Genomic DNA, 54,910 nt, shown 5'->3' on the forward strand with positions numbered 1-54,910 from the left:
AGCGAGGAAACGCTCGAGAATCGCGACGTCCGCCGGGGTCTCGCCCGGAAAACCGAGGATCACGTTCGAACGTGCCCCGAGCTCCGGGGCGAAGGCGCGCGCCCGGGCCAGTAGGTCACCGAAGGCGTCAGCGCCGCCGAATCGGCGCATCCGCCGAAGTACCGACGGGCTCGCATGCTGGAACGACAGATCGAGATAAGGGGCGACCCCGGATGTCGTCAGAAGCGTCTCCAGCAAGGACGGCCGCACCTCCGCCGGCTGAAGGTACACGGCCCGGACGCGCACGACGCCTGCGATCGCGGCCAGCTGGGGAAGGAGCTTCTCCAGCGCCCGCAGGTCCCCCAGGTCCTTGCCGTAGGAGGTCGAGTTCTCACTGACCAGGACCAGTTCCCGCACGCCCTGACCGGCCAGCCACTCTGCCTCGGCCATGACCTCCTGCGGTGGACGGGAGACATGCGAGCCACGGAACGTCGGAATCGAACAGAACGCACAGCGACGGTCGCATCCACTGGAGATCTTCAATGGCGCGACCGGACCGCCGACCAGGCGTTTCCGCAGGACTTCCGGTGCCGGGCGGTCGACCCGCTGCCGGTCCACGGGAGTGATCGGAAGCAGGGTCCGCCGGTCACGCGGGGTGTGTGCGCGTGGCGTCTCACCGCGCAGCACGGCATCCAGATGTCGCCCCAGCGCCGGGTAGGCATCAAAACCCAGTACCGCGTCCGCCTCCGGCAGGCTGTCCGCCAGTTCCCGGCCGTACCGCTCAGCCAGGCACCCCACGGCGACCACCGCCCGCGGGCCCCCGTCACTGTCACGCAGGTCGGCGGCGGCGAGCACGGTGTCGATCGAGTCCTTCTTTGCGACCTCGATGAAACCGCAGGTGTTCACAACCACGGCGTCGGCGCCGCTCGGATCGTCGACCACCGTCCAGCCGTCGACACCGAGCCGCGCTGCCAGCTCTTCGGAGTCCACATCGTTACGGGAACATCCCAATGTGATCAGGGCGACGCTGCGAACGGGGCGATCGGGCACGACGTCAGGCTACCGGGGCACCGCACCACCAACGATGCAGTCTCCCGAGGTACCGAGACCGACGCGGACGGTGACAACCTGGCCAGGGTTCCCGCTCGGCCCCAGATTCCGCCCATTACAGGACACATCAACGGCCCCCGCATTCCCCATTTTGATCTCCATGGAACGATCGGCCGTGACTGTACGGCTGTCACCGGGCTGCAGGATCTGCTGTAGGAGAACCCGGGCGCTCTCGTCGCGGACCTCCAGCCAGCTCGGATCACCACGAACCGCCACGAGGACGTTCACCCCGGCCGGCGGCGGTGTCGTCGGCCGGGGTGTGGTGGCGGGCTGGGCCGGCGCGGCCCCACCCTGCAACGACGGCGCAACGACAGCGGCGGTGGCGGTGGCGGTGGCGCCCTGCGCGACTCCGGCAGTCCCGCCGGACCCGCCCGGAGTCAGCACGACGGCGAGGCCGACCAGCACGCACACCGATGCCAGCGAGATGGCTACCGCCGGCATCCGGGCGAAACCCTGACGTCGCGGCCCGCCGCCGGCGATAAGCGGGTCGAACTCCCGGGGCGGAAGCACAGGCGCCTCCGGCACCCGGCCGTGCACCCGGTCGTAGTCGGCGATCAAGGGTTCCGGATCGATCTCCAACATACGAGCGATACTCCGAATGTGACCACGTGCGTACACCACGCCGCCGCAACCGGCGAAGTCTTCGTTCTCCATCTGCTTGATCAACGTCACGCGGATACGGGTCCGCTCACTGACCTCGGCAACGGACATGCCCCGCGCGCCACGGGCCGCGGCAAGCGCCGCACCCACGCCAGCATCGGACCGCATGGCCAACCTCCGCACCGGTCAGATCAGTGGGCTTGAGTCTACGGTCGTCGGCCACCAGCCGAAAGCCGGTCCTCAGGACCACCAGGACGCTTGCTATCCATTACGCAGGGTTGTCAGGAGACCCTCAAGTTCGTCGGGCATGACCAGCACGTCCCGCGCCTTCGAGCCCTCGCTGGGCCCGACGATTCCGCGGCTTTCCATGAGGTCCATCAACCGGCCGGCCTTGGCGAAGCCCACCCGCAGTTTGCGCTGGAGCATCGACGTCGACCCGAACTGGGTGGACACCACCAGCTCCACCGCCTGCAGGAACAAAGCAAGATCGTCGCCGATGTCCTCGTCGACGTCCTTCTTGGACTCGCCCTGACCGACGAACACATCCTCGCGGAACGCCGGAGTCGCCTGTTCCTTGGTATGGGCGACGATCGCCGCTATCTCCTCCTCGGAAACAAAGGCGCCCTGGATACGAGCCGGCTTGCCCGCACCCATCGGCAGGAAGAGTGCGTCACCGAGCCCGACCAGCTTCTCGGCACCGGCCTGGTCGAGGATGACCCGGCTGTCCGCCAGGGACGAGGTCGCAAACGCCAACCGCGACGGCACGTTCGCTTTGATCAGACCGGTCACCACGTCCACCGACGGGCGCTGGGTCGCCAGCACAAGATGGATGCCGACGGCTCGTGCCATGGCCGTGATCCGGCAGATCGCGTCCTCCACGTCCCGTGGCGCCACCATCATCAGATCGGCGAGCTCATCGACGATCGTCAGGATGTACGGATACGGCACGTACACCCGCTCCGAGCCCGGCGGCGCCACGATCTCTCCCGCTCTGACCTTGCGGTTGAAGTCGTCGACGTGGCGAACCCCGCAGGCGGCAAGATCCTCGTACCGGTTCTCCATCTCCTTGACAACCCAGGCCAGCGCGTCCGCGGCCTTCTTCGGATTCGTGATGATCGGCGTGATCAGATGTGGGATGCCCTCGTAGTTGGTCAGTTCGACCCGTTTCGGGTCGACCAGCACCAACCGCACCTGGTCAGGGCTGGCCCGCGCCAGCACACTTGTGATCAGCGTGTTGATACAGGTCGACTTACCGGCGCCGGTGGCGCCCGCGATGAGGATGTGGGGCATCTTCGCCAGGTTCGCGACGACATACCCCCCCTCGATGTCCTTGCCCAGCCCCACCATCAGCGGATGTGGGTTGCCGGTCGCCTCGGTGCTGCGCAGGACGTCACCGAGGGAGACCAGCTCCCGGTCGGTGTTGGGGATCTCGACACCGACCGCGCTCTTGCCCGGGATCGGACTGATGATCCTGACATCGGCGCTCTTGACGGCATACGCGATGTTCTTGGCCAGCTGGGTGATCCGCTCCACCTTCACGGCCGAACCGAGCTCCACCTCGTAGCGGGTCACCGTCGGCCCGCGGGTGAAGCCAGTCACCCGGGCGTCGACCCGGAACTGGGAGAACACATCCGTCAGTGAGGCGATCACCGTGTCCGTCGCGGCCGACCGCACCTTCGGCGGCGTTCCCCGTTGCAGCAGGGTCGGCGACGGCAGCACGTAGGTGCTGTCCACACCGCCACCCGCGCTGGGCGCCACGAAGTGCATCACCGGGGCCGGGTCGGGCACCTTCGGCGTTCTGCGCCGGGCTCTCGGCACGGGCGCCCGCTCTTCAGCCGTCGGCTCTTCAGCCGCCAGCGCGTCACTCGTCGGCGCGTCAGTCGTCGGCGCGTCAGTCGTCGGCGCGTCAGTCGTCGGCGCGTCGATGTCGAAGACGTCTGCCGAGGCGATTCCCAGCAGATCGTCAACGAGCTGCCGTCCTTCGACCGACGCAGCTTGATCCCTGCCCCGCCTGTCGTCCGGTTCGTCATCCCGGTCGACGTCATCCCGGTCATCGGCGGCGAGGATGCCCACCAGGAGCTTGTCCTGTAGGTCTCGCAGCCGGTCAGGAACCGCGCGGATCGGCGTCTTCGTGATCACGAGAACGCCGAACAAGCTGAGCAGAATCAGAAGCGGGGCGGCCAGGTAGGCCGTCACGGCACCAGTCAGCGGCGAGCTGGCGAGGAACCCGGCAAGCCCACCCGCCCTCCCCATCGCGTGCTGGCCGGCGGCGAAGTCGGGAACTCCGCGCGCCAGGTGCACGATCCCAAGCGCGCCCAACGCGAACGCGGTCCAGCCGATCACCACCCGGCCGCGGCTGTCTGGATCGCTGGGACTGCGGACAAGTCTCCAGGTCGTGCCCAAGCCGAACAGCGGCAGCGCCACCGCGCCCACGCCGACCAGGAAGTGCAGCACCACGGAGACAACCCGTCCGACCGGCCCGGCGGCGTGAAACCAGACTGCCGCCGCCGTGAGGACGGTGGCACCAAGCGCGGCGAGCGCCACACCGTCCCGCTGGTGGGTCCCGTCGATGTGAAGGTCACGAGCGCCGCGGCCGATTCGGCGTAGCAGACTGCCCAGCAGCGTAGCCGCAGCGAGCCAGAAACGCACCGTCAACCGGATGACGCTCCGGGCGATCAGCAGCGTGAAGGGCACACCGGGCTTGCGTGGCGGCGCCTTTGCGCGACCGCCCTTCTGTCCCTTCGACTGTGCATTCGACCGGGGTTTCGCCGGCGGGCGCCGCGCGGGCGCGGCTCGGGAACTCGCCGTCCCGCCCTGGGCACGCGTACGCGTGCCACCTGCCCGCGTGGCCACGCGCCGAGGGTACAGGTCCGCGGCGCTGACATCGGGCAACCGCGACCTTCCGGGCGCGTCGCCCCGGGCCGGATCAGACCTCGACGACAACCGGAATAATCATCGGACGACGTCGATAGGTGTCACTGACCCAGCGCCCGACCGTGCGACGTACCAGCTGCTGGAGCGCGCCGACGTCGACCATCCCCGACCGCATCGCTTCCGCCAACGTCTCGGTGACCAGTCCGCGAACCTGCTCGAAAGCATCGTGGGTGTCGGAAAAGCCCCGTGTCGACAGTTCCGGACCACCCACGACCTTTCCGGACGCCGCGTCAACGACAACCATGATCGTGATGAAGCCCTCCTCGCCCAGGATGCGGCGATCCTTCAGGCTTGGTTCGCCGACGTCGCCGACCGCGAGCCCGTCGACGTAGACATAGCCGCACGGGACCACACCGGTGATGTTCGCCTGCCCGTCGACGAGGTCGACGACCATGCCGTCGTCGGCCAGCACCACCCTGTCGGCGGGTACACCGCTGGCCTCGGCGAGCGCGCCGTGTGCCCGCAGGTGTCGCCATTCGCCGTGCACCGGCATCACGTTGGACGGCCGGGTGGCGTTGAGGACGTAGAGCAGCTCACCTGCTGGGGCGTGGCCGGAGGTGTGGACCTTTGCCACCCCCTTGTGAACGACCTTCGCGCCCCAGCGAGCCAAACCGTTGATCACCCGGTAGACCGCGTTCTCGTTGCCGGGTATCAGGCTGGAGGCCAGCACCACCGTGTCGCCAGCCTGGATCTGGATGGCGTGGTCGCGGTTGGCCATCCGCGACAGCGCCGACAATGGCTCGCCCTGGGACCCGGTCGAGACCAGGCAGATGTTGCGGTCGGGCAACGCACCGACATCCCGCAGATCGATCACAAGGCCGGTCGGCACCCTGAGCAGCCCGAGATCGCGGGCCACCCCCATGTTACGGACCATCGACCGCCCGACGAAGCACACCGAGCGACCGTGAGCTTCCGCCGCGTCAAGAACCTGCTGAACCCGGTGCACATGGCTGGCAAAGCACGCGACGATGATCCGCTTCTTGGCATCCCGGAACACGCCGTCGAGCACCGGGGCAATCTCCCGCTCGGATGTGACAAAACCCGGTACCTCGGCATTGGTGGAGTCGGACAGAAGCAGATCGACGCCTTCCCGGCCGAGCCGGGCGAAACCACCGAGGTCGGTCAGGCGACCGTCAAGGGGTAGTTGATCCATCTTGAAGTCGCCGGTGTGCAGCACAAGGCCCGCCGGAGTGCGGATCGCGACAGCCAAAGCGTCCGGAATGGAGTGGTTGACCGCGAAGAACTCGCAGTTGAACGGGCCGAAGCTCTGGGTCTGTTCCTCCCGGACCTCGATCGTGACCGGGCTGATGCGGTGCTCGGCGAGCTTGGCCACCATCAGCGCAAGGGTCAGCCGGGAACCGACCAGCGGAATGTCCGCACGCTCACGTAGCAGGTAGGGCACGGCGCCGATGTGGTCCTCGTGCGCGTGGGTGAGCACGACCGCATCGATCGCGTCGAGCCTGTCCCGAATCGCAGTGAAGTCGGGAAGGATCAGGTCGACGCCCGGCTGGTCCGTCTCGGGAAACAGGACCCCACAGTCGACGACGAGCAGCCGGCCGTCGAACTCGAACACGGTCATGTTGCGGCCGATCTCGCCCAGGCCGCCGAGCGCGACGATGCGCAGACCGTCCGGGGGCAGCGGCGGTGGCGTTCCCAACCCGGGATGGGGATGGCTCACGCGGACCCCACCGTCGCGCTCGCGTCCACGCAGAGATCGACCCCGGCCGCAGCGAGGTCGACACGCAGTCGCTCGCGTTCATCGTCCGTCGCGTCGACCAGTGGCGGGCGGACACCGCCAGCGGGCAGTCCTGCCATATTGAGAGCAGCCTTTGTCATGATCACACCTTGGTTCCTGAATAGGCCCTCGTACGCCGGAAGCAGACTCATGTGCAGAGAACGGGCACGGACCGCGTCACCTGCGTCGAAAGCGTCGATCATCGAGCGGATCCGGCTGGCGGCGACATGCCCGACGACACTCACCACCCCGACGGCACCCACCGACAACAACGGGAGGTTGAGCATCTCCGTCCCGGAGTAATACGCAAGATCCGTACGGGCAAGGACCCACGATGACGCTCCAAGGTCGTCCTTGGCGTCCTTGACCGCCACGATCCGCGGATGCTCGGCGAGTCGCACCAGCGTATCTGTTGCCACCGACACACCGGTCCGGCCAGGTATGTCGTAAATCATCACAGGAAGGCCGGTGGCGTCGGCGGCGGCGGTGAAGTGCACGAGGAGCCCCGCCTGCGGGGGCCTGTTGTAGTAGGGACTCACGACCAGCAGACCGCACGCGCCGGCCTTCTCCGCAGCCCTGGCCAACTCCACGGTGTGACGGGTGTCATTGGTCCCCACCCCGGCGATCACCGCGGCACGGGCACCAACCGTCTCGACCACCACCCGCAGCAGCTCTTCCTTTTCCGCATCCGAGGTGGTAGACGATTCCCCGGTGGTGCCGTTGACGACCAGACCCTCGTTCCCGGCGTCCACCAGATGCTCCGCGAGCCCAGCGGCACCATCAAGATCGAGTTTGCCACCCGCGGCGAACGGGGTGACCATCGCAGTGATCATGCGACCGAAGGGTGCTCGGGACAACACTGACATGTCAGTCACCTTAGTGCCTTGTCAGGCAACGTCCGCCTGGGGAACCTCGACGATACGACTACGCCGAGTCGTCGGCATCCCGATAACGACGGCGAGGTGGTGACGACACCCCAGTGGCCGGAGCAGCGTCGGGCGGTCGCAGCATGTTGCGATCCAGCCTCGTCCACAGCTCGATCCGGCCGAGCCGGACCAGGCCCCGCAGACCACCAGCACGCCAGGAGTCAACGCCCACGCCCTGGCCGTAGTTCTTCGGCATGCCAACCATCCCGTCCTCGGGTGTCGACGATCAGTTTACTCTCTCGGTCGCTACGCGGAGGTGTGCCAGCCAAACGCGGCCCGTGCGCCAGCAGTGACCGCCAAGGCCACCAGCAGGACAAGCAGGGCGAGCTTGAAAGGCTCAAGGACCCATGCCGCCAGGCTGCTGCGCTCCCGGGTCAGCAGCAAGGTGGCCGCGAACGACGACGGTACGGTGACCACGGTCACCGCATTGACATTCAACTGGAAAGGCAACACCGACAGCCCCACCGTGAAGATCATCAGAGTCAGGATCGCCAGGTTCACCCGCCAGATGTCGCGCGAGACGCTGAGCCCCACAAGCAGCTTCGCACGCACCGGGCGGCGCGCGTCGGTCGTGTAGTACGCATACACCTCACGGTTTCGCTGAAGGTCTTCTACGAACATACGTTCGACTGGCCGGTTATACAAGTCAATCACGGCCGGATGGCGAATCTCAATGCTCGTGTCGTCGGTCCCCACACTGACGTGGTAGCTTCCCGGACCCCCCGGATCAAGATCCACCAGCGCGGTCGGATTGACGAGCCAGCTCCACAGCGACTGGTCACCACCACGCAACGGGCTCCACCGGTCCAGGACCGTCCGGCGCTCCTCCTGCATCTTGATCAGAGCTGGCCGGTAGGGATCAAGCGTCACCGCCGCGAGCGCCTCCCAACGCCGGCCGTACTCGGCGACCGTGGACAGCACCGGAACCGCCTCGGCGCCGGCCCCACCGAGCGCATCGATCCACGCCACGAAGTCGAGCAGATACGCCTCGATACCGGCCTCGTCGATGTCGACGGGTACACGAAGATCGCGACACAGCTCCCCCACGGCCAACAGCAGATTGTCTGCGCTGCTCAGCGGGTCGGGCGGTTCGGCCAATGCCTGGCACAGGATAGCCTCGGTGCCGGCGACGAGGGCGGCCCACGACCGGACCGTCGCCTCCGACACAGCCAGCTCCGCCTCCTTGTTGAGATATTCACGTATCGCCCGCACACCGAGCGACGCACCGCGTCGTGGAACGAGCCCCGGATGGTTACCGCTGAACCGGCCAGGCCGGAACCGGGAGATCGCATCGACGACGAAGCGTGATGCCTCCGACGGCGGATAACCGATGTGCTCCGCCAGCCGCACAATGAGGTTACCCTGAGTTGTCACACTCGCCGGATAGGGCATCAGATGGGCATCCGACCCGCCCGGCCCGACCAGATTGAACGCGACCAACGCCCGCTTCGGCATCGTCGAGATCGGCAGTAACAGCGAAACCTCGTCGGGTAACCGACCACCGGTGCGGGTCAGCAGGCCATGCCGACGGGCGACGGCGGTGAGTAACGGATCCAGTGGACCCCAGTTGACCGATCGCTGGAGCTGGCACCGGTTCGCGCTCAGGAGAGTGAACTGGTCCACCACCCGGCGCCGGAGACCCGCGTACTCCGGTGGCGGAGCCAACAGCGTCGCGGTGATGTCATCGATATCGGTGATGTCGAGGAACCTCGCGGTCTCCCGACCGTCACGGCCGCTCCACCGCCGCCAACGCCCGGCGTTGCCCGGAGCTGCGTTGCCCGGAGCTGCGTTGCCCGGACCGGCGTTGCCCGGACCGAGGGGCGGCAATGTGACCACAGCGAGCGACAATACCCGTACCGGACAGACAGGCATGAAAGCGCCGGAGCAGAGATTGTGTTCCGCGGAGCGCAACGTCCGGGCCCAGCGCGCGCAACCCCTTGCGGAACAGCTGGAACCGACCCATAATCGAATGCATGTTCGAAATTGATGTGGAGTCTGCCCCCCTCCACCAGCTCGAATCCGAGATCTGCGCCTGGGCCGGGCGGATCTCGGCGGCCATGTGCGCCTGGCTGCTGACCGTGGCTGCGTTCGACCGCCGCGAAGGCTGGAGCGGGGTCGGCATCCGCTCATGCGCACATTGGCTGTCCTGGAAATGCGGCGTCGGCCTGCGCACCGGCTACGAACATCTGCGCGTCGGGCATGCCCTCGAACAGCTCCCCGCGTTGCGGGAGGCGTTCGCTGCCGGCCGGCTGTCCTACGCCAAGGTCCGTGCCATCAGCCGCGTCGCAGACGTCGACACCGAGGCCGAATGGGTCCGCCAGGCCACGCACGCCACGGCTGGCCAGCTTGAGCGACTCGTCGCCGCCTACACCCGTCTACGCGGCGCCGACGGGCTGGAGCAAGTCGCCGCCCGACGCGCCCGACGCGCCTGCTTCTGGCGATGGGACGACGACGGCAGCCTCGTCGTCCACGCCCGCCTCGAACCTGAGGACGGCGCGCTCCTGATCAAAGCGATCGACGCCGCTCACACCAGCCTCACCGAAGGAGAAACCACGGAGACGCCTCCTCCCCGCGACCGGGCTGGAAACGCTGACGCGCTCACAGCCGTGGCTGCCGGCTTCCTCAGCAACGAGGCACCCCAGTTGGCCGACCCCGCCCGCTTCACCGTCAACATCCACGTCGACCAGGCCCTCCTGACCAGCGAAACCCCGCCCGAGGATGCGCGCGGCGACGTCGAACCCGGCATCGCGCTGCACCCGGAAACCATCCGGCGCCTCGCCTGCGACGCCACTGTGGCCAACCCGAACGCCGGACGCCGCCACCGCACCGTCCCGAAAGCGCTGCGTCGCCTGCTGGAAGCTCGCGATCGCAGCACCTGCCAGTTCCCCGGCTGCGACCACACCAGATGGCTGCACGCCCACCACGCCATCCACTGGGCCGACGGCGGCCGGACTGACCTTGACAACCTCGTCCTGATCTGCAGCCACCACCACCATGCCCTACACGAAGCAGGGCTCACCATCATCATCAATCCCGACCAAACCATCACCGTACGTAAACCCGATGGAACCGTCATTCCATCCCAACACCCCACCACTGCCGGTTGTGAACCTCTCACCCGACTCAAGGACGCCACCACGCACATCCACCCCACCTCGATCACTCCACAGTGGGCCGGCGAACCCCTTCACCTTCAGGACTCCATCACGGCGGTCCTCAACGCCACCGAGCCTTGTCATGCAACTCCCGTCGACAACGCTGTAGTTCATGCCGAGGAAGACCCTGACACCTGTTCGATTCGACGTGAACGTCGCCGCACGGCTGGCCGCGTACGTGGCCGCACACCCAGGGCTGACCCTGTCGTCAACCGCAAACCGACTGGTCGACGAAGCACTACGGACGATCGAACATCCAGGCGTGGTATTCCGTGAGGGGCCGGCGGGCCGGCGGGCCGGCGGGCTGGCCAAACTCCTCGATCAACCCGACGCCCTCGGCTTGGACCGTGTTGTGTTTCTTCAACGTTGACCAGTGGCAAGACACGCACGGACGCCGCGAGCAATCTCCAGATCTTCGCGAGCCTCGACGATCAACGTCCGGACCGACGAGCCGGCGGCGGTGACGTCGGAGTCGGGGCTGGCGGAGTCGGGGCTGGCGGAGTCGGGGCCGGTATGGGCCTCGTTGCGCGCGGGGTCGACAGCCACGCCGAGAAAGCCGAGCCCGGCCACCGCGCCGGCACGCACCACCGGGGAGCGCTCCCCCACGCCGCCGGTGAAGACCAGCGTGTCGAGTCCGCCGAGGGCTGCGGCCATCGCCGCGATCTGCGCACGCAGCCGGTGCAGGTAGACCGCCAGGGCCAGCGAGCCGTCAGGCTCGCCTGCGGCGGCACGGTCGACGACGGCACGCATGTCGGCGGTGCCGGCGAGCGCGAACAGGCCCGACCGATGGAACAGGGCGTCGGTGAGATCATCCGCGGACATGCCGACCGACGTCTGCAACCACAGCAACAGGCCCGGGTCGACCGTGCCGGAACGGGTGGACATCACCAGACCTTCCAACGGGGTGAACCCCATGGTCGTATCGATACCGACACCGTCGCAGACGGCGGCCAGCGATGCCCCCGACCCGAGGTGAGCCGTGACCACCCGACGTCCGCCGGTCAACGCCACCGCCCGCCGGGCCGCATACGCGTGGGACAGGCCGTGGAAGCCGTAGCGGCGCACGCCGAGATGATCGCGCCAGTGCGCCGGCACCGCGTAGGTGGTCGCGGCGGGTGGCATCCGGGCGTGAAAGGCGGTGTCGAAGCAGGCAACCTGCACGACGTCGGGCACCGCGGCTCGCACCTGGGCCAGCGCCGCCAGCGCCGCCGGCTGGTGCAGCGGCGCCAGTGCGGTCAGCGCGGTCAGCTCCGTGGTCACCCGGTCGGTGACGACGACCGGATCGACGAACGCTGTTCCGCCGTGCACGATCCGGTGCCCGACTGCGCGCAGTGCGCCCAGCCGGGTCAGGTCACCGAGCGCCGTGCGGACCTCGTCCGGATCCGGGCGGCCCGCACGGGCACCGAGATCGACCGCAGCCAGCACGGCGTCATCCGGCCCGAGGAGGCGAAGTTTCAGGCTGGACGACCCCGCGTTGACCACCAGGACGTTCACGGCACCGGCCAGTCTCAACGGGTCAGTCTCAACGGGTCAGTCTCAACGGGTCAGTACGGCCAGGTCCAGTCGGAGATCTCAGGCATGTCCTCGCCGACGTCGCGGGTGTACGCCCGGGCCGCGATACGCGCGTCCACCATCTTCTGCCGGACGTGCGCGGCGCGGGCGCCCAGGGCCGGAACCCGGTCGATGACGTCCATAACCAGATGGAAGCGGTCGAGATTGTTCATCATCGCCATGTCGAACGGCGTGGTGGTCGTGCCCTCTTCGATATACCCGCGGACGTGCAGGTTCCGGTGATTCGTCCGTCTGTACGTCAGGCGGTGGATCAGCCAGGGGTAACCGTGGTAGGCGAAGATGACCGGGCGGTCAGCGGTGAAGAGCGCATCGAACCGGGCGTGGGACATGCCGTGCGGATGCTCGTACTCATCCTGCAGACGCATCAGGTCGACGACGTTGACGACCCGGACCTTCAGCTCGGGGAAATCCTGCCGGAGGATGTCGACCGCGGCCAACGTCTCCAGGGTCGGAATGTCACCGGCGCAGGCCATGACGACATCCGGCATATCGGTGTCATCATTGCTGGCCCAGTCCCAGATACCGATGCCGCGGGTGCAGTGGGCGACCGCGGCATCCATCGACAGGTAGTTCAACGCCGGCTGCTTTCCAGCGACGATGACGTTGATGTAATGCCGGCTTCGTAGGCAGTGATCCGCGACGCACAACAGCGTGTTCGCATCCGGCGGGAGATACACGCGGATTATCTCCGCCTTCTTGTTGACCACATGATCGATGAAGCCCGGGTCCTGATGGGAGAAGCCGTTGTGGTCCTGCCGCCAGACATGGCTGGTGAGGAGGTAGTTCAGGGACGCGATGGGGCGCCGCCACGGGATGTCACGGGTCGTCTTCAGCCATTTCGCGTGCTGGTTCACCATCGAGTCGACAATGTGGATGAACGCCTCGTAACACGAGAAGAAGCCGTGCCGTCCGGTGAGGAGATATCCCTCCAGCCAGCCCTGGCACAGGTGCTCGGACAGCACCTCCATGACCCGGCCGTCCGGTGCGAGATCGTCGTCACCGTCGACGATCTCGGCATTCCAGGCGCGGGATGTGACCTGGAACAGCGCTCCGAGACGGTTGGACGCCGTCTCATCCGGACCCATCACCCGAAATGTCGTCGAGTTCGCCGCCATCACGTCCCGCAGGAATCCACCGAGGACCCGGGTGGCTTCACTGGACGCCTTCGCGGGCACCGTCACATCCACGGCGTAGGTGCGGAAGTCCGGCAGCGCGAGGTCGCGCAGCAGCTCGCCACCGTTGGTGTGCGGGTTGGCGCTCATCCGCCGGTCGCCCACCGGGGCGAGGTCGGCAAGCTCGGCGACAAGCCGGCCCTCTGCGTCGAACAGCTCCTCGGGCCGGTAGCTGCGCAGCCACTCCCCCAGCACCGCGAGGTGCTCGGGGTTGTCGTGAACGTGGGAGACCGGCACCTGGTGGGCACGCCAGGTGCCCTCGACCGGGACACCGTCCACGACACCGGGGCCGGTCCAGCCCTTCGGTGTGCGCAAAACGATCATCGGCCACAGCGGACGGGTGGAATCGCCGTGCGCCCGGGCCCGCTCCTGGATCTCCTCGATCTCCGCGACCACCGTGTCGAGGACGGCGGCGAACCCCTGGTGGACCTCGGCGGGGTCCCCGCCGTTGATATGGTATGGATGATATCCGTACCCACGCATGAGCTGGTCGAGCTCGGCCTCGGGAATGCGCGCGAGCACGGCCGGCTGGGCAATCTTGTAGCCGTTGAGATGCAGGATCGGCAGCACCGCGCCGTCCCGGGCCGGGTTCAGGAACTTGTTCGAGTGCCAGCTCGCCGCCAGCGGCCCGGTCTCGGCTTCGCCGTCCCCGACGACCGCGCAGACCAGCAGGTCCGGATTGTCGAACGCCGCGCCGAAGGCATGGGTGAGGACGTATCCGAGCTCGCCGCCTTCGTGGATCGAACCGGGAGTCTCGGGCGCGACATGACTCGGGATACCACCGGGAAAGGAGAACTGGCGGAACAGCCTGCGCATTCCGTCGGCATCCCGGCTGATCGAGGGGTAGACGTCGGAGTACGTGCCCTCCAGGTACGCGTTCGCCACGATGGCCGGACCGCCGTGGCCCGGACCGATAACGTAGATCGCATTAAGATCGTTCGCCTTGATCACACGGTTCATGTGCGCGTAGATCAGGTTGAGCCCCGGGGTCGTACCCCAGTGGCCGAGCAGCCGGCGCTTGACGTGCTCGGGCAGCAGCGGCTCGCGCAGCAGCGGGTTGTCCAGCAGGTAGATCTGGCCAACCGACAGATAGTTCGCCGCCCGCCAGTAGGCGTGTATACGCCGGAGCTCATCGGGGGACATGTGTTATGCGTCGTCTCCTTCGGCCAGCGGGCTGAGGGCTATCTCGGTTCCATCGTCGAGACTGGTCACCCCGAAGTCGCTGAAAACATTGGGTGCCAGCTGCTGAAGCTCACGCAACACGGCAATGGCCAGTGCCCGAATCTCGGTGTCGGCGGCCTCGCTCGCCCGCATAGCGATGAAGTGCCGCCACGCCCGGTAGTTCCCGGTCACCACGATCCGGGTCTCGGTGGCGTTGGGCAGGACGGCCCGGGCGGCTTGGCGGGCCTGCTTACGCCGGGACGTCGGTACCGCCACGTCGGCGAAGTGCTTCGTCAGCCCCTCCAGGAGCTTTCCGTAGGCGTCCAGAGCCGTGGCGGTGGCCTCGGTGAACAGCTCGTGCAGCCGCGGATCCTCGGCGATGACATCGGGCTCGACCACCGCGGTGCCATGCGCGGGCACATAACGCTGCGACAGCTGGCTGTAGGAGAAGTGGCGGTGCCGGACGAGCTCGTGGGTGAGGCTACGGGAAACCCCGGTGATGTACATCGTCACGGTGGCGTGCTCCAGCACCGACAGGTGCCCGACATCAAGGATGTGCCGCAGGTAGCCGGCGTTCGTCGCCGTGGCCGGGTTCGGCTTCGACCAACTCTGGTAGCAGGCCCGGCCGGCGAACTCCGCCAACGCCTGGCCGCCGTCGACGTCGGTGCTCCAGTCGACGTCGGCCGGCGGGGTGAACTGCGTCTGGGCGATGACCTGCACGCGCATGCCCACACCGTACCGACCCTCGCTCGTGCCCGGTCAGCTCTACCGCCGACGCAAGCGGGCCACCGCGTCGCGTTCCCGGGCGACATCGGCCTGGCTCAGGGCCGCGGTGGTCTCCACCCGCACGGTCAGGCGACGGTCGGCCAGACCTTCGTGCAACGCGGTCACATCGAGAACACCGTCGAATCCCATCCGAAAAATGATCTCGATGGGGGTGCCGGCCGGGAAGCCGGGGGGGATCCCGGTGATCTCCGCCCGAGAAACAATCATGGAATCCTCGATCCGGGTCGACTCGGCGCCGCCGCCCTGTTCGACCACCTGCAGCGTGACGGTATCCTGATCATCACGGACGGTACCGAAGTTGCGCCGGACCACCACAGGTAGCCGGTCGTTGCGGTGGACGAGGAATACCGCGCAGCGTTCACCGAAACGGTCGAGCGCCAACACTCCGAAGCCGCGGGAGACCACGTTGACCAGCTGGACCTCGACGGTACGCCGGACCCGTTCGGCAGTGATCCCGAAGGCTGCCGCAAGACGCCTGCAGGCCGCGGCCAGGTCCGCGGGCGCGGCGGCATCCGACGCAGCGCCGTCGGCGAGCTGCCCCCGTGACACCAGGTCCGCGAGAACCAGGCGCTCGATGGCCTTCTTCTCCCCGTAGAGAGCCGCGCCCTTGGCCACCGCGAGGTCGGGGTCACACAGCTCGACCGGCACGCCGAGTTCCGCGCCGAGTCGGCGGGCCACCGCCGGCATCCGGGCGGAACCTCCGACCAGCAGCACGCGGTCCAGCCGGGAGACGCCCCGCGCCCTGGCCGCGGCGAGTACCGAGCGGGTGAGGGTCACGGTCCGCTCCAGCAGCCCGGCCGTCAACCGTTCAAGATCGCCCCGTGTCACCACCGCCTTCAGCACGCGTCCATCGTGCTCGACGGCGACCGTGGTCTCCATCCGGTCGCCGAGCTCGCGTTTGGTCCGTTCAGCGGCCAATAGCAGGACCTGGGCGGCCGCGGCGTCGGCCAGCGGGTCCGCGGCGCCCGGATGCGCGTCCAGGAACTGCCTGGACAGGTACCGGGCGAGCGCTTCGTCCCAGTCGGCCCCGCCGAGTCGGTGGTCGCCGTCGATGGCGACCACCGAGATCCGGCGGTCGGCGAGCTCGACCACGGTCACGTCGAACGTGGCGCCGCCGAGGTCGTAGACGAGCGCCACCTCCTCCTGGGCCGTGCGACCGGCGAAGGTCGCGTCGGAGTCGAAACGGGCGAAACCGTAGGAGAGCGCCGCCGCCGTCGGTTCGTTGATGACGTCAACGACCGACAGGCCCGCGTACTGCCCGGCGAGGACCGTGGCCCGCCGTTCCTCGTCGCCGAAGTACGCCGGCACGGTGATGACCGCGTCACGGATGGGCTCGCCACCGGCGAAGGCCGCGTCGCTGACGAGCGCCCGCAGAATGAGGCTGCTCACCGCCGGCGCGGACCACGCCCGCCCGGACGTCACAAAGCGCCAGTCACCATCGCCCATCCGGCGTTTGACCAGCGCGCAGACGTCATCCGCGCGGGCGCGGGCGAGCTGGCGGGCGGGTTCACCGGTGACATAGTCATCGGGACCGACGAAGAGCACAACGCTCGGCATCGTGGTCACCCCGCCGGACAGCGCAATCGCCTCGGGATCGCCCGATCTGTTCACCCGGGCAACGCAGCTGTAGGTGGTCCCAAGATCAATTCCGTAGATGACGCCCGCGCTCATCCCCGAAACGTATCGAGATCACACGGCAGATTGGATACGTTCCAGAGCGATTGCGTGGCGCATCGCAGCGCGCCCCCGACGGGTGTCGCCGGCATCGCCGTAGGCGACCGCGAGCCGGTACCAGGTCCGCCAATCCCGTGGTTGCGCCTCGACGTCCGCGCGCCGACGGTCGAAGGCCTCGTCAGCCGCGGTCCGGTCGATCCGGCCGGACGGACGCCGTGGCAACGGGGACAACGCGTCGCTCGACTGATCGTCCTGCGGCAGGTGGCGCCCCAGCCGTTCGGTCGCCCGCCCGAACGCCAGCTCGCGCAGGATGACGACCACCCCGACCACAGGCAGCGCCAGCACGCCGACGCCGAGCCCGCGGGCCGTCCAGCTGGACTGGGTGAGCAGCTGGACACCTCGCCAGCCGATCAGGCCGAGATAGAAGACGACCGCGGCGACCACGACACCGACAACGACACGAACCTTCACAGTTCGAGCAGGGCCTCCAGGCCCACGGTCAGGCCGGGACGTCCCGGAGTCCGGCGCACGCCGAGCAGCACACCTGGCATGAACGAGGTCCGATCGAAGGAGTCGTGACGCAGGGTCAGGGTCTCGGCCGCGCCACCAAAAAGCACTTCCTGGTGGGCGACCAAGCCGGAAAGCCGGATACTGTGCACGGGAACCCCGCTGATCCGCGCGCCGCGGGCGCCGGCATATGCGGACTCGGTGGCATCCGGTCCGGCCGGTTCGCCACCGGCCTGGACCCGTGCCTGTGCCACCAGTTCCGCGGTGTGCAGCGCTGTCCCGCTGGGGGCGTCCACCTTGCCGGGATGATGCATCTCGATGATCTCCACCGACTCGAAGAAACGCGCCGCCTGGACCGCGAAATGCATCATCAGCACGGCGCCGACACCGAAGTTCGGGGCCACCAGCACGCCGAGCTCCGGCGTGCTGGCCAGCCAACCGCGCAACGTCTCCAGCCGGTCGCCGTCAAAACCCGAGGTGCCGACGACCACGTGAAGGCCCGCGTCCAGGCACCATCGCAGGTTCTCCATGACGGCGTCCGGCCGGGTGAAGTCGACGACCACGTCGGCCTCGCGCAGGCTGGCGAAGTCGTCCCCGAGATCTACCGCCGCCACCAGGGTGAGATCGTCGGCGGCGTCGACGGCCGCGCGGACCGTCGACCCCATCCGCCCCCGGGCGCCGAGCACACCGACCCGGATCGTTTCGGTCACCCCGCGACCACGGACGCGAAGTCGTGATCGTCAAAGGGACCGATCACGCCCAGAGCGAGCGGCCGGGCCAGCAGGTCGGTGGCGACACCCTTGACGTCATCCAGGGTCACCGCCTCCACCCGGGCGAGCACCTCGTCCACGGACAGAAGCTCACCGTGCATGAGCTCGCTCTTGCCGATCCTGCTCATCCGCGAGCCGGTGTCCTCCATACCCAGCACAAGCGAGCCTCGGCTCTGGCCCTTGGCCCGGGAGAGCTCCTCGTCGGTGATTCCCGCTGCCGCGATCAACTCCAGCTGTTCGCGGCAGAGCGCGAGAACCTCGTCCGCACGCCGGGGTGCACACCCCGCATAGACGCCGAACAGCCCGGCATCGGCGAAATGGGACGCGAACGAGTAGACGGAGTAGGCAAGGCCCCGCTTCTCCCGGATCTCCTGGAACAGGCGTGAGCTCATTCCCCCGCCGAGCGCTGAGGACATGATTCCCATGGCGAACCGACGGGGGTCCCGGCGTGCCATCCCCACGGTTCCGAGCACGACATGTGCCTGCTCGGTGGGACGCTGGCTGACCACGACGCCCCGGGCCTGCGGGTAGGCGTAGGAACCCCCCCGCACCGGGGCGGGGACGTCCGGCCCACCCAGGCGGTCGGCGAACGCCGCCGCGACAAGGGCGAGCGTCCGCTCGTGATCGATGTTGCCCGCGATCGCGATCACCGTGTCCGACGGGGTGTACCGGGACCGGTAGTAGTCGGCGATGGTGTCGCGGCCCAGGCCCTCAATGGAGTCGATCGTGCCCAGCACGGGACGGCCGAGCTCGGTGTCACCCAACACGGCCGCGGTGAAGACATCGTGCACGACGTCGCTCGGGTCGTCGTCGTGCATGGCGATCTCCTCAAGGATCACGCCCCGCTCCGCCGCGACGTCGGCAGCGGTGATCAGTGAGTTACAGACCATGTCGCAGAGCACGTCAACCGCATCGACGAGATCGCCGTCGAGTACCCGTGCGTAGTAGCACGTGTACTCCTTGGTCGTGAAGGCGTTGAGCTCCCCGCCGACCGCCTCGATCGCGGAACTGATCGTGAGTGCGTCCCGGGACGGCGTGCCCTTGAACAGCAGGTGCTCAAGGTAGTGGGAACAGCCGGCCGTCAACGGATCCTCGTCCCGGGAACCCACGCCGACCCAGATCCCGATGGCCACCGACCGGACCGCGGGCACCTTCTCGGTCAGCACCCGCAGCCCGCCTGGCAACACGGCTCGCCGGACGGCGCCGGACAGCAGCTCCTCGCGAAGCGTGCCATCTGGCACCAGACCTGCCCCGGTCGTAGTACCTGTCCCGCTCACGGGATGCCGGTCAGGACCCGGCCGGGACGCTGTCGGCGTCCTCGGCCACAGGAGAAAGGCTGATCTTCCCGCGGCTGTCGATTTCAGTGATCTCGACCTGGAGCTTCTGGCCGACCTGAACCACCTCTTCCACCTTCTCCACCCGCTTCCCACCGGAAAGCTGCTTGAGCTTGCTGACGTGGAGCAGCCCGTCCTTGCCCGGCGTGAGGGAGACGAACGCACCAAAGGTTGTGATCTTCACAATGGTGCCGAGATAGCGCTCCCCGACCTCCGGCATCTGCGGATTGGCGATCGCGTTGATCGCCGACCGGGCACTCTCCGCGGAGGTGCCGTCCTGGGCACCGATGTAGATGGTGCCATCGTCCTCGACCGTGATCTCAGCGCCGCTGTCAGCCTGGATCTGATTGATCATCTTGCCCTTCGGGCCGATGATCTCACCGATCTTGTCTACCGGGATCTTGACAGAGATCACCCGGGGGGCGTGCGTCGACATCTCGTCCGGGCCGTCGATCGCTTCGGCCATGACGTCGAGGATCGCCAGCCGCGCGGCCTTGGCCTGGCCCAGCGCGTCAGCGAGGACCGACGCGGGGATGCCGTCCAGCTTCGTGTCGAGCTGGAGGGCGGTGACGAACTCCCGCGTGCCCGCGACCTTGAAGTCCATGTCGCCGTAGGCGTCCTCGGCACCGAGGATGTCGGTGAGCGTAACGAAGTCGTCACCCTCGTGGATCAGACCCATGGCGATCCCGGCAACCGGGGCCTTGAGTGGAACACCGGCATTCAGTAACGACAACGTGCTGGCACAGACCGAGCCCATACTCGTCGACCCGTTGGAGCCCAGCGCCTCGGAGACCTGCCGGATGGCGTACGGGAAGTCTTCCCGGCTGGGCAGCACCGGCAGGAGTGCCCGCTCAGCCAGTGCGCCGTGGCCGATCTCGCGGCGTTTCGGTGAACCGACCCGACCGGTCTCGCCGGTGGAATAGGGCGGAAAGTTGTAGTTGTGCATGTAACGCTTGGTGCGGTCGGGATTGAGCGTGTCGACCGTCTGCTCCATCCGCAGCATGGCCAGGGTGGTCACGCCGAGGATCTGGGTCTCGCCCCGCTCGAACAGGGCTGATCCGTGTACCCGGGGAATGAAGTCGACCTCCGCCGACAGCTCACGGATCTCGGTGACCCCACGCCCGTCGATACGGACGCCCTCGGCGATGATGCGCTGGCGTACCAGCTTCTTGGTCAACGCTCGATAGGCCGCGGCAATCTCCTTTTCGCGGCCCTCGAACTGGCCCACGACCTTCTCGGCGGCCAGTGAACGGACCCGGTCCAGCTCGGTTTCCCGCTCCTGCTTGCCGGCGATCCGCAGGGCTGCGGACAGTTCGTCGCCGACGGCGATCGACAGCGCCTCAAGGACGTCGTCGTGGTAGTCGACGAACAACGGGAACTGCCGGGTCGGCTTGGCCGCACGTTCGGCCAGCTCGCGCTGGGCACGACACAACTCGCGGATGGCGGGTTTCGCCGCCTCCAGCCCCGCGGCCACGACGTCCTCGGTCGGCGCCTGCGCACCCGCGGCCAGCAGCGGCACCGTATCCGGCGTCGCCTCCGCCTCAACCATCATGATGGCAACATCGGAGCCGTCGTCGAGCACGCGGCCGGCCACCACCATGTCGAAGGTCGCCCGCTCCAGCTCGGCATGGGTCGGGAAGGCGATCCAGGCCCCGTCCACAAAGCCGACCCGGGTGGCACCGACGGGACCGGAGAACGGCAGCCCGGCGAGCGTGGTCGACGCGCTGGCCGCATTGATCGCGACGACGTCGTACAGGGTGTCCGGATCGAGGGCGAGAACCGTTGCCACGACCTGGATCTCGTTACGCAACCCCTTGACGAACGACGGCCGTAGCGGCCGGTCGATCAGACGACAGGTGAGGATCGCGTCCTCACTCGGCCGACCCTCGCGCCGGAAGAACGAGCCGGGGATACGCCCGGCCGCGTACATCCGCTCCTCGACATCCACCGTCAGCGGAAAGAAATCGAGCTGCTCCTTGGGCTGCTTGCTGACGGTCGTGGCGGACAGCACCATGGTGTCGCCAAGATAGGCAACTGCCGAACCGGCAGCCTGCCGAGCCAACCGACCCGTCTCAAACCGGATCGTCCGGATTCCGGCCGCTCCGTTGTCGATAACCGCTTCAGTCGCGGTTGTCTGGTCCTCCACTCGAACCATTCCTCCTCACATCGGCCGGGTCCGTCCTGCCGAGGAGGCCGGCGCTCAGTCGAAGCCCCCGGGGAGCGCCACACGGCGCACCCGGACACCACCACCGAGGACCGGCGGCTCGCGCCGTCACGGACCCGGTCAGACAATTCCTACCGCCGCAGCCCGAGTCTTTCGATCAGTGACCGGTAGCGGCTTATGTCGGTCTTGGCGAGATAATTCAGCAGCCGTCGCCGACGGCCGACCAGGAGCAGCAGCCCACGGCGGCTGTGGTGGTCGTGCTTGTGCATCTTCAGGTGCTCGGTCAGGTCGCTGATCCGCCGGGTGAGCATCGCCACCTGCACCTCGGGCGATCCGGTATCACGCTCGACCGTGGCGTACTCGGACAAGATCTTCTGCTTGACGTCGCTCGCGAGCGGCACGCGAAACCTCTTCCTGTCTGCGGGTGGGATGCGCGCCCGGGGTCTGCCTCACCCAGGCTGACGGACACACCACACTCGTCTGGTGTCGAAGCTTACCAACCCCGCGGGTACCTAAGGCTCGTCCGTCGCCGGAGTGATGATCTTACGGGTGGCCAGGACGTCTGCGGCCATCTGGGCAACCAGGTCAGCCACGGAGTCGAAGCGCAGGGTGGGCCGCAGCCGCTCGGTGAACTCGAACGCGAGGTGAGCGTCGTAGAGATCGTCGTCGAAGTCGAGGAGATACGCCTCAACCCGCCGCTGCGTCCCGTCAAAGGTCGGGTTGGTACCGATGGAGATCGCCGCCGGATACCGCTTACCCGACCACACGGCATGCCCGGCGTACACACCGTCGGCGGGCACTGCCGCGTACGCGGTGGTCGCAAGGTTGGCGGTCGGATATCCGATAGCGCGGCCACGTGCGTCGCCGTGCACCACGATTCCCTCCACCCGGTGGTCACGACCGAGCGCACGCGCAGCGGTAACCACATCGCCGTCGGCAATACACGCTCGAATATGGGTGGAAGACAACACGTGGTCGTCCGCACGCAGCAGCCGGACGCCCTCCACGGCAAAACCGTCGGTCACCCCGCTGCAACGCAGGGTCTCCAGGTTCCCGGCCGCCCGGTGACCATAGGTGAAGTTCTCCCCGACCACCACGGCGCTCGGCCGCAGCCGATGCAGAAGCATGTCGTGGACGAACCCGTCCGCTGGTACCCGGCTGAACTCGGGAGTGAAGGGCTGGACGCACAGCGCGTCGACACCGAGCCGTTCCAGTAGTTCCGCCTTGAAAGCCGGCGTCGTCAGCAGCGCCGGATGGCTGCCCGGTCGGATGACCTCGGCCGGATGGGGGTCGAACGTGAGCACGACCGCGAGCTGTCCCGCCCGGTGGGCGCGTTCCACCGCCCGACGGATGATCTGCTGGTGACCGCGGTGGACGCCGTCGAAGAACCCGATCGTCACAACACCGCCGGGCCAGTCATCCGGCGTCTCCAGCACCCCGCGCCACCGCTGCACATCCAAAGCCTATCGGTGCCGTTTGCGGCTCAGGCTCCGGCGAAGACCACCAGCGACCGGCAGCCGCCCTGCGCGTCCTCGGCAAGAGCGAGAAGCTCGCCGGCCGGACCGAAAACACCGTACGTGCCGGGTATCCCGAACGGGGGAAGACGCCGGCCGTGGGATATCGCACGAGCGGCATCGGCATCCACCTCCCGACAGGGAAACAGCGTGGCGACGGCGTCGGGCAGCGGACGCAGTGCGCCGACGCCGGCCTGCGCCAGCGCGTCCAGGGTGAGCGCCCCGGTGAGATCGAACGGTCCCACCGACACCCGGCGCAGGGCGCACAGGTGCGCGCCACAGCCCAACGCGCGGCCGAGGTCCCGGGCCAGCGCACGCACGTAGGTGCCGCTGGAACAGCCGACGGCAACATCAAGGTCAACGCCGGTGCGGGCAAGTAACTCAAACCGGCTCACCGTGACCCGCCGCGCCGCAAGGACGACCTGCTCACCCGCGCGTACCCGGGCGTAGGCCCGGACGCCGTTCACCTTGACCGCGCTGACCGCGGACGGCACCTGGTCGATCGGGCCGGTGAGAGCCGCCATGGCGACGGCGAGCCGCGCCGCGTCGACCTCGACCGCACGCACGGCGACAACCTCACCCTGTGCATCGTCGGTGGTGGTCGACTCACCGAGGCGGATGGTCGCGGTGTAGACCTTGTCGGTCAACGCGAGATGACCGAGGAGGCGGGTCGCCCGGCCCACCCCGAGTACCAGCACACCGGTCGCCATCGGGTCGAGCGTGCCGGCGTGCCCGACCCGCCGCGTGTGCAGGACCCGCCGAGCGCGGGCCACCACGTCATGCGAGGTGAGCCCCGTCGGCTTGTCCACGACGACCAGCCCGTCCACGCCGAGCGCGGCGGTCGCACCAGCCATCAGCCCGGCAGTCTGGGGGCCCGGACCAGCGCGGCGCGCAGGGTCGCCATGGTCGGCTCCAGAGCTTCGGTGGAACTCAGGCCGGCGGCGAAGCGGTGGCCACCACCCCCGAGCGCGGTGCAGACCGCACCGACGTCGATGCCACCCTTGGAACGCACCGAAACCTTCCAGATGTTCGTGGCGTCCTGCTTGCAGACGACCGCCACCTCGGCTTCGGCCGTGGTCCGGACGATATCGATCACACCCTCGATCTCATCGAGGGTGAGACCCGCGGCGGTGAGGTCCGCGTAGGCACACCACGTCCACACCAGGTCGTGCTCGGGTTCCAGGCGGGCTCGGCCGAGCAGCTCACCCAACAGTCGCAGGTAGCCGAAACGGTGGGTGTCCCACACCGTACGAGTGATCAGATCGTGGCGGATCCCGGTGCCCAACAACCGCGCGGCCAGCCGGTGGACATCCGGCGTGGTCACGCCGTATCGGAACGAACCGGTATCGGTGACCAGGCCCGTGTAGATCGCGACAGCCATATCGTGATCGAGTTCAACCCCGAGCGCGTCGATGACGCCGGTGACCATCACGCTGGTGGAGGCGGCGTCCGGGTCGATCAGGTTGATGTCCCCGAACCGCGTGTTCGAGGCGTGATGGTCGATCACAACCATTCGCCGTGCCCGGGTGGCGACCCGGCCCAGCGCCCCGAGTCTGGCCAGGCTGCCCGCATCCAGCGTCACCACGAGGTCTGGTGTCGCCGCGACCAGGGACGGCGGGACAAGGAAATCCTGGCCGGGCAGAAACGTCAGGGAGCGCGGTACCACGAACGGGTCGCTGTCGAATGACACCGACGCTCTGGCCCCGAGGGCACGCAGCGCAAGCCCCAGCGCGATCGCCGAACCCAGGCTGTCGCCGTCCGGGTCGACGTGCGCGACCAGCAGGATGTTCTCCCCGCTCTGGGACGCGGAGCGGATCGCCTCGACCGCGCGGTCCCGCTGCTCGCCGACCGCCTCGCCCTCGCCGGACGTGGACCCCGCCCGGCCCGTCCCCTCGCCCGCGTGGGGAACCGGGAGCAGGGACAGGTCGGCGAGGCTTGTCACGTCGGTCATCGCAGCGTGTCCCCCATCATTTCCTCGTCGCGCTCGTCGGCGTCGGACGCGTCGGCCTCGTCTGACTCGTCGGCCTCGACACGCGGCTTACGGTACGGGTCGGCTTCCCCTGCCGGGCGGGCGCCGTCCCGGACGCCCGCGAGGCCCGCGTCCCGCTCCCTCGCGGTGAGAATCAGGTCCTCGAGATGACGGGCGTCGTCAGGCAGACGGTCGTGGACAAAGGTCAGGGTAGGAGTGACCTTGACACCGGTCTGCCGGCCGACCTGGCTACGCAGCAGGCCCTTGGCCGACTCCAGCGCGCGCGCCGACTCCATCCGGTCGAGGTCATCGCCGTAGACCGTGTAGAAGACGGTGGCCTCGGTCAGGTCCGGGGTGACCCGCGTGTCGGTCACGGTGACCATCCCCAGGCGCGGATCCTTCACCTGCCGTTCCAAGGCAGCGGCGACCACCTCGCGGATACGCACCGCGAGCCGGCGCGCCCGAGCAGGGTCAGCCATGGCTTCCTCCCGTCATCACGACCGCGCCACCGATCGCGGTCCGTCCATACCCTCGTCGGACTCCAGGTCCTCATCGGAGAGATAGCGCATTCGCGCCGAGAGCAGTTCCAGCTCCGGGCGTTGCGAAAGAAGACCTTCACACGCCTGGACGACCTCGACGCAATGGGCTCGATCCGCCGCGACCACGGCGACGCCCAGCTGCGTCCGCCGGTGCAGATCGAGATGGCCGGTCTCCGCCGCGCTTACCGCATACCTGCGGCGGAGCTCCGCCACCACCGGCCGAACCACCGACCGCTTCTCCTTGAGCGACCGAACGTCGCCAAGGAGAAGGTCGAAAACTCCCGTCCCAGTCCACATGGTCCGCGTCCTCAGGAGCGAGGAACCTCCCGCTGTTCGAAGGTCTCGATCACGTCATCAACCTTGATGTCGTTGAACGAGCCGAGCCCGATACCGCACTCATAACCCTCGCGGACCTCGGTCGCGTCGTCCTTGAACCGCTTGAGCGACTCGACCGTGAGGTTGTCCGCCACGACCACGCCGTCCCGGATGAGCCGGGCCTTGGTGTTGCGGCGGATGAGCCCGGAACGCACAAGGGAACCGGCGACGTTTCCGATCCGGGGAACCCGGAACACCTCGCGGACCTCGGCCGTGCCGAGCTGGACTTCCTCGTAGACCGGCTTGAGCATGCCCTTGAGAGCATTCTCGATGTCCTCGATCGCCTGGTAGATGACCGAGTAGTAGCGGACGTCGACGCGCTCGCGTTCGGCCAGCTCGCGCGCCTTGCCCTCCGCACGGACGTTGAACCCGAGGATCACCGCATCGGATGCGCTCGCCAGGTTGACGTCATTCTCGGTGATCGCACCGACACCACGACCGATGATCCGCAAGGAGACCTCGTCGCCGACGTCGATCTTGAGCAGCGAGTCCTCCACCGTCTCGACCGAACCGGACACGTCACCCTTGAGGATGAGGTTGAGCTGGGTCTTCTCGCCCTCCTTCATCCGCTCCAGGATCGTCTCCAGAGTCGGGCGACCGCGGCTCATCGCAAGTTCGGCGTTGCGCTCACGCGCCTGGCGACGCTCGGCGATCTGGCGGGCAACCCGGTCTTCGGGCACGACCAGGAAGTTGTCACCGGCGTCGGGGACGCTGGTGAACCCGAGAACCTGCACCGGCCGGGCCGGGCCGGCCTCGTGCACCGGGTCACCGTGTTCGTCGAGCATCGCCCGCACACGCCCGAAGGCGTCGCCGGCGACCACCGAGTCACCGACCCGCAGGGTTCCCCGCTGGACGAGCACGGTGGCAACCGGGCCGCGACCCCGGTCCAGTCGGCCTTCGATCGCGACACCCTGCGCGTGCGTGCCGGTCGGGGCACGCAGATCCAGTGCGGCGTCGGCGGTGAGGATGACCGCCTCCAGCAGACCGTCGATGTTGGTGCGGTTACGGGCGGACACGTCGACGAACATGGCGTCGCCGCCGTATTCCTCGGCGACCAGACCGTATTCGGTGAGCTGACCGCGCACCTTCAGGGGGTCGGCGCCTTCCTTGTCAATCTTGTTGACGGCGACGACGATCGGGACGTTGGCCGCCTGGGCATGATTGAGCGCCTCGATCGTCTGCGGCTTGACGCCGTCATCCGCGGCGACGACCAGCACGACGATGTCGGTCACCTGCGCACCGCGGGCACGCATGGCGGTGAACGCCTCGTGACCCGGGGTGTCGATAAAGGTGATCTTTCGCTCATCCCCGTCGACCTTCGCCCGGACCTGGTAGGCCCCGATGTGCTGGGTGATGCCGCCGGCTTCACCGGCGACCACATCCGTCGACCGGATCGCGTCGAGCAACTTCGTCTTGCCATGGTCAACATGGCCCATGACGGTGACAACCGGCGGACGCGCGGACAGTTCGACCTGGTCGCCGTATGCGCCACCGAAGGAGAGGTCGAAGCTTTCCAACAGCTCCTTGTCCTCGTCCTCGGGACTGACGATCTGCACCTCATACCCGAGAGTGACCCCGAGCAACTGCAGGGTCTCGTCCGTGCACGACTGCGTCGCGGTCACCATCTCGCCGAGCTGGGTGAACACGACCTGGACGAGCGCGCCCTGGTTGGCGTCGATCTTGTCGGCGAAATCGGCGAGGGATGCGCCCCGAGGCAGTCGAATGGCCTGCCCGTTCCCACGCGGAACCATCGCCCCCATGCGGGGGGCTTCCAGCCCGCTCTCCCACTCCTGCCGCTTCGCGCGCTTGGACTTGCGCTGGCGCCCCGGGCGGCCTCGACCGCCGGGACCGAAGGCGCCTGCGGTCGTGCCGCCGCGGCCCCTGCCGCCCGATGTCGGGCGACCGCCGGGACCGCCGGCACCGGGAGCGCCACCGCCACCAGGACGACCCGGCGCGCCCGTACCCGCGCCGGCACCGCCGCCCGGACGACCGGGTGCACCGCGGCCGGCGAACCCACCGCCACCGGGACGGCCACCGCCGCCACCACCACTACCGCCGCCGCCCGGACGGCCGGCACCGCCACCGGGAGCCGGTCGCCCACCACCGGCACCGGCACCGCCACCACCTGGGCGGGGACCACCGGGACCTGCGGGACGCGAGGGGAACATGCTCGGATTGGGTCGAGGCCCACCGGTACCACCTGGTCGGGGCGGCATCTGGCCCGGGGACGGCCGGCCACCGGTACCACCTGGCCGGGGCGGCATCTGGCCCGGGGACGGCCGGCCACCGCTGCCACCGGGGCGTGGACCGCCCGTCCCGCCGGGACGAGGGCCCCCGGCGCCGGCGGGACGAGGAGCACCTGGACGTGAACCGGCCTGGCGCGGCGGCGGACCGGCGGGTGGACCGCTGGCGGCCGCGGGGCCGGACGGCGCCTGCCGTGGCTGCGAGCTGGGCGTCGTGTACGGGTTGTTACCAGGACTGGCCGGGCGCGGCCCGGGGCGCGGCCCGGGGGCCGGACGACCGGACGGACCCTTCACCGGCGGGATCTCCACCGACGGGCTCGGCGGCGGCGTGTCTGCTGCCGGCATGCTGGGCGCGGGCGTCGGCACGCTGGGCGCGGGCGCGCTGGCCGCAGGCCCAGGTCGCGCCTGGACGCTGGGCGCGGCCGGGCGAGGGCGCGACGGCGACGGAGTCACGGAGGGTGCGGGAGCGGCGCTCGGAGTGACCTCCGGAGCCGATGCGGCCGCGGGGAGGTCCGCCGCCGGCCTGTTGGGGGCTGGGCTGTCCGGCACCTGCGGTGCGGCGGGGCCTGGCTGGGCCGGGCCGGGCGCGCCTACCCCGGCACCGGGGGCCTGCGGGCGGACCGGGGCACCGGGGGCACCCGGGCGGCCGGGAAGCCGCGGACCGGGACGGGGTGGTACCGGTCCCGGACGGGCTCCGGTACCGGGCCTGACTCCGTTGCCCTGGGAGCTGCCGTTGCCCTGCGGGTTGCCCTGGGAGCTGACATTGCCCTGGGGTGTACCACCGCGGGCGGACGACCGCTGCGTTGCCGCGCCTTCGGCCGGGAACGATTCCTTGAGCTTTCGAACGACGGGTGCCTCGACTGTGGACGAAGCCGACTTCACGAACTCGCCGAGATCCTTCAGTTTGGCGAGCACGGTCTTGCTGTCGACTCCGAGCTCCTTGGCGAGCTCGTGTACGCGGGCCTTTCCTACCACGGTGCTCCTTCTTTCGGCCCGCGGTCCGCCCGCGTGACCCTCGTTACCTGCTGGTCGTGATCATGGCTGCGTGCTCATCGCGCGGTCATCGCTGTCTCGACCTGCTTCCGTGTCGACATCTGGTGATGTCGTCCGATCTTCCGTGAACTCCACGCCGGTGCGCAATCACGTGCCGTTCAACATCATCTACCGCTCAACAAGGTGTGCCCTGACGCGTCCAAGCCCGAGTGGCCCTGGAACGCGCAGCGCCCGCGGGAACGCCTTGCGACGCTCCGCGAGATCAAGGCAGGCCAGATCGGGATGCAGGTGTGCTCCCCGCCCTGGCATACGACGGCGAACATCGGGTGTGAGCTCGCCACCAACTGCCACCATACGCACCAAGTCAGTCCGCACCGCCCGGGTACGACACCCTACGCAGGTGCGGACCGGCTCCGCACGGCACGCCATCGCCAGTCTATCCCGTTGCGCCCGCGGAGCGGTTGCCGGCAGCCGGGGATCTACGGGCCGCGGCCGGGGCCGCGACCCGCCTGGGAGACGATTCGGGACGTTCCCTCGACACCGGGTCACCGCTGCCTTCCGTAGCGCTTCTTTCCGTATCCGAATGGATGTCGATGCGCCAGCCGGTGAGACGGGCGGCCAGCCGGGCATTCTGCCCTTCCCGGCCAATGGCGAGCGACAGCTGGTAATCCGGTACGACCACCCGGGCCGAGCGGCCGGCCTCATCGGTGACCTCGACCCGTGCGACCCGTGCCGGCGACAGCGCGTTACCCACGAACGCGGCCGGTTCGGCGGACCAGTCGACGATATCGATCTTCTCGCCACGCAGCTCAGCCATGACGGCACGGACCCGGCTGCCCATCGGACCGATACACGCGCCCTTCGGGTTCACTCCGGGGACGGTCGACCGAACTGCGATCTTGCTGCGGTGTCCCGCCTCCCGGGCGATCGCGACGATCTCCACCGTGCCGTCCGCGACCTCCGGGACCTCCAGGCGGAACAACCCCTTGACCAGCTCCGGGTGGGTCCGAGACAACGTCACCGCGGGACCGTGCGCACCGCGCACGACACTCACGACATAGCACTTGACGCGGTCCCCGTGTTCGAAACGCTCGCCGGGGACCTGCTCAGCCGGCGCGAGCACACCCTCAATCGTGCCGAGATCCACCAGTACGACCTTGGAACCGGCTCGCTGCTCGTGATGCTGGACGACGCCGGAGACGACATCATGCTCACGGTCTGCATATTGTCCGTAGGTGACTTCCTGCTGCGCCTCGCGTAGCCGCTGCATGATCACCTGCTTGGCGGTCATCGTCGCGATCCGGCCGAAGTCCTCGGGCGTGTCCTCCCACTCGCGGGTCAGCCCGTCCAGGGACGTCTCACGGGCATAGACCGCGACATTGCCTGACGTCCGGTCGACGACCACCCGGGCGTCCTGTGCCGCGCCGCCGGTGTGCCGGTAGGCCGTCAGCAACGCGGTCTCGATCGCCTCCACCAGGGTGTCAAAGGAGATGTCCTTCTCGCGTTCGATCCCACGCAGCGCCGCCACGTCGAGCTTCATCGCTCCGCCTCCCCCTGCGCGTCCGCCCCGGTCCCAGAATCGTCACCGGTCCCAGAATCCTCACCGGTCGCAGAATCGTCCCCGGTCGCACGGAACTCCACCTGAACAACGGCCCGGGCGACATCCGCGAAGGATATCCGCCGCACCGCACCTGCCGACCCACTCTGATCATCCACCGCGAGCTCCGCCGAGTCGGGCCCGCTGGCGCGGACCCGGCCGATCAGCTGCCTACCGTCACGGGTGTGCACCGAAACCAGCCGTCCCCGGGCGCGCCGCCAGTGCCGTGCCGCGACCAGCGGGCGGTCCACCCCCGGCGAGCTGACCTCAAGCACGTACGGGCCCGACACAGGTGCGCCGTCGCCGTCGACCGCGTCGAGAACAGCGGAGACGGCCCGGCTGGCCTCGGCGACCGCGTCCAGATCGATACCGTCGTCGCGGTCCACCACCACCCGCACGACGCTGCGGGAACCCGCCCGGGTGACCGCGACGTCCTCCAGGTCGAACCCATGAGCCGCCAGCTCCGGGGTGAGCAGGCGGACCAGGTGGGCGCGGCCTCGCCCGCCGCCGGCATGGGTTGCGGCCACAGCGTCGCCCACGTCGACCCGCTCCTCTCCGTCGCCACACACTGGCGTTCGTCGCCACGCACCGGCGTGACGTCCTCTCGAGATCCTCAGCCTACGTCGGTCGCCGCCCGAGACTCATCCGGGTCCGCCCGCGGGCACGGCCGGCGTGCAGGCAGCACGCTGCCCGGCAACCTGTGCCAAGCTGCTGGGCCGTGAGCTCGATGATTCCCGCTCAGGGGTCCTCCAGACGGGTCGTGCTCGGCGCACTGCCACTGGCTGCGGCCAGCGCCCTCGTCGGATGCAGCTGGACACGAGCGGCCCGGGAACACACTGCCACCCCGGCGGCGGCGGCCACCGCCGACGACCTTCTGCGCGGAGCCGCGCTCAGGTCTGAACACGCGCTGCTCGTCGCGTACGACCGCGCGATCGCCGCGTATCCCTCGATTGCGGCGACGTTGCGCGCGGTGCGTGCCCACCATGCCGAGCATGTCAGTCGCCTGGTGCCGGCCACACCCACGACCGCGGCCACACCTACCACCGCACCTGCCACCACACCTGCAACGACGGCCACAGCCGCCACCGGGGCCGCGCAGGCTGGTGTGGCGGGGTTACTGACGCTGGAGCGCGCGGCCGCGACGGCACTGCGGACCCAGTGCCTGGCGGCCTCGGCGAGCCTGGCGCCGCTGCTGGCCAGCATTCATGCGGCTGAGACCGCACATGCGGACCTGCTCGCCCCGCTGGTCGGCTGACCGGTGCCGGCACAGGAGCACCTACCGCCCGACTCCGCCGCCGTCCAGACGCTGTCAAACCTGCTCGCCATGGAACACGCCGCCGTCTATGTCACCGCCGCGGCCGGCGGTGAGCTGGCCGCACTGCGGCCGGTGGCGGAGTCGACCCGGGTCCTGGCCCAGAATGCGTTCACCGCCCATCGGGAGCTGCGTGACCGACTGGTGGCCGAGATCCTCGACCGGGGCGGCAGCGCGCCACCGGCCCAGGCCGCGTACCGGCTGCCGCCGGTATCCACCGACCTGGCCGGCGTGCTCCTGCTGCTGGCCGACATCGAGGACCGTTGTTCGGCCGCCGCCTACGACGCGATCGGCGACCTGACGGGCGAGGGACGCGCGCTGGTGACCGACGCTTTGGCCGGGATGGCGGTGCGCGGCCAGCAGGCCCGGATCGCGGCAGGCCAGCCCCCTGACCAAGCCATCCGGGCGCTACCCGGCGCGTGAGAACGGCCGTCGGCGACCGGCCGCCCAACCGTCCAGGACGCCCAGCAGCCGCCCGAGCCGCCCGATCACCGCGTCGGCCCGGCCGTCACCGGCTTCCCCCGGCACCCCGGATCGGGGACCGGCGCCGTCGGAGAGCAGCACGGTGCGCATGCCGACGCCACGGGCCCCGGCTATGTCGCTCGCCGGACGGTCGCCGACAAATACCGCCGCACCCGGGTCACGCACGCCGAGCGAGGCGAGCGCGGCGTGGAACGCGTCCGGGTGCGGCTTGGAAAACGGCAGGTCGTTGGTGTACACCCGGGCGTCGAACAGGTCCAGGATGCCGTCTCGGGCAAGCCATCGCGAGTGCCATGAGCGAGGCCAGTGCGTGTTGGTCAGCAACCCGATCCGCAACCCCCGAGTCCGCACCAGGTGCAGCGCCAGCAGCGCGTCCGGGTCGCACACTGTGTGGGGAGTCCAGGCACACAGGTCATGCCGGGCCGCTACCCGGTGCACGGCACCGGCCACGTCGAGCCCCACCGCCGCCGACGCCACCGCGAGCAGTTCGGTGACCGTCCCGCTGCGGCCCGATGCGCCGGTCGTCGCCCACCACCGCTGTTCGGAGCCCTCCAGCGCCCGGGTCAGCTCCCGCGCGTCACCCGGGGCGAGGTCGAGCGCAACCATTCGCCAGAGGTCCAACAGGTCCACGTCGTGGAAGGGGGTCAGGGTACCGCCCCAGTCGAAGACCACCGCCTCAATGGCAGGAGGCGCCCCAGCGATCACCGGGCGACCCACGCGTCCCGATCCCGACCGAGCTCACAGACGATGGGCGGCAGGTGCCCGCTGGCGACATCCGCGAGCGTGACCTCCTCAAGGACCCGGCGCAGGCTGACCCGCACCGCGATCCACACATCCTGAAGGTGCTTGGCTGCGCCCTCGTAGGCCGCCTCCTCCGGTCTACGGCCCCGGACGCTGGCCAACGGACCGTCGGTGGCACGGATCACCATCGCAATGGTGATCTCGCCCGCCGGTCGACAGAGCCGGTAACCACCTTCGGCGCCACGCCTGCTCACCACCAGGCCACTCCGGCGAAGATCGGTGAGGATGTTCTCCAGAAACCGCAGCGGCAGATCCTGCGCGGTCGCCAGGCTCTCACCCTTCACGAGCTCACCGTCGGAGGCTGCCAGCGTCAGCAATGCGCGCAGGGCATAGTCGGCTCGTGCGGAGATCTGCATATCTCCATCTTGCCGGTCATGGTCGTAGCGCGCCCCACACGGGTAACGCCGGCCGATCTCAGCTCGACTGTTCAGGCAGGAGCCCGCGGCGGGCGCGCATCCGGCGATCCACGGTGTTGAACGCGGCATCCACCAGTACCCCGATCACGAAGATCGTCAACATGGACGCGATCACACCGGTCGCCTCCAGGAACTGGCGGCTGTTCTCCAGATCCGAGCCGATGGACGGGTGGCCGGGCACGATGACCAGCAGTTCACCCGCCATCAGGCTCCGCCAGGCGAACGCCCAGCCCTGTTTGAGCCCGGCCACCACCGACGGCAGAGCCGCCGGTGCCACCACGAATCGGTACAGTTTCAGGCCTCGCGCGCCCATGGACCGCCCGAGCCTGGTCAGCAGCGGCGGGACATAGTCGATACCGCTGATGACACCGTTGGCGACCGACGGCGCCGCACCGAGTACGACGACGAACAGAATCGCCCCTTCGGTGAGCCTGAACAGCAGGATCGCCAGTGGGAACCAGACGATGGAGGGCATCGTCTGCAACGCCGTGATGAACGAGCCGACCGCGGTCCGCAGCAGGGCGAACCGGGACACGGCCAGACCGACGACGGTGCCGATCACAACCGCCAGGGCGTACCCGACAAGGGCCCGCTGCATGGTACGGGCGAAGGCGGACCAGAAGTCCCCGCTCACGACCCGGTGGCCGAGCTCGGGCAACGCCTCGTCCGGGCCGGGCAGCACATAGGACGGCTTCCAGCCGATCCACACCACGATCTGCCACGCCAGCAGAAAGATCGCAACAGCACCCAGCTTCGGCCAGGTCGCCGACCACATCCGCAGTGCGATCGGACGGCCGGGCGCCGCCACGGTCTCCAGGGCGTCGAGCCCGGCAAGAGCCGCGTCGGTCGATGTGGTCGTCGCCGGCCCGCGCAGCGTATCGGGTCCGATGGTCGTATCAGTGGCCATGACGACTCACCTCCGCACGCAACCGAGCGGTGATCGTCGCGGCGAGCGCGGCCACATCCGGTGCGTCGATCCGGCGCGGGCGGTCGATCCCGACGTCGAAGATCTCGGCCACCCGCCCCGGCCGGCTCGACAGCAACACGATGCGATCCCCCAGCCGCACCGCCTCGCGCACGTCGTGGGTGACGAACAGGACGGTGACCCCGGTTTCGCGCCAGATCCGCTCCAGTTCGTCATGCAGCAGGTCCCGCGTCATCGCGTCGAGCGCGCCGAAGGGCTCGTCCATACACAGGATGTCGGCCTCCTGCGCGAACGCTCTGGCCAGGCTGACCCGCTGGCGCATGCCACCGGAAAGCTCATGCGGCCGCTTGTCGGCAAGACCGGCCAGGCGAACCATCGTGAGGAGCTCCTCGACCCGGACCCGGCGATCCGCGCCGGGGACACCCCTGATCTTCATCGGCAACGCGATGTTGCCCCCGGCGGTGAGCCACGGCAACAGGGCCGAATCCTGGAACATCAGGCCGACCCTGCGCCCACCGACGTCGACCATGCCGGAACTTGGTCGGTCGATGCCGGCAAGAATGCCCAGCAGCGTCGACTTCCCGCAGCCGGACGCGCCGAGCAGGCAGACGAACTCCCCCGGACGCACATCAAAGGAAACGTTGTCCAGCGCCTGGACCCGGTGTGAGCCGGACCCGAAGGTCCGACTCACACCGGCGATCCGTACCGCGCTCGTGTCGATGACGGCGGTCACGAAATCCTCTTCTCTGCTGACGGGCCAAAGGCGGCGCGATCATGGTTTTTCGCGCCGCCGGAGGCCGAGATCCCCAGGTCGCTGTCTGGCCGATCCACGGCTACTTCGCTGCGACAGCCGGTTTGCCCTGTGCGGTCAGCACCGCGTTCAGGGTCGCCAGATCGAAGATCCCGTCGAGGTTGGCCTTGGTGATCAGGCCGAGCTCCTGGGCATGATCGGCCGACGTGACCACTGAGGACGCGATCGGGTCGGGAGTGAATGTCAGTCGCTTCCATGCCGGCGCGATCACGGCGTCCGCCAGGGGCTTGCCGGACAGCTTCGCCAGCCCCTGGTTGGTGACCTGCTGAGCCTTGGCTGGGTCCGCGCCCAGCGCATTGATCGAGGCGACGTTCGCCGCCACCAGCCGCTTGACGATCTCCGGGTTGCTCGCCGCGTAATCGGTACGCACAACCAGCACGGTGGTGGTGAACCTGCCGTCGGGCCACTGTGAGGCCTCGTCCACCAGCAGCTTCCCGCCATCGGCGACCATCCGGGACAGCGTGGGCTCGGGCACCCAGGCGCCGTCTATGGCGCCTGACTTGAAGGCGTCCACCGTCACCGCGTTGTCCTGCGGACGGACCTGAACGTCGCCGCCGCCGTTCTTGTCGGTGGCCAGGCCATGCTGCTTGAGGTAATACCGCAGCGCGACATCCTGGGTGTTGGCGAGACCGGGAGTCGCGATGGTCTTGCCGCGCAGCTGGTCGACCGAGGTGATCTCGCTCTTCACCACGAGGCCGGCCCCGCCGGAGGTCGCGCCCGAGATGATGCGCAGCGCCGCACCCTTGGATTTGACAAAGGCGTTGACCGCGGGGTTGGGCCCGATGTACCCGGCGTCGAGCGAACCGGACAGGATCGCCTCGGCCTCCTGGGTGCCCGAGTTGAACGTCGTGGTCGCAATCTTCACGCCCGGACCGAGCGTGGCCGCGAAGATTCCCTGGTCAAGACCGTAGATAGCGGGTGCGTGGGTGAGGTTCGGAAAATAACCGAGCCGCAGTGTCCCCGTCGGGCCGGCCGCCGAGCTTCCGGCCGAACCCGTGGCCGAACTCCCGCTCGACACGGTGTTGCCGTCTCCCCCGCTCGAGCAGGCCGTTGCCGCCAACGCCAACGCGCCGGCCGCGAGCAGTGGCGTGATCCGACGCCACAGCCTCCTCGATGACATGTGCCTTCCCCCCAGTTGTGGTGTCTCACCGCAACGACGCCCCACGGCGCCATGCAAACCGATCGAAGTGGTCGGAAAACTGAGCATGGCAGAGGAAGGCCCCGGGCGCCATCCCCACCCGGGTACGGACGGATCAGAACAGGATCGACGCGAAGGTACCGACCCGGTAGAAGCCGATCCGGTCATAGGCCTGGCGCGCGGGATGGTTGAACTCGTTGACATAGAGACTGACCACGGGTGCGAGCGTCGCCTGCGCAATCGCCACCACGCTTGCGGTGCCGGCCGCCCCCAGGCCCCTGCCCCGCAGCTCCGGGGCCACCCAGACCCCCTGGATCTGACAGACGTCTCCAGCCACCGCGCCGATCTCGGCCTTGAACACGACCCGCCCGTCTTCGATCCGGGCAAAGGAACGACGCCGGCTGACGAACTCGGCAATCCGGGCCCGATAGAGCGCCCCACCATCGGCGAGCACCGGAGACACCCCGATCTCCTCGGTGAACATCGCCACGCACGCCGGCAGCAGGAGATCCAACTCGTCGGGACGGACGTGACGCACGGCGGGGTCGGGAGCCACCGCGGGAGGCTCGGAGATCGCCAACAGTGGTTGGTCCGCCCTGACCTCACGGGCGGGTCCCCATACCGGTTCCAGATGCCGCCACATGACCTGCACCGCATCTGCCACGCCGACGATCGAGGAACATCGACGGCCCTGGCGGCGGGCCCGCTCGGCGAACGCCTTCGCCGAAGCCGGACCCGCCGCGACAGGCCAGAGGTTCGCGCCCGAGTAGCACACGGCGGCAAGGCGGCCGTCCACCAGATGGCCCCACATCTGCGCGCCCAACCGCCACGGGGCGAGTCCGCATGTCTCCACCCGGGACGCGACGAACACGTCTGCGATCGGGTTACGCGCGAGCAGCTCCCGAACCGCAGGCAGATCGTGGTCGTCAAGCAGGCGGGTGGGGGCGGAGCGAAGCGGAAGGCCCATGGTCACAAACGCCGAAAGTTACCCGACCGACACCGAAGGCTCGCCGGGTGTCGCCCCGTCGACCTCCATCTGCTCGGCCAGCCGCATGGCCTCCTCGATCAGCGTCTCGACGATCTGCGCCTCGGCCACGGTCTTGACAACCTCACCCCGGACGAAGATCTGACCCTTGCCGTTACCGGAGGCCACCCCGAGATCGGCCTCGCGCGCCTCGCCCGGCCCGTTCACCACGCAGCCCATGACGGCGACCCGAAGTGGCACCGTCATTCCCTCCAGGCCGGCGGTGACTTCTTCCGCCAGCTTGTAGACGTCGACCTGGGCCCGACCACAGGACGGACACGAAACGATCTCCAGGGTACGCTGACGCATCCCCAGGGACGCGAGAATGCCGATACCGACCTTGACCTCTTCGACGGGGGGCGCCGACAGCGACACCCGCAAGGTGTCACCGATGCCCTGCGCCAACAACGCGCCGAAGGCCACGGCCGACTTGACGGTGCCCTGAAAGGCCGGGCCCGCCTCGGTGACTCCCAGATGCAGCGGGTAGTCACAACGTTGCGCGAGCAACCGGTAGGCCTGGATCATCACGACCGGGTCGTGGTGCTTCACGGAGATCTTGATGTCGGTGAAGCCGTGCTCCTCGAACAGGGAGCACTCCCACAGCGCCGACTCCACCAACGCCTCCGGGGTTGCCCGGCCGTACTTGGCCAGCAGGCGCTTGTCCAACGACCCCGCGTTCACCCCGATCCGGATGGGCGTGGCCGCGGCGCCGGCAGCGCGAGCGATCTCCCCGACCTTGTCGTCGAACGCCTTGATGTTCCCGGGGTTGACCCGGACCGCGGCACAGCCCGCGTCGATCGCGGCGAAGACGTACTTCGGCTGGAAGTGGATGTCTGCAATCACCGGGATCGGCGACTTCTTCGCGATGGCGGCCAGCGCGTCCGCATCGTCCTGGCTGGGGACGGCCACCCGCACGATCTGGCAGCCGGCAGCGGTGAGCTCCGCGATCTGCTGCAGGGTGGCGTTGACATCCGAGGTGAGTGTCGTGGTCATGGACTGGACGGAGACCGGCGCGTCCCCGCCGACCGGCACCGTGCCGACCTGGATCTGCCTGCTATGACGCCGGGTGGCGAGCGGGAGTGCCGGCGCCTCGGGCATGCCGAGAGTTACTGTCACGATGTCCTCACTGGCGTGTCGATGGTCGGAAGCTGGTCCGAAGCTGGACAAAAGACTGGCCCGCAAAGCGCTCTAAGCCCGCCGAGCCAGCGGCGATGCGGTCTCGCTGACAGCAGACCACCATCTAGCTCCTCCTCCGCCGTACAAGAGCGGGAGGCTAGTTGAAACTGATCGGATTGACGATGTCGGCGGATAGGATGATCAGACTCAGGATGACGAAGAACGCAACCATCGCGTATGCCGCGGGCAGGAGTTTCACGAGGTCGACCCGTTTGACCGGTCCCCGATAGCCGGTCAACCGACGGGCCCCGTGCCGGGCCTGCTCGAAGCCGAGAACCGCCAGGTGCCCGCCATCGAGTGGGAACAGCGGCAACAGGTTGAACAGACCGACCGCCAGGTTGACCCCCGCCACCAGCACGAGGAAGTCACCGATCCGCTGGCCGATGGACACGTCCTGCGCCGACAGCAGCTCACCACCGGCCCGTGCCGCGCCGACCACACCGACCAGACCGTTGGCGTTCCGGTCCTTGCCGAAGAGGTTGGTGAGGTCACCGACTCGGTGGACCAGGGTGTCGTACATCCCGGTGACTCCGCTGCCAAGGATGCGCATGGTCCTCGGGACGGCCGAGATCGGGTTGTACCGCACCACGTCGTAGCCCTGTGCGATGCCGATCGCCCCGACCGGATCGTCGCCGGCCAACCCGGTCTGACGGTCCCGACGGACCGAGAGCAGATCGGGTCGTAGCGTCACGTCCCGTCCGTCCCGGTTGACCACGAGCGTCGCAGGCCCCGGACCATGATCACGAATGAGACGGGTGAACTGGCTCCAGTCCCCGATCGTCGTGCCGTCGAAACTCACGACTCGATCGCCCACGCGCACACCCGCGAGCTCGGCCGGACCCACCGGCGCCTGCGGGGCACACTGCCCGGCCACCGACACGCAGACCGTCCGGCCGACCTTGTTCGCGCTGGGATGCGACGTCCCGAGAAGCAACAGCACGCCGTAGATCAGGACAATGGCGATGACGAAGTGCATGAACGACCCGGCCGCGAGCACGACCGCCCGCTGGTGGGCCGGCCGGGCATGGAACGCCCGGCCGGCATCAGCCGGATCGATCTCCTCGAGCGAGGTCATCCCCTCGATCTTGACGAATCCGCCGGCTGGAAACGCCTTGATCCCGTACTCGGTTTCACCCCGGGTGCGCGACCACAGCGTCGGGCCGAATCCGACGAAGAATTTCGAGGCCTTCATACCGTAGTGACGTGCCGTCAAAAAGTGACCGGCCTCGTGCAGGACGATGGAGACGATCAGAGCCAAGGCGAACGCGACGATGCCAATCGCGTTGGTCATGGTGCGGTCACACCCCGATCACAGCGCTGGAGAATGTCGCATTGTACCTCAGCGTCACGAAGGAATCACTGTCCGATCGACTCCTTGGTCGATGAGAGCGCGCACCTGTTCGCGCGCCTCCTGCTCAGTGCTCAACACCTCGTCCAGGGTCGGACGTTGCATCACCGTGTGCGACATGACCACCTCGGCCACAACATCGACGATGCGCACGAACGGCAGGCGATGCCCGAGGAAGGCCGCCACGGCCTCCTCGTTGGCGGCGTTGAAGACGGCGGGCGCGGTCCCGCCGCGGCGCCCGGTCTCCCGGGCGAGATCCACCGCCGGAAACGCGACCGTGTCCAGGGGCTCGAAGGTCAACGACTGGGCCCGCCGCCAGTCCATCGGGGCCTGTGCATCGGCTACCCGATCGGGCCACCCCAGGGCCAAGGCGATGGGCAGGCGCATGTCGGGCGGGGAGACCTGCGCCAACGTCGACCCGTCGACGAACTCGACCATCGAGTGCACCAACGACTGCGGATGGACGACGACGTCGATGTCGTCATAGGGCACTCCGAAGAACAGATGCGCCTCAATCAGCTCGAGGCCCTTGTTCATCAGGGTTGCCGAGTTGATCGTGACGAGCGGCCCCATGTCCCAGGTGGGGTGCGCCAACGCCTGCTGCGTGCTCACCTGGCCCAGCTCGGCGCGGGAGCGGCCCCGAAACGGCCCGCCGCTGGCGGTGAGGACGAGCTTGCGAACCTCCGAGGCCCGGCCGCCGCGCAGGCACTGGGCCAGCGCCGAATGCTCGGAGTCCACCGGAATGAGCCGGGAAGAATCGCCGTCCAGCGCGTCAAGGACGAGCGGACCACCGGCGACCAGCGACTCCTTGTTGGCAAGTGCCACCGTGCGACCGGCCCGCAACGCGGCCAGCGTGGGTGCGAGGCCCACCGAACCGGTGATGCCGTTGAGGACGACATCGCACGGCCACGCGGCGATCTCCGTAGCCCCGTCCGGTCCGGTCAAGATCTTCGGGATGGCGTACTCGCCCTTGCGAAAGCCCCGCCGGGACGCCTCCGCGTAGAAGGCGAGCAGTAGATCCTGCGCGGCGGAGGCACGGGCTACCCCAACGGCCTCGACACCCAGGTCAAGGGCCTGGGCGGCCAGCAGGTCGACCCTTGCCCCGCCGCCGGTCAGCGCGACCACGCGGAACCGGTCGGGATTGCGTTTCACCACATCAATGGCCTGGGTTCCTATCGAACCAGTCGAACCAAGCAGGACTACCTCGCGCGGCAGCGATGTCTCGACCACGTCGACCATTGTCGCAGGCGCCCGGAGTGCACGCCCACACCTGTTCGCCAGCCGACACCCGACCCCGCCTGGGCAGGACTCCTACGCCCGAAACGGGACGGTGGTCATCAATAAAGTGTTGTTTAGCACAATTTCACCGCGTGCACCGGGCGCCCGCCTTTGCACATGCAAAGTGTCAGCGCACTGGTACGCACCGTCGTCGCGCATTCCCGGAAAACAGCTAACCCGGTTGGCTGAGGTTCATCGACGCTGAGGTTCATCCACAGCGCAGGCCCTGACCCCAGGAGGCCGCGAGTGCCACCCGCCGACCGCACGTATCCCGTCCGCCACCATCGCCTGGACCAGCATCTGGATCTTCACCTGGACCATCGCCGAGGCCGCATCCCACCCGTGCGGCACACGGCCACCCGCACCCGACGCTTCCACGTGTACGACCGCGACGGCGAGGTGGTCGCTTCCTTCGACGACTGGGACACCGCGCACGCATGGGCGCACGAGCAGGCCACCGACCCGGCCACCCGGGCCCCTCTCGACGTCGACGACCGCCCGAACCGCATCACCCGACGGGTCCATCCGCGCGGGTGTGAATTCATCGCCTGGGAGCCCGTGACGCGCCTGTCGATTGGCTGCGAACACCATGGCTGACGAGCACCATGGCTGACGAGCACCATGGCTGACGAGCACCATGGCTGAGGCCGTTGACGCGGGCCGTACCGCTATCGCGGGGATGATCCGGCGACGCTCGGCGCCGGGGTGGCGGGCGCGGGCCCCGGATGTCCGCGGAAGAAGGCGAGGGCGACCTCGGTGGCGCTGAACTGCGCACGCGCCGCACCCTTGGGCGGGTCGGCATCCGGATCGGGCCACACGTGGCCACCACCCACACTTGCCAGCAAGCCCACGTCACGGCCGCGGGGACAGGACGTGAACACCAACCGCCGAAGAGCGGTGGTGTCCCGCACCCACGTGTTCGCCGGCCCACAGCCGACGGAGCCGGCGTAACGGTCGAGGCGGGCCTGCATCGGCTGTGCCTGGGTGCCGTCGAAGGGTGCGGGACGATCCGCTCCGCCGCCCTCCAGCGGCGTCACCGGGTCGCTGGTTCCGTTGATCGCCAGCAGGCTCGGCACGGGACCCGGACAGCTGGCGGGCAGGACGGCAAAGGCCACCGGCACGACCGCGGCGAAGGTCCCCGGCAGGGCACAGGCCGCCGTGATGGCCATGTCCGCGCCGTCCGCCAGCCCGGTGGCGAACACCCTGCGGGTATCCAGGCACATCCGGGTGCCCAGGTCACCGATGATCGCGGCTACGAACGCCACGTCGTCCGGCCCGATGCTGGCCCGGCGCGGGAAGTTCCACCGGCCGTTCGCGCCGTTCGGGGTGACAACGACATAGCCCGTCGTGGTGCCGATCTCCGCCAGATGGGCGTAGCGCTCCAGCGCGGCCGGGTCCTCTCCGAAGGCGTGAAAGGCAAGGACGAGCGGCAGTGCTCGGGCATGGGCGTCGACGGCGGGAACCGCCAGCTGGTATGTACGGGTGTCCGCCCCGACCCGGACCGACTGCTGGCTCGACCCGGCCGCGATGGTCCTGGCGGTCACGCATCCACTCGCCGCGGTCGGCGCCGGTGCCGGCGTTGGTGGCCCGGTGGCGCCGGGCCCACCGCCGGGTCCACCGGGGGGGCCCCCGGCGGTACCCGCCGACTGCCCCACCCTGGTCTGCGGGCCGGGATCGTCGCCACCGAAGTAGAGGACCAGCCCTATGATGATCAGAATGGCCCCGGCCGCCGCGGTTACCGGAACCCAGCGCGGATTGCGGTCGCGACGGGCGACCGATCGACGGGACGAGCGGCGGTCACCCGGCGGCACTGTCACTCCGGTCCGACCCGTCAGCCGCCAGCTGCCCGCACGCTGCGGCGATGTCGCGTCCCCTCGTATCACGCACAGTCGCCGCAATTCCGCGCCGGCGTAGCCGACGGACGAACTCCCGCTCCCGGCCCCGTTCGCTGGCCCGCCAGGACACCGCCCGGGTCGGGTTGAGAGGAATCAGGTTGACGTGCGCAAGCCGACCGGCAAGGAGCCCGGCCAGGGCGTCGGCGCGTTCCGGCTGGTCGTTGACGTCGTCGATCAGCGCATACTCGATGCTCACCCGGCGTCCGGTCACCTCGGCGTACTCCCAGGCCGCGGCGAGTACCTCCGCCACGGGCCAGCGCCGATTCACCGGGACGAGGCGATCACGCAACTCGTCGTCGGGTGCGTGCAGGGAAACGGCCAGCGTCACCGGCAGGCCCGTCCCGGCAAGCCGACGCATCGCCGGCACCAACCCGACAGTGCTCACCGTGATTGACCGTGCCGACAGCCCCAGGCCCACCGGTGCCGGGCCACTGAGCATCCGCAATGCGGCGATCACAGTGGCATAGTTGGCCAGCGGCTCGCCCATACCCATGAACACGACGTTCGACAGCCTGGTCGGGCCGCCGGCCAGCTCCCCGCGCACAAGCGTCCGGGCCGCCGCGACCACCTGGTCCACGATCTCGGCCGTGGACAGGTTGCGGGTGAGCCCGCCCTGGCCGGTCGCGCAGAACGGGCAACCCATCCCGCACCCGGCCTGACTGGACACGCAGACCGTGGACCGGTCGGGATAGCGCATCAGCACCGACTCGATCAACACGCCGTCAAAGGCCCGCCACAGCGTCTTGCGCGTGTCTCCACCATCACAGGTCATGACGTTCACCGGCGTCAGCAGCACCGGCAGCAGCGCTTCCACCAGCCTGGGGCGGGAGGCGACGGGAAGATCCGTCATCGCCTCCGCATCGTCGGCGCATAGATGCCTGGCGAAATAATGGCGGGAGATCTGGTCGGCCCGGAAGGCCGGCTCGCCCAGGGATACCGCCAGCTCGCGGCGCTGCTCGACGGTGAGGTCAGCGAGATGGCGGGGTGGGCGCACCCGGGCGGAGCGGACCAGCGTCACCGGTAGCGGTAGCGGTTGCGGTAGCGGTTGCGGCGCCGAGGCGGCGGAGGAATCGGTCATGACCCGTCCAGTCTGCCAGGTCACGATGGTGGCGCGAAGGCGGTGATCAGCAGCCAGGCAACGGGCGCCGTACACAGCACCGAGTCCAACCGGTCCATGATCCCGCCATGTCCCGGCAGCAGGTTGCCCATGTCCTTGATACCGATGTCCCGTTTGAGCAGCGACTCGCCCAGGTCACCGGCGGTCGCCGTGCAGGCGATCGCGATGCCGAGCACCGCCCCCTGCCAGAGTGCGGCATGCAGGGGCCAGGCCATCGAAACACTGGCGACGATCACACATACGACAACGGAACCGGCAAAGCCCTCCCAGGACTTACCCGGGGACACCGTCGGGGCGAGCTTGTGCCGCCCGCCCGAGAGGACGCCTGCGGTGTACCCGCCGATGTCACTTGCCGCGGCGGTCGCCAGGAACGCGACCATCCGCCGTGGCCCGTCCGGCGGGCTGGTCAGCAGGGCCGCGAAACCGGCCGGGAGACCCACGTACGCCGCGCAGAACACACTGGCCGCCACGTCGGTCAACAGGTTCTTGTCCGAGTAGGCCAGCCGCCAGGCGGTCGTCACGACGGCCGTCGCGGCCAGGGCCAGCACCAGACCGGAGGTACCGGTGAGGTAGGCCACCGCTGGCATGGCCGCCGTCCCCACCGCGAGCGGCGGCAGAGCGATCTTTATCCCGCACAGGCGCAGCGCCCTGACCATCTCGAACACGCCAACCGTGACAGCCGCACAGATCACGGCAATCCACAGCGGACGCACCGTGAACAGGGGCACAATGATGATCAATGCCAGCGCGATACCGACTATGATCGCCGCGGGAAGATCCCGACCTGCTCGCACCCGACGCACCTCGAGCTCGCGGGTCGCATGTCCGACACCCGTCACGAGATCCTCACCCAAGGCCCTGACCATGAACTGCTCGTACCGCCCGGACCGACGAGCGTGTGCAATATCACCCTGGAACGTATTCGACTCACGGCAACGGACGGCAAAGTGCCTGTCGGTGTCGGTCAGACGGCCAACAGCTCCGACTCCTTGTGCCGCAGCAACTCGTCCACCTGGCCGACATATCGATGCGTTGCCTCTTCCAGGTCCTTCTCCGCGCGCCGACCCTCGTCCTCACCCGCATCGCCGTCGCGGACGATGCGGTCGATGGCCTCCTTGGCGTGCCGGCGGACGTTACGGATACTGATCTTCGCATCCTCCGCCTTGGTCCGCGCGACCTTCGCGAGATCCCGTCGACGCTGCTCGGAGAGCTCGGGAAAGATACAACGGATGATCGTTCCGTCGTTACTCGGGTTCACGCCGAGATCGGAGTCTCGGACGGCCTTTTCGACCGCAGCCAGCGAGCCCTTGTCATACGGCGTGATAATGACCATTCTCGGTTCCGGTATGTGGAACGACGCCAGCTGGCTCACCGGTGTCGGCGCGCCGTAGTAGTCAACGAGAACCTTGGAGAACACCGAAGGAGTGATCCGCCCCGTCCGGATGGTGGCGAAATCGTCCTTCGCGACCTGGACCGCCTTGTCCATCTTCTCCTCGGCCTCGAGGAGCACGTCGTCGATCACGATCGTCCTTCCGTCCCGCCCTCGTCCACACTGACCAGAGTGCCGATCTTCTCACCGCGGACGGCCCGCAGTATGTTCCCCTCCGTCAGCAGGTCGAAAACCACGATCGGCAGCCGATTGTCCATGCACAGGCTGATGGCCGTAGCGTCCATGACCTTCAGCCCGCGAGCCAGCACCTCGCCGTAGACGAGCGTGTCGAAACGAACCGCATGGGGGTTCGTCGTGGGGTCGGCGTCGTAGACACCGTCGACCTTGGTGGCTTTGAGAACAGCCTGCGCCTTGATCTCCAGAGCCCGTTGCGCGGCGGTGGTGTCCGTGGAGAAGAACGGCGCGCCCAGGCCCGCCCCGAAGATGACGACACGGCCCTTCTCCAGGTGCCGGATAGCCCGCAGCGGCAGGTACGGCTCTGCGACCTGGCCCATGGCGATCGCCGTCTGCACCCGGGTCACCACCCCCTGGCGCTCCAGGACATCCTGCAGCGCGAGACAATTGATCACGGTGGCAAGCATCCCCATGTAATCGGCCCTGGCACGGTCGACGCCACGCTCGGCAAGCCGCTGGCCGCGGAACATGTTGCCACCGCCGACCACGACCGCGATCTCGATGCCGGTCCGGTTCACTTCCGCGAGCTGGCGCGCGATGGTCGCCACCGTGTCGGGGTCGATGCCGAGAGGCTCGCCCCCGGCGAACGCCTCACCGGACAACTTCAGCAGCACGCGGTGCCAGCGCACATCCGTGCGCTCACAACCGGCTGCAGCATCTGCATCCCTGATGGCGTTCTCGGTCACGATCGGCCCCCTCGCCGTCAGCCGCGATCATCGGCCGGTGGACGTGCACTGCCAGCTAGTCTGCCCCACTCCCGCGCGCGGGAGACTTTCGGGCGGCGAGAAGCGCGGTCAGGCCTGCTTGACGTTGAATCGGGCGAAACGACCAATTTCGATCTTTTCACCGAGGGCTGACCCGGCCTGTTCGAGCAGCGCCCGAATAGTGATCTTACCGTCCCGGACCCATGGCTGCTCAAGCAGGACCACCGACTTCACGTAACCGTTCAGCCGGCCTTCCACAATCTTCGGAAGGGCTGGCTCGGGCTTGCCCTCCTCGCGAGCGGCGGCCTCGTAGATCTTCTTTTCCTGCTCAAGGACCTCGTTCGGGATCTGCTCCGCGGTCACGTAGAGCGGGTCAGCCGCAGCGATATGTTGCGCGATGTCACGCCCAAGCTGCTTGAACTGGTCGGTTTTGGCAACGAAGTCGGTCTCACATCGCAGTTCCAGCAGAACGCCGATGGTCGGCGGCAGCGCCGGGTCGGTCTTGTGCAGATAGGAGTCGACCAGGCCGTTGGACGCGCTGCGCCCGGCCCGCTTGGCAACCTGCGCCAAGCCCTTCTCCCGCAGCCACGACCGGGCCTTCTCGAAGTCACCGTTGTTCTCGACGAGCGCTTTCTTGACGTCGCTCATTCCAGCACCGGTCAGTTCCCGGAGCTTGCGAATGTCAGCGGCTGTGATCTCTGCCATGGTGCTCTTCTCGTTCCGTCCGGCTGCTGGTGTTTGTGGGGACGCTGCTGGGACATGGCGCTGCTGGAACACGCGAGCTGGCGCGCTCGCGAGGCCGGCAGCGCCACGATCAGTTGGACACCGGTTTGGATCTTCTCAGACCCGGACGGCGGCAGCACCCACCGCGGTGACCGTGTCGGAATCGATCTGACCTGCGCCGTTGCCCTCGTGACTGGCATTGTGCTGGTGGCTGGCATTGTGCTCGGACATCGGTTCGGCCGCCACCGCCGGTTCGGCCGCCACCGCCGGTTCGGCTACCACCGCTGGTTCGGCCGCCACCGCCGGTTCGGCTACCACCGCCGGTTCGGCCACGGCACCCTGGCCACGCAGAAGCTCTTCCTCCCACGCGGTCAGCGGCTCTCCGCCGGCGGCCACCTCGGGCTTGGCGTCCGTCGATGTCGACCCGCCCGCCCGGGAGCGCAGGCCGGCCGCCACGGCATCGGCTACCACGCGGGTGAGCAGGGTCGCGCTGCGGATGGCGTCGTCGTTGCCGGGAATCGGGTAGTCGACCTCGTCCGGGTCACAGTTCGTGTCCAGAATAGCCACCACCGGAATTCCCAGTTTCCGCGCCTCGCCGACCGCGATGTGCTCCTTCTTCGTGTCGACGATCCAGACCGCGCTGGGCACACGGGCCATGTCGCGGATACCGCCGAGGGTGCGCTCCAGCTTGGCCTTCTCGCGAGAAAGGACGAGCTGTTCCTTCTTCGTCCGGACCTCCGTACCGCCGGTGAGCTCGATTTCCTCGAGCTCCTTCAGCCGCTGGAGGCGCTTGTAGACCGTGGAGAAGTTCGTGAGCATGCCACCGAGCCAGCGCTCCTTGACATAAGGCATACCGACCCGCTGCGCCTGCTCCTCAATGGCCTCCTGGGCCTGCTTCTTGGTCCCGATGAACAAGACCGTACCGCCGTGGGCGACGGTCTCCTTCACGAAGTCGTAGGCCCGGTCGATGTAGGACAGGGTCTGCTGCAGGTCGATGATGTAGATGCCATTGCGTTCGGTGAAGATAAAGCGCTTCATCTTCGGGTTCCAGCGCTTTGTCTGGTGCCCGAAGTGGACACCGCTTTCGAGCAACTGCTTCATGGTGACGACAGCCATGGCTAGTCGCTCCCTTCCGGCGCCGGGCGGACCGGCGCACCTCGGTTACAGGCCCCAGCCGGCGACCGGGGCCCCTGACGCCCTGCTGGCCCCTACCACCGCGGGAACGGCGGACCGAGGAAGCCTTCCCCGCCATACCAGGAAGGTCGGCAGAGAAAGGGCGCGCGTATTCAGCTCGACGGCACGAGCCGTGTCCCCGATTCTACGCCCACCGGCACCGCGCTCCTGCGCGGGTTGTCCACAGGGGGCTGTCCGGGCGTGACCGAGGCCGCCGATGCAGGCACCGTGGCACTGGTGACCGGAGATCGGTACAGGCCCGAGGCCTGGAGCGAACCAAGGAGCCGCCATGATCCCACCGCCCCGGCATCGAGCCGTCATCCTCGTCCTGGCCCTGCTGGTCACCCTCATGGTCAGCCGATGGCCGCACACGGTTGCCGGCTACCGGACCCTGGCGGCAACCGCCCCGGCAACCGCCCCGGCACCGGCGCCGGCACCCGGGCCAGCACGCTGGCGGGCGCCGCTGGACGGCCCGCTGGTGATCGGTCGCGGCTTCGTGCCACCCGCGACGCCCTACGGACCGGGCCACCGCGGTGTCGATCTGGTAGGCAGGCCAGCCGCGGACGTGCGCGCCGCCGGTCCGGGAACCGTCTCGTTCGCCGGCATGATCGCCGGGCGTGGCGTGATCACGATCAATCACGGGGCACTGCGAACGACCTACGAACCCGTCATTCCGGTTGTCCCCGAGGGCCGGTCAGTGGCCGGCGGCGAGATCATCGGCCGGCTCGTCGCGGGGCATCCGGGGTGTCCCGCCGACGCCTGCCTGCACTGGGGCCTGCTCGACGGAGCCCGCTACCTCAATCCACTCAGTCTGCTGCCGCACCGCCAGCCCAGGCTGTTGCCACTGGCTTGAACCCGTCCCGTCGGACCGATTGCCCTCAGGCCCGGGGGTGCCCCTGTTCATAGGCGGCCCGGAGCCGTTCCGCCGTGACATGGGTGTAGATCTGTGTGGTCGCGGGACTTGCGTGCCCCAGCAGCTCCTGCACCGAGCGCAGATCGGCACCGCCTTCCAGCAGGTGGGTGGCCGCGGCGTGCCGAAGGCCATGGGGGCTCGCGGTTCGGGCGCTGCCCACCGCGGCCAGACGGGCGCTGAGAATACGGCGGACCGTGCGCGGGTCCAACCGGCCACCGCGTGCGCCGAGAAACAGCGCTCCGCCGCTACCGGGCACCGCGAGCGCCAGCCGACCGGCGTCCAGCCAGGCCCGCAATGCGCGTCGCGCGGGCAGGCCGAACGGAACCGCGCGCTCATGCCCGCCCTTGCCCAGCACCCGCACGAGCCGCCGTTCGTCGTCGACGTCGTCGAGGTCCAGACCACACAACTCACCGACGCGGGTGGCGGTCGCGTACAGCAGTTCGACAACCGCGCAGTCCCGCGCACGGAGCGCATCCCGTCGCGGTCCGGCCGGTCCGTCGTCGGCCTCCGTCCGCGGGTCCACCGCCAGCAGTTCCCACGCTTGGACGGCGGTCAGCACGGTCGGCAGCGTCGCCGATCGCCGCGGGCCGGCGAGCCGATCGGCGACGTCGACGGGCAGCCAGCCCCGCCTCGCCGCGAACGCGCTGAAGCCGCGGGCGACCGACGCCCGGCGGGCCACGGTCGCGGCGGCGCTGCCGCCGGAGCGCATCGCGGCGAGCCAGCCGCGCAGCACGTCAAGATTGAGTTCCACCAGTTCGTGGCGCCCCACCCCACGCGCGTACGCGCACAGGTTTCGGAGATCGACCGTGTAGGCACGGACGGTCTCGACCGACCGGTTCCGCTCCGTGGCCAGGTACCTCAGGTAGGCGTCAACAGCGACATCCCAGGTAACCGCATCCGCGCGAGCACCCGTCTCACCACCCATGTGCCGACCGTGCCCTGTCCCGGTGGCCAGGTCAACAAGGATCAGCTCTCCAACAACGATCAGCTTTCCGGTGGACGCGACGCAGTGGCCGCCGACGGCGCCCGGCCCAGTGCCGTCAGGCTGTACCCGCCAGCTCGATGCTCCACCAGACCGGCCACGACAAGGGGGCCCATCAGGGCCTGTACGGTTTCCGGCCGCTCACCCACCCGTTCGGCGAGCACCGCCCCACCCACCGACCCCCGCGCCGGCATGACATCAAGGAGCCGGCGCACGAGGTCGGGAAGGCCATCGCGGATGCCCGGCGGTACGGGCAGGTGGCCGGCGAGCTCACCGACCGCGCCGATTTCCTCACAGACCTCGGCCGCATCGGTGACCAGGACGGTCTGTTCACGGTGCGTCCGCAACAGACGGTGACAACCCACGCTCAGCGCGCTGGTAACCGGTCCTGGAACAGCCATGACCACCCGCCCCAAGCGCCGTGCATGCCGAGCGGTGTTCAGAGCGCCGCTTCGATGACCCGCCTCGACCAGAACCGTGCCCCGGGTCAACGCGGCGATGATCCTGTTACGGGTCAGAAAGCGCCCCCGGTAGGGCGAGCTGCCCGGTGGTGCCTCGCTCAGGACCAGCCCGTTGTCGCGGATACGCGCCAGCAGCTCCGCGTGGGCACGCGGATAGGCGATGTCGACGCCGCCGGCAAGGACCGCGATCGTGGGCCCACCGGCCGCGAGCGCGCCGCGATGGGCAGCCGCGTCAATGCCGAAGGCCGCCCCGGAGACCACCGTCCAGCCCCGGTCCGACAGCCCCGAGGCAAGATCGGAGGTGACCGTCGTTCCATAGGCCGTGGCCGCGCGCGACCCCACGACCGCCACGGCGCGCTCGCACAACTGGTTGAGGTCCCCGGCGCCGTGCACCCACAGCGCGAGCGGTTCGCCCGGTTCGGTGTGCGCATCGGCCCCGGGCACATCGCGAAGTACGCCCAGCGCGGACGGCCACTCCGGGTCACCCGGGCAGAGCAGTCGCCCGCCGAGTGTGGCCAGCAGGCGAAGGTCCCGCTCCGGGTCGACATCGGGATGGCTCACGCGTAGATCGGCCCAGACCGATGCCGCCCCGCGGCGGGCGACCTCGATACTGATCGCCGGCTTGTCAGACCCGACCGCGCGTGCCAGGGCCACCCGAGCCAACCGCTCGCTGTCGGCGGTCACTGGGACCGCCCTGGCAGGCGCAGGTCCAGAGCCATCCCGAGCTGGGTCGGCCCGGGGCACGCCACGCCTGCGAGGTCGGCGAGGGTCCAGGCGACCCGCAGGACCCGGTCGAGCCCCCGAGCGGTCAGGTGACCCGATTCGAAGGCAAGATCGGCCGGTCGGGTCACGCCGGCTGGCAGCGGCCACATTCGGCGCAGAGCCGGACCGGGGATCTCGGCGTTGGTACGCCATGGCGTACCGGCCAGCCGGCGCGAGGCCGCCTGCCGAGCGCGCTGGACGCGCTCGGCCGCCACCGCGGAGGTCTCGGCGTACTTGTAGTCCGCTCGCAGCTCGGCACGGCTCGGCGCGGCAAGCTCCACCTGCAGATCCACCCGGTCGAGCAGGGGTCCCGACAGCCGGGAGAGATAACGCCGGCGAACCAGGCTCGGGCAGTCGCACAGTTTGGCCGCAGCGCCGCCCGCCCGGGCGCACGGGCACGGGTTCGCCGCCAACACCAGCAGGAACCGGGCGGGAAACCGGGCGCTGATCCGGGCCCGGGCAAGCTCGATCACCCCGCTTTCCAGCGGCTGACGTAACGCGTCCAACGTGAGACGGGCGAATTCGGGGGCCTCGTCGAGAAACAGCACACCGCGGTGTGCCTGGCTGGCCAGGCCCGGCCGCAACACGGTTGAACCGGCACCGACGAGTGCACCTGGCGTTGCCGAATGATGCGGGCTGCGAAATGGCGGCCGGAGCACGAGCGGGCAGTGCGCCGGCAGCAACCCGGCAACCGAGTGCACGGCGGTGACCTCAAGCGCGGCCTCGGTGTCGAGCGCGGGCAGCAGGCCTGGCAACCGCTCCGCCAGCATGGTCTTGCCGCTGCCCGGTGGACCTTGCATGAACAGATGGTGGCCGCCGGCGGCCGCCACCTCGACCGCCAGGCGCCCGCGGGACTGGCCCGCCACGTCGGCGAGATCGCCGGCATCCTGCGTGGCGGCCGGCGGCGCATCCATGATGATTCTGGGCGGTCGATCCGGCGCGTACTCACCACGCAAGAGCCGAACCAGGCAGTCGAGATCCGCCACGGGTTCGACGACGACGCCCGGGACCAACGCCGCCTCCGCACCGTTGGCCTCGGGAACGACGACGCGGTCAATGCCCGCGTCGAGCGCGGACATCACCGCTGGCAGCACGCCGCGCACGGGCCGCAACCGACCGTCCAGCGCGAGTTCTCCGAGCAGCACCCGACCGCGAAGCGACTCCGGCGGAACTGTGGCCGCCGCGCCGAGAACCGCGGCGGCCATCGCCACGTCGAACCCGCTACCGGACTTCGGCAGGGTCGCGGGGAAGAGCCCGACTGTGATCCGCTGGTTGGGCCAGGCCTGACCCGAGTTGACGATCGCGGCGCGGATGCGGTCCTTGGCCTCGTGCAGCGCCGCGTCCGGCAGGCCGACGAGGGTGATGGCCGGCAGCCCGTTCGCGAGATCCGCCTCGACCTCGACGAGGTGCCCGTGCACCCCCACGATGGCAACGCTGAACGCCCGCGCGAGCGGCATCAGAACGCCCCTCGTAGGTGTTCCACCCGAATCGGGCGGTCCCAGCGGCGATACACCTCGACGACGTCGAACCGCAACGCCACCAGCTCATGGTTATGATCATGAAGCCACTGTGCGGCGACCCGGCGGATCCGCGCAACCTTGGCGGGGACCACGGCCGCAGCCGGCGTCCCGTAGCGGTCCCCGGAGCGGGTCTTGACCTCGCAGAACACCAGACACGAACCGTCCCGGGCGACGATGTCGACCTCGCCCGCGGCGCACCGCCAGTTGCGGTCGACAATCTCCATGCCGCCGTCCAACAGATACCGAACGGCGGTGTCCTCCCCGAACCGCCCGAGCGCATCCTTGACCCGCATCGTCCGCTCCCGTCCACGGGCGACGGACGCGCCCGTGGAGATCAGAGTGGTCGACCGGTCAGCCCTTGGCGAGAAAAGATCACGTTCTGTGGACAACGTGCGTTCATCCACAGACCAGACCGCAGCCAGCCCGAAGCTGGACACAGCGGCCCTCAGAGCTCCGCTTTGGTCAGCTCCTCGACGTTGATGTCCTTGAACGTGACGACACGGACGTTCTTCACGAACCGCGCCGGCCGGAACATGTCCCACACCCACGCATCACGCAGGGTGAGTTCGAAGAAGACCTCGCCGGCGCTGTTGCGGACATCGATCTGGTAGTCGTTCGCCAGGTAGAAACGACGATCAGTCTCGATCACGTAGGAGAACAGACCGACGACATCGCGGTACTCGCGATAGAGCTGAAGCTCCATCTCGGTCTCGTACTTTTCGAGGTCTTCGGCGCTCATGCGCCCTCCGTCGCGCTGCGTAGCCCGGTCGGTGTCACGACGTCCTCCAGCCGCGACAGTCGTTCGCGGTACGCTCCTGCCACATTGACATACGACATCCGATGCTGTTCACACGGCCCGTAAGCAGCAAGAGCCGCGGCGTGTGCGGCCGTGACGTACCCCTTGTGCTGCGCAAAATCGTACTCGGGATACCCGGAGTGCAAGCCATCCATGATCCGATCCCTGGTCACCTTGGCGATGACGGACGCCGCTGCTACGCAGGCCACCACCTGGTCCCCCTTGAGCACTGCGGTGGAGCCGACTCCCAATCCCGCCACGGCGAACCCGTCGGTCAGGACATATCCGGGCCGCGCAACCAACCGGGCCACCGCGCGACGCATTCCGGTTGTGTTCGCCACATGTACACCCGCCACGTCGATCTCGGAGGCGTCGATCACGACGGTCGCCCAGGCCTGAGCGACGCCGAGTATGCCCTCGAACACCTGGTCACGCAGACGGGCGGACAGCCGTTTGGAGTCTGCCAGCGCACCGAGCCGGCGTGATCCACCCGTGGGAAGAATGACGGCCGCGACCACGAGCGGACCCGCGCACGCGCCACGGCCGGCCTCGTCAACCCCGGCAACGGGACCGAGCCCCCGGCGCCAGAGCGCACGCTCGTACCCCCACAGCCCGCCGTCACGTCGGATCGTCGCGCTGGCCGGGGTGAACGGCAGCGTGCGGTCGGGTTGGACGTCGCCGCCGACGGCGATCATCGTCGCCCCTGTCGTCACCCGGGCTCC

General features: G+C 68.7%; 52 protein-coding genes and 1 pseudogene (1 of these 53 running past the window's edge). 5 read left to right on the forward strand and 48 right to left on the reverse strand.

All coding sequences use genetic code 11. The annotated features are described in order from the left end of the window. The 7 genes from U9983_RS00225 to U9983_RS00255 all read right to left on the reverse strand — a co-directional run. Positions 1-1,029, reverse strand: partial view of a MiaB/RimO family radical SAM methylthiotransferase gene (locus U9983_RS00225; protein WP_322752080.1) — the 5' portion only. It extends 399 nt beyond the left edge of the window; only the first 1,029 of its 1,428 coding nucleotides appear in the window; it begins with the start codon at positions 1,027-1,029; its stop codon lies off the left edge, out of view. 9 nt (positions 1,030-1,038) lie between these two features. Beyond that, positions 1,039-1,857: a helix-turn-helix domain-containing protein gene (locus tag U9983_RS00230; RefSeq protein WP_322752081.1), complete on the reverse strand. Its 819-nt coding sequence runs from the start codon at positions 1,855-1,857 to the stop codon at positions 1,039-1,041. Between the two features lie 93 nt (positions 1,858-1,950). Further along, positions 1,951-4,383 carry an FtsK/SpoIIIE family DNA translocase gene (locus tag U9983_RS00235; protein WP_322752082.1) on the reverse strand — a complete coding sequence of 811 codons (2,433 nt, stop codon included), beginning with the start codon at positions 4,381-4,383 and terminating at the stop codon, positions 1,951-1,953. Positions 4,384-4,615: 232 nt separating this feature from the next. Then, positions 4,616-6,301, reverse strand: coding sequence for a ribonuclease J (locus tag U9983_RS00240; protein ID WP_322752083.1), 1,686 nt, complete (start codon positions 6,299-6,301; stop codon positions 4,616-4,618). Continuing rightward, the gene (gene dapA / locus U9983_RS00245; RefSeq protein WP_322752084.1) at positions 6,298-7,224 is read right to left on the reverse strand and encodes a 4-hydroxy-tetrahydrodipicolinate synthase; all 927 of its coding nucleotides are present in this window, start codon (positions 7,222-7,224) and stop codon (positions 6,298-6,300) included. Before dapA ends, U9983_RS00240 begins: the two co-directional genes overlap by 4 nt. 58 nt (positions 7,225-7,282) lie before the next feature. Further along, positions 7,283-7,480, reverse strand: coding sequence for a hypothetical protein (locus tag U9983_RS00250; protein ID WP_322752085.1), 198 nt, complete (start codon positions 7,478-7,480; stop codon positions 7,283-7,285). Positions 7,481-7,530: 50 nt separating this feature from the next. Then, a complete protein-coding gene (locus U9983_RS00255; RefSeq protein ID WP_322752086.1) occupies positions 7,531-9,120 on the reverse strand; it encodes a hypothetical protein in 1,590 nt (529 codons plus the stop codon). Positions 9,121-9,257: 137 nt separating this feature from the next. On the opposite strand from U9983_RS00255, the gene U9983_RS00260 reads away from it, so the two are divergent. Then, positions 9,258-10,715 carry an HNH endonuclease gene (locus U9983_RS00260; protein WP_322752087.1) on the forward strand — a complete coding sequence of 486 codons (1,458 nt, stop codon included), beginning with the start codon at positions 9,258-9,260 and terminating at the stop codon, positions 10,713-10,715. Positions 10,716-10,799: 84 nt separating this feature from the next. Here the strand turns inward: U9983_RS00260 and U9983_RS00265 are convergent, their stop codons facing one another. From U9983_RS00265 to rimP, 19 genes and pseudogenes are all read right to left on the reverse strand, one after another. Then, positions 10,800-11,933, reverse strand: coding sequence for an acetate/propionate family kinase (locus U9983_RS00265; RefSeq protein WP_416211230.1), 1,134 nt, complete (start codon positions 11,931-11,933; stop codon positions 10,800-10,802). Positions 11,934-11,983: 50 nt separating this feature from the next. Continuing rightward, positions 11,984-14,326, reverse strand: a complete 2,343-nt coding sequence (locus U9983_RS00270) for a phosphoketolase family protein (protein WP_322752089.1) — start codon at positions 14,324-14,326, stop codon at positions 11,984-11,986. A 3-nt stretch (positions 14,327-14,329) separates the two neighbouring features. After that, positions 14,330-15,070: an FAD-dependent thymidylate synthase gene (thyX, locus tag U9983_RS00275; RefSeq protein WP_322752090.1), complete on the reverse strand. Its 741-nt coding sequence runs from the start codon at positions 15,068-15,070 to the stop codon at positions 14,330-14,332. Positions 15,071-15,109: 39 nt separating this feature from the next. Further along, complete coding sequence (locus tag U9983_RS00280) at positions 15,110-16,801, reverse strand: Hsp70 family protein (protein ID WP_322752091.1); 1,692 nt, start codon at positions 16,799-16,801, stop codon at positions 15,110-15,112. An 18-nt stretch (positions 16,802-16,819) separates the two neighbouring features. Next, positions 16,820-17,275, reverse strand: coding sequence for a hypothetical protein (locus U9983_RS00285; RefSeq protein WP_322747848.1), 456 nt, complete (start codon positions 17,273-17,275; stop codon positions 16,820-16,822). Further along, complete coding sequence (gene dapB, locus U9983_RS00290; protein ID WP_322752092.1) at positions 17,272-18,021, reverse strand: 4-hydroxy-tetrahydrodipicolinate reductase; 750 nt, start codon at positions 18,019-18,021, stop codon at positions 17,272-17,274. The genes U9983_RS00285 and dapB overlap by 4 nt, the downstream gene beginning before the upstream one ends. Further along, the gene (locus tag U9983_RS00295; RefSeq protein ID WP_416210469.1) at positions 18,018-19,358 is read right to left on the reverse strand and encodes a M16 family metallopeptidase; all 1,341 of its coding nucleotides are present in this window, start codon (positions 19,356-19,358) and stop codon (positions 18,018-18,020) included. Before U9983_RS00295 ends, dapB begins: the two co-directional genes overlap by 4 nt. A 10-nt stretch (positions 19,359-19,368) precedes the next feature. Beyond that, on the reverse strand, positions 19,369-21,561 hold the full coding sequence (locus tag U9983_RS00300; protein WP_416211227.1) for a polyribonucleotide nucleotidyltransferase: 2,193 nt from the start codon (positions 21,559-21,561) through the stop codon (positions 19,369-19,371). 149 nt (positions 21,562-21,710) lie between these two features. Continuing rightward, positions 21,711-21,980, reverse strand: coding sequence for a 30S ribosomal protein S15 (gene rpsO, locus U9983_RS00305; RefSeq protein WP_322752094.1), 270 nt, complete (start codon positions 21,978-21,980; stop codon positions 21,711-21,713). A gap of 111 nt (positions 21,981-22,091) precedes the next feature. After that, complete coding sequence (locus tag U9983_RS00310; RefSeq protein ID WP_322752127.1) at positions 22,092-23,033, reverse strand: bifunctional riboflavin kinase/FAD synthetase; 942 nt, start codon at positions 23,031-23,033, stop codon at positions 22,092-22,094. Between the two features lie 29 nt (positions 23,034-23,062). Next, a complete protein-coding gene (gene truB, locus U9983_RS00315) occupies positions 23,063-23,947 on the reverse strand; it encodes a tRNA pseudouridine(55) synthase TruB (RefSeq protein ID WP_322752095.1) in 885 nt (294 codons plus the stop codon). Beyond that, positions 23,947-25,044: a bifunctional oligoribonuclease/PAP phosphatase NrnA gene (locus U9983_RS00320; protein ID WP_322752096.1), complete on the reverse strand. Its 1,098-nt coding sequence runs from the start codon at positions 25,042-25,044 to the stop codon at positions 23,947-23,949. The genes truB and U9983_RS00320 overlap by 1 nt, the downstream gene beginning before the upstream one ends. Next, on the reverse strand, positions 25,041-25,541 hold the full coding sequence (rbfA, locus tag U9983_RS00325; protein ID WP_322752097.1) for a 30S ribosome-binding factor RbfA: 501 nt from the start codon (positions 25,539-25,541) through the stop codon (positions 25,041-25,043). Before rbfA ends, U9983_RS00320 begins: the two co-directional genes overlap by 4 nt. Before the next feature lie 15 nt (positions 25,542-25,556). Beyond that, positions 25,557-25,898: a DUF503 domain-containing protein gene (locus tag U9983_RS00330; protein ID WP_322752098.1), complete on the reverse strand. Its 342-nt coding sequence runs from the start codon at positions 25,896-25,898 to the stop codon at positions 25,557-25,559. An 11-nt stretch (positions 25,899-25,909) separates the two neighbouring features. Continuing rightward, entirely contained in the window at positions 25,910-28,768 is a 2,859-nt protein-coding gene (infB, locus tag U9983_RS00335; protein ID WP_416211231.1) for a translation initiation factor IF-2, read from the reverse strand. A gap of 282 nt (positions 28,769-29,050) precedes the next feature. Then, a pseudogene (locus U9983_RS27605) lies at positions 29,051-29,194 on the reverse strand (translation initiation factor IF-2 N-terminal domain-containing protein); the annotation flags it as partial. 186 nt (positions 29,195-29,380) lie between these two features. Beyond that, positions 29,381-29,641, reverse strand: coding sequence for a YlxR family protein (locus tag U9983_RS00340; protein WP_322752100.1), 261 nt, complete (start codon positions 29,639-29,641; stop codon positions 29,381-29,383). Positions 29,642-29,648: 7 nt separating this feature from the next. After that, entirely contained in the window at positions 29,649-30,752 is a 1,104-nt protein-coding gene (nusA, locus tag U9983_RS00345; RefSeq protein WP_322752101.1) for a transcription termination factor NusA, read from the reverse strand. Then, positions 30,749-31,348, reverse strand: a complete 600-nt coding sequence (rimP, locus tag U9983_RS00350) for a ribosome maturation factor RimP (RefSeq protein WP_322752102.1) — start codon at positions 31,346-31,348, stop codon at positions 30,749-30,751. Before rimP ends, nusA begins: the two co-directional genes overlap by 4 nt. A gap of 188 nt (positions 31,349-31,536) precedes the next feature. Here rimP and U9983_RS00355 point away from each other — a divergent pair, with 188 nt between their 5' ends. Continuing rightward, entirely contained in the window at positions 31,537-32,064 is a 528-nt protein-coding gene (locus U9983_RS00355; RefSeq protein WP_416211232.1) for a hypothetical protein, read from the forward strand. A gap of 3 nt (positions 32,065-32,067) precedes the next feature. Next, positions 32,068-32,544 (forward strand): DUF4439 domain-containing protein, encoded by a 477-nt coding sequence (locus U9983_RS00360; protein WP_322752104.1) that lies wholly within the window; start codon positions 32,068-32,070, stop codon positions 32,542-32,544. Here the strand turns inward: U9983_RS00360 and U9983_RS00365 are convergent. The 9 genes from U9983_RS00365 to dxr all read right to left on the reverse strand — a co-directional run bounded on the left by U9983_RS00365 (position 32,530) and on the right by dxr (position 41,479). Beyond that, positions 32,530-33,306, reverse strand: coding sequence for an HAD family hydrolase (locus U9983_RS00365; protein WP_322752105.1), 777 nt, complete (start codon positions 33,304-33,306; stop codon positions 32,530-32,532). The two genes, U9983_RS00360 and U9983_RS00365, sit on opposite strands and share 15 nt — an antisense overlap. Continuing rightward, on the reverse strand, positions 33,303-33,758 hold the full coding sequence (locus tag U9983_RS00370; RefSeq protein WP_322752106.1) for an Rrf2 family transcriptional regulator: 456 nt from the start codon (positions 33,756-33,758) through the stop codon (positions 33,303-33,305). Before U9983_RS00370 ends, U9983_RS00365 begins: the two co-directional genes overlap by 4 nt. A gap of 58 nt (positions 33,759-33,816) precedes the next feature. Further along, entirely contained in the window at positions 33,817-34,725 is a 909-nt protein-coding gene (locus tag U9983_RS00375) for an ABC transporter permease (RefSeq protein WP_322752107.1), read from the reverse strand. Then, the gene (locus tag U9983_RS00380; protein ID WP_322752108.1) at positions 34,715-35,476 is read right to left on the reverse strand and encodes an ABC transporter ATP-binding protein; all 762 of its coding nucleotides are present in this window, start codon (positions 35,474-35,476) and stop codon (positions 34,715-34,717) included. The genes U9983_RS00375 and U9983_RS00380 overlap by 11 nt, the downstream gene beginning before the upstream one ends. Before the next feature lie 100 nt (positions 35,477-35,576). Beyond that, entirely contained in the window at positions 35,577-36,674 is a 1,098-nt protein-coding gene (locus U9983_RS00385) for an ABC transporter substrate-binding protein (protein WP_322752109.1), read from the reverse strand. 133 nt (positions 36,675-36,807) lie between these two features. Continuing rightward, the gene (locus U9983_RS00390; RefSeq protein WP_322752110.1) at positions 36,808-37,659 is read right to left on the reverse strand and encodes a GNAT family N-acetyltransferase; all 852 of its coding nucleotides are present in this window, start codon (positions 37,657-37,659) and stop codon (positions 36,808-36,810) included. Between the two features lie 18 nt (positions 37,660-37,677). Then, positions 37,678-38,832: a flavodoxin-dependent (E)-4-hydroxy-3-methylbut-2-enyl-diphosphate synthase gene (ispG, locus tag U9983_RS00395; protein ID WP_322752111.1), complete on the reverse strand. Its 1,155-nt coding sequence runs from the start codon at positions 38,830-38,832 to the stop codon at positions 37,678-37,680. A gap of 157 nt (positions 38,833-38,989) precedes the next feature. After that, positions 38,990-40,183 (reverse strand): site-2 protease family protein, encoded by a 1,194-nt coding sequence (locus tag U9983_RS00400; protein WP_322752112.1) that lies wholly within the window; start codon positions 40,181-40,183, stop codon positions 38,990-38,992. 54 nt (positions 40,184-40,237) lie between these two features. Then, the gene (dxr, locus tag U9983_RS00405; RefSeq protein WP_322752113.1) at positions 40,238-41,479 is read right to left on the reverse strand and encodes a 1-deoxy-D-xylulose-5-phosphate reductoisomerase; all 1,242 of its coding nucleotides are present in this window, start codon (positions 41,477-41,479) and stop codon (positions 40,238-40,240) included. 285 nt (positions 41,480-41,764) lie between these two features. Between dxr and U9983_RS00410 the strand changes: the two genes are divergently transcribed. Next, positions 41,765-42,115: a hypothetical protein gene (locus tag U9983_RS00410; RefSeq protein WP_322748296.1), complete on the forward strand. Its 351-nt coding sequence runs from the start codon at positions 41,765-41,767 to the stop codon at positions 42,113-42,115. 71 nt (positions 42,116-42,186) lie between these two features. Here the strand turns inward: U9983_RS00410 and U9983_RS00415 are convergent, their stop codons facing one another. The 7 genes from U9983_RS00415 to rpsB all read right to left on the reverse strand — a co-directional run bounded on the left by U9983_RS00415 (position 42,187) and on the right by rpsB (position 48,697). Continuing rightward, positions 42,187-43,335 carry a PHB depolymerase family esterase gene (locus U9983_RS00415; protein WP_322752114.1) on the reverse strand — a complete coding sequence of 383 codons (1,149 nt, stop codon included), beginning with the start codon at positions 43,333-43,335 and terminating at the stop codon, positions 42,187-42,189. Next, a complete protein-coding gene (rlmN, locus tag U9983_RS00420) occupies positions 43,316-44,491 on the reverse strand; it encodes a 23S rRNA (adenine(2503)-C(2))-methyltransferase RlmN (protein ID WP_322752115.1) in 1,176 nt (391 codons plus the stop codon). Before rlmN ends, U9983_RS00415 begins: the two co-directional genes overlap by 20 nt. Before the next feature lie 20 nt (positions 44,492-44,511). Next, a complete protein-coding gene (locus U9983_RS00425) occupies positions 44,512-45,396 on the reverse strand; it encodes a phosphatidate cytidylyltransferase (RefSeq protein ID WP_322752116.1) in 885 nt (294 codons plus the stop codon). A 98-nt stretch (positions 45,397-45,494) separates the two neighbouring features. Beyond that, positions 45,495-46,052: a ribosome recycling factor gene (gene frr / locus U9983_RS00430; protein ID WP_322752117.1), complete on the reverse strand. Its 558-nt coding sequence runs from the start codon at positions 46,050-46,052 to the stop codon at positions 45,495-45,497. Continuing rightward, positions 46,049-46,840, reverse strand: coding sequence for a UMP kinase (gene pyrH / locus U9983_RS00435; RefSeq protein WP_416210157.1), 792 nt, complete (start codon positions 46,838-46,840; stop codon positions 46,049-46,051). Before pyrH ends, frr begins: the two co-directional genes overlap by 4 nt. Positions 46,841-46,948: 108 nt before the next feature. Beyond that, the gene (gene tsf, locus U9983_RS00440; protein ID WP_322748301.1) at positions 46,949-47,563 is read right to left on the reverse strand and encodes a translation elongation factor Ts; all 615 of its coding nucleotides are present in this window, start codon (positions 47,561-47,563) and stop codon (positions 46,949-46,951) included. 135 nt (positions 47,564-47,698) lie between these two features. Further along, on the reverse strand, positions 47,699-48,697 hold the full coding sequence (rpsB, locus tag U9983_RS00445; RefSeq protein ID WP_322752118.1) for a 30S ribosomal protein S2: 999 nt from the start codon (positions 48,695-48,697) through the stop codon (positions 47,699-47,701). A gap of 346 nt (positions 48,698-49,043) precedes the next feature. Between rpsB and U9983_RS00450 the strand changes: the two genes are divergently transcribed. After that, positions 49,044-49,607 (forward strand): M23 family metallopeptidase, encoded by a 564-nt coding sequence (locus U9983_RS00450; protein WP_322752119.1) that lies wholly within the window; start codon positions 49,044-49,046, stop codon positions 49,605-49,607. A 25-nt stretch (positions 49,608-49,632) separates the two neighbouring features. Here U9983_RS00450 and U9983_RS00455 read toward each other — a convergent pair whose 3' ends face one another. The 6 genes from U9983_RS00455 to U9983_RS00480 all read right to left on the reverse strand — a co-directional run bounded on the left by U9983_RS00455 (position 49,633) and on the right by U9983_RS00480 (position 54,883). Then, positions 49,633-50,592, reverse strand: coding sequence for a tyrosine recombinase XerC (locus U9983_RS00455; protein ID WP_322752120.1), 960 nt, complete (start codon positions 50,590-50,592; stop codon positions 49,633-49,635). 59 nt (positions 50,593-50,651) lie between these two features. Further along, complete coding sequence (gene dprA / locus U9983_RS00460) at positions 50,652-51,794, reverse strand: DNA-processing protein DprA (RefSeq protein WP_322752121.1); 1,143 nt, start codon at positions 51,792-51,794, stop codon at positions 50,652-50,654. Next, entirely contained in the window at positions 51,791-53,329 is a 1,539-nt protein-coding gene (locus tag U9983_RS00465) for a YifB family Mg chelatase-like AAA ATPase (RefSeq protein WP_322752122.1), read from the reverse strand. The genes dprA and U9983_RS00465 overlap by 4 nt, the downstream gene beginning before the upstream one ends. After that, positions 53,329-53,685, reverse strand: coding sequence for a YraN family protein (locus tag U9983_RS00470; protein WP_322752128.1), 357 nt, complete (start codon positions 53,683-53,685; stop codon positions 53,329-53,331). Before U9983_RS00470 ends, U9983_RS00465 begins: the two co-directional genes overlap by 1 nt. 152 nt (positions 53,686-53,837) lie before the next feature. Continuing rightward, entirely contained in the window at positions 53,838-54,131 is a 294-nt protein-coding gene (locus tag U9983_RS00475) for a DUF2469 domain-containing protein (protein WP_239310639.1), read from the reverse strand. Continuing rightward, positions 54,128-54,883 (reverse strand): ribonuclease HII, encoded by a 756-nt coding sequence (locus U9983_RS00480; RefSeq protein WP_322752129.1) that lies wholly within the window; start codon positions 54,881-54,883, stop codon positions 54,128-54,130. The genes U9983_RS00475 and U9983_RS00480 overlap by 4 nt, the downstream gene beginning before the upstream one ends. Positions 54,884-54,910 lie beyond the last annotated feature (27 nt).

The sequence above is a fragment of the Protofrankia sp. Cas3 genome (assembly GCF_963555955.1).
Taxonomy (GTDB): domain Bacteria; phylum Actinomycetota; class Actinomycetes; order Frankiales; family Frankiaceae; genus Protofrankia.

Excerpts from the sequence above, each read along its gene's own strand:
- dxr (WP_322752113.1), bottom strand. The coding sequence starts at position 41,479 with ATGGTCGACGTGGTCGAGACATCGCTGCCGCGCGAGGTAGTCCTGCTT.
- U9983_RS00470 (WP_322752128.1), bottom strand. The coding sequence starts at position 53,685 with ATGCGGGTCAAGGATGCGCTCGGGCGGTTCGGGGAGGACACCGCCGTT.
- U9983_RS00260 (WP_322752087.1), top strand. The coding sequence starts at position 9,258 with ATGTTCGAAATTGATGTGGAGTCTGCCCCCCTCCACCAGCTCGAATCC.
- U9983_RS00270 (WP_322752089.1), bottom strand. The coding sequence starts at position 14,326 with ATGTCCCCCGATGAGCTCCGGCGTATACACGCCTACTGGCGGGCGGCG.
- tsf (WP_322748301.1), bottom strand. The coding sequence starts at position 47,563 with ATGGCAGAGATCACAGCCGCTGACATTCGCAAGCTCCGGGAACTGACC.
- rbfA (WP_322752097.1), bottom strand. The coding sequence starts at position 25,541 with ATGGCTGACCCTGCTCGGGCGCGCCGGCTCGCGGTGCGTATCCGCGAG.
- U9983_RS00250 (WP_322752085.1), bottom strand. The coding sequence starts at position 7,480 with ATGCCGAAGAACTACGGCCAGGGCGTGGGCGTTGACTCCTGGCGTGCT.
- dapA (WP_322752084.1), bottom strand. The coding sequence starts at position 7,224 with ATGTCAGTGTTGTCCCGAGCACCCTTCGGTCGCATGATCACTGCGATG.
- U9983_RS00385 (WP_322752109.1), bottom strand. The coding sequence starts at position 36,674 with ATGTCATCGAGGAGGCTGTGGCGTCGGATCACGCCACTGCTCGCGGCC.
- U9983_RS00475 (WP_239310639.1), bottom strand. The coding sequence starts at position 54,131 with ATGAGCGCCGAAGACCTCGAAAAGTACGAGACCGAGATGGAGCTTCAG.
- U9983_RS00480 (WP_322752129.1), bottom strand. The coding sequence starts at position 54,883 with ATGATCGCCGTCGGCGGCGACGTCCAACCCGACCGCACGCTGCCGTTC.
- U9983_RS00450 (WP_322752119.1), top strand. The coding sequence starts at position 49,044 with ATGATCCCACCGCCCCGGCATCGAGCCGTCATCCTCGTCCTGGCCCTG.
- truB (WP_322752095.1), bottom strand. The coding sequence starts at position 23,947 with ATGGCTGGTGCGACCGCCGCGCTCGGCGTGGACGGGCTGGTCGTCGTG.
- U9983_RS00390 (WP_322752110.1), bottom strand. The coding sequence starts at position 37,659 with ATGGGCCTTCCGCTTCGCTCCGCCCCCACCCGCCTGCTTGACGACCAC.
- U9983_RS00375 (WP_322752107.1), bottom strand. The coding sequence starts at position 34,725 with ATGGCCACTGATACGACCATCGGACCCGATACGCTGCGCGGGCCGGCG.
- U9983_RS00370 (WP_322752106.1), bottom strand. The coding sequence starts at position 33,758 with ATGCAGATCTCCGCACGAGCCGACTATGCCCTGCGCGCATTGCTGACG.
- U9983_RS00400 (WP_322752112.1), bottom strand. The coding sequence starts at position 40,183 with ATGACCAACGCGATTGGCATCGTCGCGTTCGCCTTGGCTCTGATCGTC.
- U9983_RS00340 (WP_322752100.1), bottom strand. The coding sequence starts at position 29,641 with ATGGCGTGCCGTGCGGAGCCGGTCCGCACCTGCGTAGGGTGTCGTACC.
- rlmN (WP_322752115.1), bottom strand. The coding sequence starts at position 44,491 with ATGACCGATTCCTCCGCCGCCTCGGCGCCGCAACCGCTACCGCAACCG.
- thyX (WP_322752090.1), bottom strand. The coding sequence starts at position 15,070 with ATGCGCGTGCAGGTCATCGCCCAGACGCAGTTCACCCCGCCGGCCGAC.
- U9983_RS00455 (WP_322752120.1), bottom strand. The coding sequence starts at position 50,592 with ATGGGTGGTGAGACGGGTGCTCGCGCGGATGCGGTTACCTGGGATGTC.
- U9983_RS00280 (WP_322752091.1), bottom strand. The coding sequence starts at position 16,801 with ATGAGCGCGGGCGTCATCTACGGAATTGATCTTGGGACCACCTACAGC.
- U9983_RS00330 (WP_322752098.1), bottom strand. The coding sequence starts at position 25,898 with ATGTGGACTGGGACGGGAGTTTTCGACCTTCTCCTTGGCGACGTTCGG.
- U9983_RS00425 (WP_322752116.1), bottom strand. The coding sequence starts at position 45,396 with ATGGTCAGGGCCTTGGGTGAGGATCTCGTGACGGGTGTCGGACATGCG.
- U9983_RS00320 (WP_322752096.1), bottom strand. The coding sequence starts at position 25,044 with ATGACCGACGTGACAAGCCTCGCCGACCTGTCCCTGCTCCCGGTTCCC.
- nusA (WP_322752101.1), bottom strand. The coding sequence starts at position 30,752 with ATGAAGCTCGACGTGGCGGCGCTGCGTGGGATCGAACGCGAGAAGGAC.
- U9983_RS00230 (WP_322752081.1), bottom strand. The coding sequence starts at position 1,857 with ATGCGGTCCGATGCTGGCGTGGGTGCGGCGCTTGCCGCGGCCCGTGGC.
- rpsB (WP_322752118.1), bottom strand. The coding sequence starts at position 48,697 with ATGGCTGTCGTCACCATGAAGCAGTTGCTCGAAAGCGGTGTCCACTTC.
- U9983_RS00355 (WP_416211232.1), top strand. The coding sequence starts at position 31,537 with ATGATTCCCGCTCAGGGGTCCTCCAGACGGGTCGTGCTCGGCGCACTG.
- U9983_RS00465 (WP_322752122.1), bottom strand. The coding sequence starts at position 53,329 with ATGCCGCTCGCGCGGGCGTTCAGCGTTGCCATCGTGGGGGTGCACGGG.